The sequence below is a fragment of the Bifidobacterium intestinale genome (assembly GCF_023656765.1).
GTDB classification, from domain to species: Bacteria; Actinomycetota; Actinomycetes; order Actinomycetales; family Bifidobacteriaceae; genus Bifidobacterium; species Bifidobacterium hominis.
Window position 1 is genome coordinate 1 of the sequence record NZ_JAMOKR010000003.1, and the last position, 57,671, is coordinate 57,671.

General features: G+C 57.2%; 30 protein-coding genes (1 of these 30 running past the window's edge). 7 read left to right on the top strand and 23 right to left on the bottom strand.

Annotated elements, in window-relative coordinates; all coding sequences use genetic code 11:
* Nucleotides 1–435: 435 nt before the first annotated feature.
* The 11 genes from NBH13_RS04780 to NBH13_RS04830 form a co-directional block, all read right to left on the bottom strand.
* A complete protein-coding gene (locus NBH13_RS04780) occupies nucleotides 436–1,998 on the bottom strand; it encodes a 3'-5' exonuclease family protein (RefSeq protein ID WP_250779142.1) in 1,563 nt (520 codons plus the stop codon).
* Nucleotides 1,999–2,569: 571 nt separating this feature from the next.
* On the bottom strand, nucleotides 2,570–3,226 hold the full coding sequence (locus NBH13_RS04785) for a peptide deformylase (protein WP_003835375.1): 657 nt from the start codon (nucleotides 3,224–3,226) through the stop codon (nucleotides 2,570–2,572).
* Between the two features lie 63 nt (nucleotides 3,227–3,289).
* Nucleotides 3,290–4,672, bottom strand: a complete 1,383-nt coding sequence (glmM, locus tag NBH13_RS04790; RefSeq protein ID WP_039199130.1) for a phosphoglucosamine mutase — start codon at nucleotides 4,670–4,672, stop codon at nucleotides 3,290–3,292.
* A 411-nt stretch (nucleotides 4,673–5,083) separates the two neighbouring features.
* Nucleotides 5,084–7,693 (bottom strand): aminopeptidase N, encoded by a 2,610-nt coding sequence (gene pepN, locus NBH13_RS04795; protein WP_250779143.1) that lies wholly within the window; start codon nucleotides 7,691–7,693, stop codon nucleotides 5,084–5,086.
* 194 nt (nucleotides 7,694–7,887) lie between these two features.
* Complete coding sequence (locus tag NBH13_RS04800; RefSeq protein WP_333939281.1) at nucleotides 7,888–9,717, bottom strand: ribonuclease J; 1,830 nt, start codon at nucleotides 9,715–9,717, stop codon at nucleotides 7,888–7,890.
* Between the two features lie 491 nt (nucleotides 9,718–10,208).
* Nucleotides 10,209–11,114: a 4-hydroxy-tetrahydrodipicolinate synthase gene (dapA, locus tag NBH13_RS04805; protein WP_250779145.1), complete on the bottom strand. Its 906-nt coding sequence runs from the start codon at nucleotides 11,112–11,114 to the stop codon at nucleotides 10,209–10,211.
* Between the two features lie 340 nt (nucleotides 11,115–11,454).
* Nucleotides 11,455–14,319, bottom strand: coding sequence for a heavy metal translocating P-type ATPase (locus NBH13_RS04810; RefSeq protein ID WP_250779146.1), 2,865 nt, complete (start codon nucleotides 14,317–14,319; stop codon nucleotides 11,455–11,457).
* A gap of 219 nt (nucleotides 14,320–14,538) precedes the next feature.
* Nucleotides 14,539–15,291, bottom strand: a complete 753-nt coding sequence (dapB, locus tag NBH13_RS04815; RefSeq protein ID WP_099571691.1) for a 4-hydroxy-tetrahydrodipicolinate reductase — start codon at nucleotides 15,289–15,291, stop codon at nucleotides 14,539–14,541.
* Nucleotides 15,292–15,454: 163 nt separating this feature from the next.
* Nucleotides 15,455–16,819 carry an MFS transporter gene (locus NBH13_RS04820; RefSeq protein WP_250779147.1) on the bottom strand — a complete coding sequence of 455 codons (1,365 nt, stop codon included), beginning with the start codon at nucleotides 16,817–16,819 and terminating at the stop codon, nucleotides 15,455–15,457.
* A 189-nt stretch (nucleotides 16,820–17,008) separates the two neighbouring features.
* On the bottom strand, nucleotides 17,009–21,223 hold the full coding sequence (locus NBH13_RS04825) for an ATP-dependent DNA helicase (protein WP_250779148.1): 4,215 nt from the start codon (nucleotides 21,221–21,223) through the stop codon (nucleotides 17,009–17,011).
* On the bottom strand, nucleotides 21,220–25,284 hold the full coding sequence (locus tag NBH13_RS04830; protein WP_250779269.1) for a PD-(D/E)XK nuclease family protein: 4,065 nt from the start codon (nucleotides 25,282–25,284) through the stop codon (nucleotides 21,220–21,222). Before NBH13_RS04830 ends, NBH13_RS04825 begins: the two co-directional genes overlap by 4 nt.
* A gap of 238 nt (nucleotides 25,285–25,522) precedes the next feature.
* Between NBH13_RS04830 and NBH13_RS04835 the strand changes: the two genes are divergently transcribed.
* The 6 genes from NBH13_RS04835 to NBH13_RS04860 all read left to right on the top strand — a co-directional run bounded on the left by NBH13_RS04835 (nucleotide 25,523) and on the right by NBH13_RS04860 (nucleotide 39,261).
* Nucleotides 25,523–26,950, top strand: a complete 1,428-nt coding sequence (locus tag NBH13_RS04835; RefSeq protein WP_250779149.1) for a serine/threonine-protein kinase — start codon at nucleotides 25,523–25,525, stop codon at nucleotides 26,948–26,950.
* A gap of 105 nt (nucleotides 26,951–27,055) precedes the next feature.
* Nucleotides 27,056–33,085, top strand: a complete 6,030-nt coding sequence (locus tag NBH13_RS04840; RefSeq protein WP_250779150.1) for an Ig-like domain-containing protein — start codon at nucleotides 27,056–27,058, stop codon at nucleotides 33,083–33,085.
* Between the two features lie 81 nt (nucleotides 33,086–33,166).
* Nucleotides 33,167–34,507 (top strand): AAA family ATPase, encoded by a 1,341-nt coding sequence (locus NBH13_RS04845; protein WP_250779151.1) that lies wholly within the window; start codon nucleotides 33,167–33,169, stop codon nucleotides 34,505–34,507.
* Between the two features lie 85 nt (nucleotides 34,508–34,592).
* On the top strand, nucleotides 34,593–35,813 hold the full coding sequence (locus NBH13_RS04850) for a DUF58 domain-containing protein (protein WP_502801759.1): 1,221 nt from the start codon (nucleotides 34,593–34,595) through the stop codon (nucleotides 35,811–35,813).
* Nucleotides 35,810–38,425 (top strand): transglutaminase TgpA family protein, encoded by a 2,616-nt coding sequence (locus NBH13_RS04855; RefSeq protein WP_250779153.1) that lies wholly within the window; start codon nucleotides 35,810–35,812, stop codon nucleotides 38,423–38,425. Before NBH13_RS04850 ends, NBH13_RS04855 begins: the two co-directional genes overlap by 4 nt.
* 101 nt (nucleotides 38,426–38,526) lie before the next feature.
* Entirely contained in the window at nucleotides 38,527–39,261 is a 735-nt protein-coding gene (locus tag NBH13_RS04860) for a variant leucine-rich repeat-containing protein (protein ID WP_250779270.1), read from the top strand.
* Between the two features lie 190 nt (nucleotides 39,262–39,451).
* On the opposite strand, the gene NBH13_RS04865 is transcribed toward NBH13_RS04860, so the two are convergent.
* The 5 genes from NBH13_RS04865 to NBH13_RS04885 form a co-directional block, all read right to left on the bottom strand.
* Nucleotides 39,452–40,006, bottom strand: coding sequence for an FHA domain-containing protein (locus NBH13_RS04865; protein ID WP_250779154.1), 555 nt, complete (start codon nucleotides 40,004–40,006; stop codon nucleotides 39,452–39,454).
* A gap of 209 nt (nucleotides 40,007–40,215) precedes the next feature.
* On the bottom strand, nucleotides 40,216–44,229 hold the full coding sequence (locus NBH13_RS04870) for a DNA-directed RNA polymerase subunit beta' (RefSeq protein ID WP_250779155.1): 4,014 nt from the start codon (nucleotides 44,227–44,229) through the stop codon (nucleotides 40,216–40,218).
* Nucleotides 44,230–44,320: 91 nt separating this feature from the next.
* Nucleotides 44,321–47,881, bottom strand: a complete 3,561-nt coding sequence (rpoB, locus tag NBH13_RS04875) for a DNA-directed RNA polymerase subunit beta (protein WP_039199145.1) — start codon at nucleotides 47,879–47,881, stop codon at nucleotides 44,321–44,323.
* A gap of 163 nt (nucleotides 47,882–48,044) precedes the next feature.
* Nucleotides 48,045–48,689 (bottom strand): hypothetical protein, encoded by a 645-nt coding sequence (locus NBH13_RS04880; RefSeq protein ID WP_099571705.1) that lies wholly within the window; start codon nucleotides 48,687–48,689, stop codon nucleotides 48,045–48,047.
* Between the two features lie 51 nt (nucleotides 48,690–48,740).
* Nucleotides 48,741–49,685 carry an HhH-GPD family protein gene (locus NBH13_RS04885; RefSeq protein WP_250779156.1) on the bottom strand — a complete coding sequence of 315 codons (945 nt, stop codon included), beginning with the start codon at nucleotides 49,683–49,685 and terminating at the stop codon, nucleotides 48,741–48,743.
* A 19-nt stretch (nucleotides 49,686–49,704) separates the two neighbouring features.
* Between NBH13_RS04885 and NBH13_RS04890 the strand changes: the two genes are divergently transcribed.
* On the top strand, nucleotides 49,705–50,370 hold the full coding sequence (locus NBH13_RS04890; RefSeq protein ID WP_081995912.1) for a tRNA (cytidine(34)-2'-O)-methyltransferase: 666 nt from the start codon (nucleotides 49,705–49,707) through the stop codon (nucleotides 50,368–50,370).
* A gap of 412 nt (nucleotides 50,371–50,782) precedes the next feature.
* Here the strand turns inward: NBH13_RS04890 and NBH13_RS04895 are convergent, their stop codons facing one another.
* From NBH13_RS04895 to NBH13_RS04925, 7 genes are all read right to left on the bottom strand, one after another.
* Nucleotides 50,783–52,147 carry a PFL family protein gene (locus NBH13_RS04895; protein WP_004221323.1) on the bottom strand — a complete coding sequence of 455 codons (1,365 nt, stop codon included), beginning with the start codon at nucleotides 52,145–52,147 and terminating at the stop codon, nucleotides 50,783–50,785.
* Nucleotides 52,148–52,186: 39 nt separating this feature from the next.
* Entirely contained in the window at nucleotides 52,187–52,459 is a 273-nt protein-coding gene (locus tag NBH13_RS04900; RefSeq protein WP_034879504.1) for an ACT domain-containing protein, read from the bottom strand.
* Between the two features lie 167 nt (nucleotides 52,460–52,626).
* Complete coding sequence (locus NBH13_RS04905) at nucleotides 52,627–54,534, bottom strand: glycoside hydrolase family 32 protein (protein WP_039199148.1); 1,908 nt, start codon at nucleotides 54,532–54,534, stop codon at nucleotides 52,627–52,629.
* A 95-nt stretch (nucleotides 54,535–54,629) separates the two neighbouring features.
* Nucleotides 54,630–55,721 carry a LacI family DNA-binding transcriptional regulator gene (locus NBH13_RS04910; RefSeq protein ID WP_250779157.1) on the bottom strand — a complete coding sequence of 364 codons (1,092 nt, stop codon included), beginning with the start codon at nucleotides 55,719–55,721 and terminating at the stop codon, nucleotides 54,630–54,632.
* Between the two features lie 27 nt (nucleotides 55,722–55,748).
* Nucleotides 55,749–56,426, bottom strand: coding sequence for a YesL family protein (locus NBH13_RS04915; protein WP_039199150.1), 678 nt, complete (start codon nucleotides 56,424–56,426; stop codon nucleotides 55,749–55,751).
* A 61-nt stretch (nucleotides 56,427–56,487) separates the two neighbouring features.
* Nucleotides 56,488–57,423 (bottom strand): carbohydrate ABC transporter permease, encoded by a 936-nt coding sequence (locus NBH13_RS04920; RefSeq protein ID WP_039199151.1) that lies wholly within the window; start codon nucleotides 57,421–57,423, stop codon nucleotides 56,488–56,490.
* A 12-nt stretch (nucleotides 57,424–57,435) separates the two neighbouring features.
* Nucleotides 57,436–57,671 carry the end of an ABC transporter permease gene (locus NBH13_RS04925; protein WP_012578329.1) on the bottom strand. The gene runs 736 nt beyond the window's last position, so the window shows 236 of its 972 coding nt (coding positions 737–972); the start codon falls outside the window, past its right edge — the gene reads right to left on this strand; its stop codon occupies nucleotides 57,436–57,438.

Consider the following 57,671-nt stretch of genomic DNA (forward strand, 5'->3'; position numbering starts at 1 on the left):
AACCACTCGCTGAGCGGCAGCAAGAGATAAACCTACAGCACAACGGCCGGCAACGCAAATCGGACATCCACGAACACCACGAAAACCATTGAAAACACTGGACTCCACCGGCGTGTCGAAAACACGGGAAAAGCGGGCAAGGAACACCATCGCGCGGCAAAAGACCGTCGGAAAAACCTCAAAACACCCCACCGCAAGCCAACATCCGGGCGTGTCGCAACCGCAGTGAGTGAATGAGCGTGGCCGAAGGACAAATACACGACATCCAGCGGGCAAGACATCCAGCGGGGAAACAACACGACTACGCGTGGCACACATTCAGCAGCGTCAATTCGCCCATCCAACTTGCGCTACGGCATCCAACTTGCGTTGCGCCATCCAGCTTGTGTCTTGCCGCCCAACTTGCGAGACACTCCGCCCACCAGCACCTACCGTCTACCAACGCTTGCCGCACCGTTTGCCGCCATTGCCTGGCCTACCGGCCGCGCTCCATGGCCCACGCCCCTCGGCATGCAGCGCACCAAGATGATGCTTCATGGCGACCAGCATGATATGCGCATCTTCCAAGCCAAGATGCCGCTCGCTTTGGGAAGCGTCCAACGCGCCCTGGCGTTTGGCATACGCATCCAACGTGTTATTGCCATACGGATGCTCATCATCGGGAATCGACCCCTCATCCCAACGACGGCTCATCGGCAACGTGTCGATGATCGTAATATTGCCGGCACGATAGCTTTCCGCATATCCGGCGACGTTCAACATAAAAAAGCTGTGCTCGAACCGGGCGTTGTGCGCAACGTACGGCTGCTGTTCAAGCCGTTGCAGCAATCCGACCTGCGCTTCGGGCCATTCGTCAAACAAGCGAAAGTCAGTGCCGGCGCGATCGCGCACATCAATACCAGTAAGGTCGAGGATCAAAGGATTGCCGAGCAGTGCGTTCTGTGCAGGCACTCCGAAGGAAAGACGCGCCTGACCGTACGCGTCGCCGGCCTCGTAATAGCCCTGTTCGTAGCAGTAGCCCGAAGGCTCACCGGCCGGACGCGGCGAGATCATGTTCATGAATTCGAACCCGGCGTCGATGATATACACGCGGGCCGGATCCGTGCCTGTGGTTTCAATATCAATGCCCATCACCGTGTCGAGGTCACGGCCAGGGAGGTAGGCGTCACGCCAATCCGACTTTTTGTAATCCGCCAAACGTCGAGCTTGCGCGGCCTCCGCCGAGTCAGCGGAACTTCCAAAAGAACCAAAAGAACCAACTGCACCCGTGCCAGTAGAGTCACGGTCCCCATAATCGAATACACGCGAACCTCCCGGACTCGTCACCCCGCTCAAGTTCGCGCGCGACATGGCGTAATCGCTGGCACGCTTCTGCTCACGCTCTGCGGCACGCCGTTCGGCACGACCATTGACGATCTGTGCGGTGCGATCCTGAATATCGTCGAGATTCACACGGTTGCCCGCTCCGACCACAGGCTGTAGCACGGGCACCGTCACCCGTTCCCGGCGTTCTTCGGCAATAGTCCACAAGCCCATCGCAACGCCAATCCGACGCAACATGGCAATTTCGTCACACAACCGACGGTTCGCATATGCGAGCGCGCGAGGCAAACGGTAAGAAGCGATCAAACGGTCGAAATCCGTCATGAAAGCGGTGTTGCATTGCGCGATGATGGATTCGAGACGGTCTCGCACCGTCAGATCCTTTTTCAGCAGATTATGCAGCTGTTGGGCGGATAATGACGAATCCTGCATGGAATCCGTTATTTCCGGAGTCGGCAAAAGTGCGGTATCGGCGGCGTCCAAAACGGCAATCAGGTCGATGTCTTGGCTTTGCGCGGCTCCAATGCCGTGTTCCAAGTCGAGGGATGCGACCCACTGCCAGTCGATAAGCTGGTTGTCGGCATTTTTCGGCATCGATGCCGACCATTGGTTGATGTCTTGCTTGGCTTCAGTAAGCCAGGAACGGCCCGTCTTTGCTTCGTTCATACTTTGCATGGTAGCCGAGAGGGGGTGCAGTACACGTCGACGCCCACGAAAAACATGCTACTTCTCGGATAGCGCAATCTCCTTTTTTCAAGATTCGAAAGCGTATCTTAAATTCGTTTATTCCGCAGAATTCAATACAGGAAAGAAACTAATGTTGCGAAAAACTATTATGTTCACCAAAAATACCTTGTTTGACTGTGTCCATGCACGTTGCGCGCGTAGTACGACGTCGCGTACGAAATCGTTTCGCCATGATGATGACGCAGATGGTGCTGGAAATATCACGCGATATAACGCTGCGAAAGATAATCTTGCGAAATGCAAACATGGTTACGTGCATACGTGCGTGTGCCGTGGGGAATACGATGCGTGCGCGCATTACACAGGACATACAAACGATGGCATGACGAAAAAATGATGGCATAACGAAAAAAGGGAGAGGCTCGTAGGCCTCTCCCCCTTGTTAGGTATTCACGGATTTCCGCAACGATCGGATTCGTAACAACCGGATTCCGTGTTGATTGGATTCCACAACGCCTTTGCCGCACATTATGCGCTTACAACGGCGCTTACCCCTAAGTTACAGTTCGAATCCGAGTTCGGCTGCGGCTTCGTTAGGAACCGGATCGTCGCACCAGAAATCCTCAAGATTCTCGTTGGTGGCGAGGCTGCGGATTTCCGCCTTGTCGATATACAGTTCGCCGCTTAAATGGTCGGTTTCGTGCTGGAAGATGCGGGCTGGCCAACCATGCAGATGCTCCTCATGCTGTTTGCCGTCTTCATCTTGCCAGCGGGCGGTGATGTCAAGCCAGCGCTTGCGTACCGCCTGATAGCCGTCGAAGCTCAGGCAGCCTTCGTAGAAGCTGCGGGTTTCGGTGCCGATCGGCTCATAGCTGGGGTTGATGATGACATGGAACGGGAATTCGGCCGCTTCACGCGGATCATCGTCATCGTCGTCACGCACATGGTCTTCCACCACGGCGAGGGCCAGTCCAAGACCGATCTGGGTTGCGGCGAGGCCCACGCCCGGCGCTTCGATCATGGTGACGCGCATGGTTTCGATGAGTTTGTCGAGCGTTTTGCGGCTCAGCTGGCCTTCGTAGGCCGCGGTCTGCTGGCGCAGTACCGGTTCGCCTGCTTGCACGATGGGGAGCAGTTGTTCCTTGCCGCCGGTTTTTATGAGTTTTTCAACCTCGCGGTTGAGTTCGAGGTTGACTTTCGAATTGCGTCCAAACATGGGTTTCCTTCGCGTATTGGTTCAGGATTTTGGATTGCCGAATGATGTGTATCGGCAGTGTGGTTACAGGGCGAGTTCTTCGGCTACGACTTTGGCGAGACGGTCGCAGACCTCGTCGGCCTGCTGTTGGGTTTCCGCTTCGGCCATGACGCGCACGAGCGGTTCGGTGCCGGATGGGCGCAATAGCACGCGGCCGGTGTCACCGAGCATTTTCTCTTCGCGTTCGACGGCCGCCTGCACTTTGGCATTGGTTTTAGCCGCGAGCTTGTCGACGTTCGGCACGTTGATGAGGGTTTGCGGCAGTTGCGGGAAGTCGGATGCGAGTTCTTTGAGGCTTTTGCCGGAGTTGACCACTTCGTTGCATAGGGTCAATGCTGTGAGGGTGCCGTCGCCGGTGGTGGCGAATTCGCGGTTGATCACGTGTCCGGACTGTTCGCCGCCGAGCGAATAGTCGCCGCGCAGCATTTCTTCAAGCACGTAACGGTCGCCCACGCCGGTTTGCACGGTTTTGATGCCCATGGAACGCAGGGCGAGTTTCAGGCCGAGGTTGCTCATCACGGTTACCACGAGGGTGTCATGGTTGAGCTTGCCCGCGTTCTTCTTGGCGCGTGCGAGAATGCCCATGATTTGATCGCCGTTGACCATGGTGCCGTCTTCGTCCACGGCGAGGCAACGGTCGGCGTCACCGTCGAAGGCCACACCTAGATCGGCGCCGGAAGCCTTGACCATGGCCTGCAGCTGTTCGGGGTGTGTGGATCCGGCGTTCTTGTTGATGTTGTAGCCATCTGGCGAAGCGTTGATTACGATCACGTCTGCTCCGGCGCGGCGCAACGCTTCCGGCGCGACCACGGAGGTGGCGCCGTTGGCGCAGTCGGCCACGACTTTCAATCCTTTCAGCGGTGTCGGCTGGGACTTGTCGGGTCCGATGGGAGCGATGGTGGACACCAGATGGTCGATATACAGGTTGGTTGCGGTTGCCGTGTCGTGGCTGATGCGGCCCACGCCGGCACCGGTCGGGCGTTCCCAATCCTGGCCGAGCACGCTTTCGATTTCGTCTTCTTTGGTGTCAGGCAGTTTGAATCCGCCACGTGCGAAGAATTTGATGCCGTTGTCGGGCATGGGATTGTGGGATGCGGAAATCACGGCACCCATTTCCACGTTCAGCACGGAAGTCAGGTATGCGACACCCGGAGTTGGGATAATGCCCGCGTCGATCACGTCGAATCCGCCTGCGGACATGCCTGCGGACAGTGCTGCCGCAAGAAAATCGCCGGAAACGCGAGTATCACGGCCGACCAGTGCACGGCGACGACCGTCGAATTCGCTTTTGCCTTCGTCATCGCCAAGCACACGCACTGCAGCATCGCCCAAATCCAACGCAAGCTGTGCGGTCAAAGCCCTATTCGCCAATCCTCGAACACCGTCTGTTCCGAACATACGTGGCATGAGTCTCAAGTCCTCGCTATCTCAAATTATATTGCCGTGCACCATCGTACTCAACGGGTTCACCATTCAACGAAATAGTCGACAACATGTTGCGATACCTGCATACTGCAGCAGCGATGTCATGCAAACCGCAGTATGCAACGTCATGAGATTTCCGCAATCTCAAGCTTCTTGCAATCTCACTCCCATCTTCCGATTCCGACCGGCTGGGCCATTATGGGCCCGAAAGACCCACTGTCCATAACCGTTATGGGACCGGCCTTTGTTTGGGATGGCTTGTCTGGAAGCAAACAAGTCCGGACTGGCAGCGAGATAAGTCACGCCGCCAGTCCGGGCTTATGATGCGATATCACAGAGTGATATCAAAAGTAGCTACTAAAAACAGCTACTGTAGTGGCATCAGGAACGGCATCAGAGGGATGCGTTGAAATCGCGCACCTTGAGCGTGCGATGCGACGATTCAACATTGCCGCGCACAATGCGCTGCAACGCGTTGTCGGCGTCCGCATGTGAAGCCAGCCAAGCATCACCGAGCTCCACCAGCGTGGCCGGATCGGCATAGCTCGGGTACAGGCCTTCCAGCAGAGCCTCAGCCATGTGGAAGGTCTTGTTCTTCCAAATCCAGTCGGCAACCTCGAAATACTTGGCCGCATAAGGTTCAGCCAAGTCGGCACGTGGAGTGGATGCAAAGCCGCGGGCCACGGATTCCAACTGCATGTTGGTCAGCTCGTCGTTGTGCAAAGCCTCGTTCCAAGCCCATTCCTTGGCTTCCGCAATGCCTGCGACCGCACGTGCACCCAATGCGAACTCACGGTTCTCAGTGGTTTCACGCTTGGCAAGTTCCGCGTCGATGTCGCTCTGGCCGATGGCGTTGATCGTGCTCAACGCGTTGATGATGGTCCAACGGAAATTATTGTCGATTTCCAAGCCGTCAAGCTTCACGGAACCATCGAGCAGACCCTTCGCATTTGCTTCGAACGCAGCATCGCCCGGCTCACCATAACCCAGATAGGCGGTGATCAGCTGGAACTGCTCGTCGGAACCGGCTTCGGCATCCTGAGCCAGTTTGAACAGTTCGGCAGCCACATGCTCCACCACTTCGGCACGGTCGGCCGGAGCGGTGTAATGCCATGCGGTGGTGCTGATCTGCGCCAAAGCGTAACGGAACGTGGTGGACTCATGTTCCGTGGCGAGCGCAGCCAAAGAGGTTTCGATGAACTGCTTTGCCGGCAATTCGCCGTCACGAGTCATATCCCAGAAGGCAAGCCAAATCACGGAACGAGCCAACGCATCGTCGAAACGATACAGGTTCTCCGCAGCGAACTTGAGGCTCTTCTCATCGAAGCGCAGCTTCGTGTATGTCAAATCGTCGTCATTCACCAAAATCAGCGACGGGCGTGCCTTGCCGGCAGCCGCTTCGACAATCGTCAGTTCGCCGTCAACATCAAGTTCGAACTGGTCGGTACGCACGATCTTGCCGGTTTCCGGATCCTCATTGTAGAAGCCGACAGCCAAACGATGCGCGCGCAGCACCGGATGCTCAGCCGAAGCGGACTGGCGCAACGCAAGCTGGCGAATCGTACCATCCTCGTTTTCCTCAACTTCGGTGGCGATGGTGTTGATGCCGGACTGTTCAAGCCACTGGGCGCTCCACGCCTTGAGATCGCGTCCGGACGTCAGCTCGAGTTCGGCCAGCAGATCGGCGAGCGTAGCGTTGGAGTACGCATGCTTGTTCAAATAGTTGTTGATGCCCTTGAAGAACTTCTCACGCCCCACATAGAACACGAGCTGCTTCAACACGGAAGCGCCCTTGGCGTAGGTAATGCCGTCGAAGTTGACATACGTGTCGTTCAGATCGTTGATCGGCGCGACGATCGGATGGGTGGTGCTCAGCTGATCCTGGCGAAGTGCCCAGCTCTTTTCACCGGAGCTGAACGTGGCCCAAGCGTCCTTCCATTCCGTGGCTTCGGCAGTGGCAAGGGTGGACGTGAACTCAGCGAAAGACTCGTTAAGCCACAAGTCGTTCCACCACTTCATGGTCACGTAATCACCGAACCACATGTGTGCAAGCTCGTGCAGCACGGTGACGACGCGGCGCTCGGCATACGCGTCGGTGACCTTCGATTCGAACACGTACTGGTCGCGGATGGTGACCATGCCAATGTTCTCCATAGCGCCGGCATTGTATTCCGGCACGTAGATCTGGTCGTACTTGGCGTACGGGTATGGCACGCCCCAAGTCTTCGCATAGAAGGCAAAACCCTTCTTGGTGATGTCGAACAGGTAGTCGACATCCTTGGCGAACGCTTCGGCGAGCGCCTGACGGCAGTACATGGCCATCGGCACGGTGCGGCCGTCTTCGTTGGCGTATTCGGTATGCCATTCGGCGTATGGGCCTGCGCAGATGGCGGTGAGGTAGGAGCTCATGGTCGGCGTGGATTCGAACACCCACAGCTTGGTGGTTTCGGCTTCGTGCGTGCCGAGCGTGCCTTCTTCGGTAACGGTTTCGTTGTCGGTTACGGAGGCGGCGGGCATGTTGGAAGTGACGATCCATGACTTGGCTGCGAGCACGGAAAAGTCGAACACGGCCTTGATATCGGGCTGGTCGAACACGGCGTACACGCGGCGAGCATCCGGCACTTCGAACTGGGAATACAGGTAGATGTTGCCGTCGGACGGGTCGACGCTGCGGTGCAGGCCTTCACCAGTGTTGGAATACTGGCACAGCGCCTTGACGGTCACTTCGTTGTGCGCTTCGAGGTTCTTCAGTTCGATACGGCTGTCGGCGAACGCTTCGGCCGGATCGAGAGTTGCGCCGTTGAGCACGATTTCGCTCACTTCGGTGGCGATCAGGTCAAGGAAGCTGGTAGCTCCCGGCTCAGCGTCGAACGTGATGGTGGTTTCGGAACCGAAATTCTTAGCTCCACGGGTCAGATCAAGTTTGACCGTGTAATGAACCGGTGCTGCGATAACGCTTTTGCGTTCTTCCGCTTCGATTCGGGTGAGATTTGCTCCTGGCATGTCACTCCTTTTTTATTGTGAAATTCCTATTTATGGAATAGGAGACGGCGCAACCGGTTGTGCCGGTTACGCCGTCCTTCTTTTGATTATGTAATCAACAATTATTGACGATCTGTCGATATTTCAATATTATTCCAATATTAATTTCACCGAAATCAGCGATATTGCGAAAATATTGACTATCTATCGATTCATCATTGCGCTGCATTCAATCCCATCGCTTCGTCAACATCCTGCGCGATATCGGCAACGACCGGAACGATCATAGGCTTGCGATGCAGCTGACGTGCGACCCAGCTACCCAACGTACGACGCATGATTTGCTGAAGCTTGTACGTATCGTGCGTGCCAGTCATCATCGCATCCTGCAATTGCTCGACGATCTGATGACGGACCTTGTCGAATTCGCTCTCGTCTTCGGCAACCGCGTTGAGATAGATCTTCGGGCCGGCGACAACGTCAGCCGTTTCCGTATCGACAACAACGAAGCTCGACACGAAACCTTCCGTGCCAAGAATACGACGCTTCTCAAGCTCTTCCTCGGTAAGTTCACCAACGGAATCGCCGTCAACGTACACGTAACCGCATGGCACGGAACCGACAACGGCAGCCTGGCCGTGGTACAAATCGACCACATCGCCGTCTTCAGCAAGCACCACGTTCTGCGGATCGACACCCGTCTTAACCGCGATCATGCCGTTCGCCACCAGATGGCGGTTCTCACCATGAATCGGCATGGCGCACTTCGGCTTGACGATGTTGTACATGTACAGCAGTTCGCCCTCATTGCAGTGGCCGGACACATGTACGGCGGCATTGTCTCGATTGACCACGCGGGCACCAAGCTGCACCAGCTTGTTGATGATCTTGTACACGCCATGCTCGTTGCCTGGAATCAGGGAGCTCGCAAGAATGACCGTGTCAAATTCGTTGATGGTGATGTCGCGATGGTTGCCGTCGGCGATGCGGCCAAGTGCGGCCATCGGTTCGCCCTGGGAGCCAGTGCACATGTAGACGAGCTTATCGTCTTGCACGTCATGAGCCTTCTTCAGGTCGATGACCGTGTCTTCAGGAAGCCTCAAGTAGCCTAAATCCGCAGCAATGGACATGTTGCGGACCATGGAACGGCCCACGAACACCACCTTGCGGCCATACTTGTGAGCGGCATCAACAACCTGCTGCACGCGGTGCACATGGCTGGAGAAGCTGGCCACGATGATCTTGCGCGTAGCTTGGGCGAACGCCTGATCAAGCGCTGGACCAATGGTGGTTTCCGGCTTGACAAAGCCCGGAACCTCAGCGTTGGTGGAATCCATCATCAGCAGATCCACGCCCTTTTCACCAAGCTTGCCGAACTCCACCAAATCGGTGATGCGATGGTCGAGCGGCAGCTGATCGAGCTTGATATCGCCGGTATCGATGAGGCTTCCGGCCGGAGTCTGCACAAACACAGCCAGAGCGTCCGGAATGGAATGCGTGACGTTCACAAACTCAAGATTGAACGGACCAACCTTCAGCTTGTCGCGCCCCTTGACCTCAACCAGTCGCGGATTGATGCGATGCTCATTGCACTTGGCTTCAACGAAAGCCAACGTGAGTTTGGAACCGATCAGCGGAATATCAGGGCGAAGCTTCAGCAGGTACGGCACGCCGCCAATATGATCCTCGTGGCCGTGAGTGAGCACCAGAGCCTCGACCTTGTCGAGTCGATCCTTGATGTAATGGAAGTCAGGCAGGATCAAATCAACACCCGGCTGCTCCTCTTCAGGGAAAAGCACACCGCAGTCGATGAGCAGCAGGTGGCCGTTGTATTCGATCACATTCATGTTGCGGCCGATCTCACCAAGGCCACCAAGGGGCACGATACGCATGGAGCCCTTGCGGTACTTCGGCGGAGCGATCAACACGTCATCCTGCTGGGGTGCGGTGGTCTGCGGGGCAAGACGGGAATTGCGGCGGCTGCCGGCAGAAGAGCTTGCCGCATTGGAATTCTTGGAGTTCCTAGAAGTCCTGGCGCTTTTCACATTCTTGACGTTCTTCACGCTCTTCGTGCCCTTGGAGGAACCGCTGCCATTGCCGCGGGAACCGCCACGGGCGGAACCGGACGCATCGCCAGCGCGAGTGCCACGACCACCGCTACGGCTAGAAGACTTCGTCTTCTTGGAAGTCGTTTCGGCCTTGTTGGGCTTCTCGGAGCTCACAGACTTCGCGGATTTCACATCCGAGGTCTGGGGGTTTTCAGTGCGCTTGGCAGCTTTGCTGCCGCGCTTGTGCGTAGTCACTGTTTTGGTTTCTTCTATAGCCATTTCCTAGTTGGATTTCTATTACTAATTGTCTCCGCCTGTGCGGAAACGAGGAATTCAGTAGGTTTGCCGCATTACGGCAAACGTATTACGGCAAACCGGTAGTCGCAATGCTTGCCGTAATCGTCGAGATTGATCGCCATGATTGCTGTAATCGCCATTGCACATCAGTGCTGCAAACATCGCTGCTGCAGGTATGGCAATAATCGCAATCACAGCAAGCCGGAAGCGCGCATGCCATCCTCCGCGCGCTTAATCTCAGCTTCGTTCGGACCGACGTTCGGCAAACGCATCGTCGTGGAATCGAGAATGCCACGCACCTTCAGCGACGCCTTCGCCATAACAGCTTGGAAGCCGCTTCCATTCATCGCTTCGACCAGCGGGGCAAGCTGCACGGCAATGCGCTGCGCCTCATGAATGTCGCCGCGATCGAACGCAGCAGCCAAATCACGCATCGGACCGGATGCGGCATGCGCGATCACGGAAATAATGCCGACCGCACCAACCGAAAGGAATGGCAGGAACAGGCCGTCATCGCCCGAATACCAAGTCAAACCGGTTTCCATACGCTTACGCACGGCACCCGCGATATCTCCGGTGGCGTCCTTGACTGCCTTGACATGATCAAGTTCAGACAAACGACGGTATGTTTCCAACTGAATATGCAAACCGGTACGGCCAGGCACATCGTAAATGATAATCGGCTTGTCGGCGGAATCATTGACCGCCTTGTAGTGGCGGAACACGCCCTCCTGCGACGGGCGCGAATAATACGGAGCAACCACAAGCACCGCATCGGCGCCCGCCTCCTGGGTCTGCTCCACCATGCGCACGGTGTGGGCGGTATCGTTGGAACCCGCGCCGGAAATAACGGGAACGCTCACCACATCTTTGACGGCCTGAACCAGCTCGACCTTCTCCTCCATGTGGGTGGTGGGAGACTCGCCCGTGGTGCCATTGACCACAAGGCCATCGGCGCCATCGGCAACAAGCTGCTTCGCAAGCTTCTGCGCGGCCTCGAAATCAACGGAACCGTCGGCCTTCATAGGGGTGACCATGGCCGGAAGAATACGTCCGAAAGGAGCGGGATCAAGAAGATGCATAGTACCGTCAGTCATAGTGTCAACGGTACTTCCCGCCACGGACGCCGAAGCATTCACGTTCGTGACCATACCGCAATATGAACTGCCTCACCGAGACCAAAATCCCCCAGTCACTGGAAGAATCCTCCCGCTGCCAAGCCTCCCACAGTCCAAAAACTCCCAGTCACTGGAAGAATCGGTACGCTAAACAACCCTTCACAGTCCAAAATCGCCCAGTCACTGGAACAATCGGTACGCTTAGCCGCATACTCAGGCGGATTCAATCCAAATGACCTCACGACTTCGCTTTCCTGACCGCACAATACTCCAAACAGTGCGGCCAGAAAGAGGGAAACGTGCGGCCACCAGAACAAACTCAGTCGAGGTATTGGGTGGGGTTCTGCTCGAACTTGGCGGCGCAGCCCGGATTGCAGAAGTAGTAGGCGGTGCCGTTGTATTCGCGGGTTGCAGCGGCAGTGGCCGGATCCACGCTCATGCCGCAGACCGGATCCTTGGCGAGCGCGCTCTGATTGTCGTTGGCAGCATGGCCGCCACAGCAAGAGTGCATGCCTTCCATACTCTCGTGGGCGTTTTCCTTCTTGGCTTTGTGATCACTGAACAGTCCCATGATGAATCCTTTCTGACTGTGGTTGTTGTGATTATTATCGTTCGGGTTCGGCTGACGAACCTGATACGTCTTACGAAGCGCCTTGCCTGGATCGAACAGGCGCAGTCGACTCGCATTCGTCACCACGCACAGCGACGAGAACGCCATGGCCGCGCCCGCAATCATCGGATTAAGCATCATGCCGGTGAACGGGTACAGTACGCCCGCCGCAATGGAAATGCCGACGCTGTTATAGCCGAGCGCAAATCCAAGATTTTGCGCGATATTGCGCATGGTGGCGCGGGTCAAGTCGAGCGCATGCACCAAACCCATCAGCGAGCCATTCATCAATGTCACGTCCGCGGACTGGATCGCCACATCCGTGCCCGTTCCAATGGCGAATCCCACATTCGCGCGGGCAAGCGCCGGAGCATCGTTGATACCGTCGCCCACCATCGCCACCGTATAGCCTTGCGCCTGCAGTTTTGCGATTTCGTCCGCCTTGTTTTCCGGTCGCACTCCAGCGATCACATTGCTGACGCCAACTTGATTTGCCACGGCATGTGCCGTCGTTTCGTTGTCTCCGGTGAGCATCACCACGTTGACGCCATGTGATTTCAAGGCTGCGATAGCCTGCTGCGAATCGGCTTTCACCGTATCCGCAACGGCCACGATTCCCGCAAGCTCGCCGTCGATCGCTGCAAGCATCGGCGTTTTCCCCTCCGCCGACAGCCGTTCCATAGTCTCGATAATGTCATCGAGATCCTCATCGCCGACGCTCGGCATGGCCACGTCAAGATCGTCGATCAGATCAGTATTGCCAACAGCGACACTATGTGACGCGACATGCGCAGTGACTCCCTGCCCGGAAATCGCATGGAATTGCGTTGCCTCACCTAACGTAAGATGCTTCTCTTGCGCGCCTGCAACGATCGCGGCGGCAAGAGGATGTTCGGAATCCCGTTCGGCACTAGCTGTGATCGCCAGCAAATCATCTGTCATTTCACGCCATTTTCCAAGCGGAAGCACGTCGGTCAACGACGGTTTGCCAGCGGTGATCGTACCTGTTTTGTCAAGTACGACAGCATTGATTTTGCCACACGTCTCCAGCGCTTCGGCGGAACGAATCAGCACGCCCATTTGCGCGGCGCGACCGGTCGAAACCGTTACGGAAAGCGGTGTGGCAAGACCCAATGCGCACGGGCATGCGATCAGAAGCACCGAAACCGCCGCCACCAGCGCATGCACCACGCGCGGTTCCGGCCCGAACGCAAACCACAATGCGCACGACCATACGGAGATCAGCACCACAATCGGCACGAAAATACCGGAAATCTTATCCGCCATGCGCTGTACCGGAGCTTTGGAACTTTGCGCGGATTGCACCAATCCAATGATCTGCGCGAGCACCGTGTCTTTGCCGACTTTTGTGGCACGATACCGCAACGATCCGGTACCGTTGATCGTGGCACCGGTCACACTGCTGCCAGCCTGCTTCAGCACCGGCATGGATTCGCCGGTGATCATGGATTCGTCGACAGACGATGAACCGGAAATAACCGTGCCGTCAACGGGAAGTTGTTCTCCCGGACGAATCGCAATAATATCTCCGGCCAACACCTGATCGACCGGAATTTCCTCTTCGATTTCATTGCGCACCACGCGAGCGGTTTTCGGCTGCAGTTTCACCAATGCACGCATGGCTTCTCCCGTACCGACGCGGGCGCGCGCTTCAAGCAATTGCCCGACCAGCATCAGCGTGATGACCACACCAACCGCTTCAAAATACGGTTCTCGAGCATTCTCAGGCAGAATCTGAGGCACAAACGTGACCACACACGAGTAAGCAAACGCGAATACCGTACCCAAACTGACCAATGCGTTCATTTCCGGAGAACGGTGAATGATCGCAGCGAAACCGCTACGGAAAATCGGCAGTGCGGCATAGCACATCACCGGCAGCATCAGTATGAACTGCACCCAATTCGGCATCGGATACAGCATCAACATCGTAGAAGCGAATACCGGAATCGTAACGATGGCAGACACAATAAGCCGCGTAATCAATGCTCGCATTTCACGAAATGCGGAAGACTCGTCTGAAGAATTAGCAGAAATAGAAGAAAAATCAGAAGAAGTATCAACGGATTCATGCGATGTTTCATCAACAGCGGTTTGTTGTGATTGCGCAGGAACATGAGATTCTGCATTATTCGGATTTTTTTCCGACGCTGAATGCTCGTCCTGCATTGCAGCATGATGCTTTCCCGGCAGCACACGTAACGTGCCATGCAGCATATTCATACCGCATGCAAAACCGTACTCCCCCGGCTCATCAGGATGAATCGTCAACGTCGTCGTACGGAAAGGAGGCAGCGCAAGGTCTACGCCGAAATCGGAAAACACCACATGCGACGAGCATTCGCCATCTTCCTTGCGATCGAAAATCAATCGCAAAGGCAAGCCAGCCTCGGCTTCGATGACCGCCGGACTGTACCCGCCTTTGACTTCGACGACCGCCTCTTGCACACCGTTGCCGACGCGGGCTCGGAACGCTTTGCGCGGCGCGAAAAAGAACCACAAAACGGCTGCCGTCACAGCCAATGCGACGATGATGGCGATCAGAGCCTGCATGTTTCACCGGTTTCCATATTGCATTCGTTTTCGATTCGGACAGTCACACTGTATACCAGCATTTGAGCTGATTGCCAAGAGTCAGCGCACAGCTTTATTACGTAGGCACAGATGTATTGCGTAGATATAAGACGATACAAATAATCCCCAAATCGCCGATGCTTGGAATAAGCCAACATCAGCCGGTTTGGGGACTATTTACCGTTCAACCGTAAGGATTTACAGGTCGAGGAAGTTGTCGAGGCCGACGGTCACGCCCGGATATGAACCGGTGGCGACCTTGCGTACGGCCAACAGCACGCCCGGCATGAAGGAAATGCGGTCGAAGCTGTCGGCACGAATGGTCAGCTGCTCGCCGTCGTTACCGAACAGGGCTTCCTCATGGGCATTAAGGCCACGTAGACGCACGGCGTGCACATGAATGCCGTCAACCACCTGGCCGCGGGAGCCGCCATCGGTTTCGGTGGCATCCGGAACAGGGCCAAGACCTGCGGCCTTACGAGCTGCGGCAATACCCTGCGCGGTATGGAATGCGGTGCCGGACGGAGCATCCACCTTGTTCGGGTGGTGCAGTTCGATCACTTCGGCGGATTCGAAGTACGGAGCCGCAACCTTGGCGAAATAGTCGGCGAGCACGGCGGAAATGGCGAAGTTCGGCGCAATGAACACGCTCTGGCCTTCGCGAGGCGCGGCAGCGAGCGCGGCACGCACCTGATCGAGCTTCTCTTCGGTCCAACCGGTGGTGCCCACCACCACATCAACGCCTTGCGCCACGAGTGCGAGCACATTGTCAAGAGACACGCTCGGCACGGTGAACTCCACCACCACGTCGGTGTTGTCGGGGGTAATCTGGGCGAGGTCGTCGCCTGCGTCAAGCGCGAGCGCCAGTTCGGTGTCGTCCGCGTTGTTCACAGCGTCGACCACGTGGGAACCCATGCGTCCTTTGGCACCAACTACAGAAACCTTGATCATTGCAACTCCTTCAAGCGTTCTGGCTGCATCTATCTGCAGCAGCTTTCTACGATTCCAACGAATCCAACAATAGAATACAATTGCCCGAACATAATCCTTACGATCATTTTCGGGCAATTTTTGGAATGCTTAATTCGCATAGTATTTATGAATCACAGATCATCTATGAATGTTGCGAAACACTTCGACGCGTGATCACCCAGCCGAGCAGGGCAAACGGAATCGAGGCGAGCACGAAAATCCATGGCAGCATCAGGCTCACGTCGGGTGTGGCGTGATCCAATATGATACCGGTGATCATCGAACCGAATGATGCGCCGACGGTTCCTGCGGTGCTCACCCAGGAAAGACCTTCGGTCAACGACTCTTCAGGAACGGTTTCCTTCATCACGAGGTTGCCCGATGCGAACACCGGCGAAACAGCCAGACCGGTGATAATTTCCATAATGCCCATTACGATCAGATTGCCTTGGCACAGGTGAATTACAAAGAAGCCGACGGTGATCATCGCGAGGAACATGATCATGTAACGCCAACGGGACCCTTTGAGCTCGAGCGTTCCGAAAACCAGCGCGCCCATGCATGAACCGACCGCTAGCATCGCCAGCTGCACACCGAGCACGGAATCAAGATGCAACGATTTCATGACGGCTGTCATGGACGTGTCGAATGCGGTGAAACTCATGTTGAATATGATGAAAACCAGTAGCAACGGAATCACGCCAGCATAAGTGAATACGCTGCGTTTCTTGCGATTGCCACTCGTCTTCAATTGCGCAATGGTCAGCCTGTCGCGCGGTGCGGAACCCGAATCGCCAGTATTGTGGGCATCGCCATCAATGGTCAATCGCACATCAGCATCGTCGGAAGAGGCCGAAACGACCTTGACTTCATGCACGACCGGCGGCTGCGTGTCCTTCAATGTGAAGAAAATGGTACCGCCTAAGGCGCAGGCAATCGTTGGCACGAACAATTGCGAAACGGGGTGCACGGAAGCCGCAAGGAACGCTGCCAGAATCGGTCCGAAAATGAATACGATCTCATCGATGGCGGATTCCAGCGCGTATGCGGTGTTCAGCAGTTCGCCGTTGCCGGTGCGGTCGAGCACATACGCCCAGCGTGTACGCACGAGCGCGCCGAACGAGAATTGCGTAAGTCCCATCACCACAGCCAGCGCAAACAGCAGCGGGATCGGCACGCGCACCAATGCGGAGAACGCGAAACCAAGCATGGTGATGATTTGCACGACAAGCACCATCGAACCGACCTTGCGCTGTCCGAGTCGGTCGAACAGTCGCGCGTACAGTGGCGTGACCGCTGCGGTGGCGAGCACATACGCCGCGCTCATCACGCCCGCGATCGTCCAATTGTCGTACAGGTGGTTGAGTGCGAGAATAATGCCGAGTCCCATCATCGACATCGGCAGTCGCGCCAAAGCTCCGGAAGCGCAGAACGCTTTGGTTCCCGAAATGGAGAACAATACGGAATATGGCGACTTCGGGGTTTCGGTTGCGCTGGTGGCAGCCATGATTATCGCTCCTTAACTTTCGTTGCGTCCGGCACGTGTGCCCGCCCACACATGCTGCACGAGGGTAGCGGCGCTCCTCCACAACGCTGCCCGCAGTGCGTTACCCTACGGACAGGCTGGAAAGCGCCGCTTTTCAACGATGATCAAGAACAAGCAGGATGCATACACGCATCTCTTGGCGCACCAGCACTAGTCGTTGTCGGATTGTTTCGGAATTCCGTAGCTCAACTCGGCAAGGATCTCTTCTTCTGTTTTATCGGCGGCGTTCAGCTGCCGATTGCCCTCAACAGGCTCACTCAGATAGTAGAGGCAGGCGTCGATAGCATCAAGCGGTACGCCTTCCATTGCCGACAGCAGCATCCGATACATATCCAACTGTACTAATTTTTCCTGTATTTCTTCTTTTTTTCTAGGTTTTTTTCCAGTTTTCCAATCGACTATTGTATATTGTTTTGATTGGTCCTTTTCATTGAGACCCCCAAAGAACACCGCGTCAAGCTTGCCATTGACGATGGTGCCCAATTGCGGCACATTGACGACAATCTGCCGCTCCGCCCACGCAGGCTTACGTTGCGCCCATGCCGACGCCGCAAGACGCTGCTGCCAATCGAACAATGCATTGTTTTCCATTGCATTTTCCATTGCATTTTCGACCGTATTTTCGACCGTATTTTCGACCGCCGCATTATTTTCTTGAGATTGCATCCTATTGTTGCGTTCGATTTCGGCAAGCATCGACGATCTCGATTCAGCTACGCGCATATTTCCGTTGCCTTCGGTACCGTCGACGATGCAATCAATATCCACGTCGGCCATAATGAACCGTTCCGCCCACGCATGGAACTGCGTGCCCAGCTGCGCGGCCGGCGAGGCAACGTTCGGAATCGGACGCACAAGCCCACGCCAGTAGGTGCGGGCGCCACGATCGTTCATCATGCCCGCGCGCGCCTGCAGGGAAGTGACGTTCTGACGGCCGGACGCAAGAATCTTCTCGCCTTGCGCACGCACCGAACGGTCGAACGCGTCCTGCGATGCGTCGGTCAGCATGTCGGGCATGAGATTGTCATCATCGACCAGCAGCTGCGCGCAATGCAGCAGCGAACCGACCGAACCGAGCGCAACGTCATCAGCAACAGCATCCGCCCCCACGCCGGCATCCAAGTCCGCAGCGGTGGTGGCCATCGCATCACGCACCTGATCGGCGGACGAACGCAACATTTCGCAAGTCGCTTCAGTCAAATCGCACGGCCATGGCAGGAATCGCTCGCCTTCCAGAGGCTCAAGCGGCGCGTTCCAAGCATCGCCGACCACTGCATCCTCGAAATCGCAGGCATGCTCGCCCACGAAATATCCGTCTGGCAATGGCGCGCCAATCGAATGCAAGCTGGAAATGCCATTTTCGGAAAAATCATCTCCAGAAAAATCTACACCCGTGGCGTCCTCAACTTCCGCAATATCGTCCAAATTGCTCGGTTCATTCGCCTTGGAAACGATATTGAGCATGGAGTCATACACTTCCTGCCAGAAATTCGACGGTTTGGCCACTTGTCTGCGCTCACCCACGGCACGCGGATCACGGCTTTCCACATTCGTTTCGCTATAGGTGAGCAACGCCTCATGACGGGCGCGGGTCAACGCCACGTATGCGAGACGACGCTCGTCGGCATGCAACCGGCGGCCATATTCCTCGCTCTGCGTCAAATACAGTCCATCAGGATCGACGCCTTCCATGTCGTCGACATTCATGGTGCGCAGGGTGCCGAACACTTCATCGTCGATGATTTCCGCATCTTCCAAGGCTTCCAAGGCCTCCAACGGATTCCAGCCGACGAGCGCGTCATGGGGGAATCGCGGCAGAATATCCGCATCCACGCGCACAGGAACAGGCACCGCGGCGGGATTCGTCAGCCACGTTTTGGCGTTTTCATGGTATTCGGGAGGCGTCCATACGCCATCCCGGAAACCATTGAGATGCGTTTCATCAACGGCCACGCTCAGATTGTCGCCCTTGTTACTGGGAAATCCGCCATCGGTCATGCCGACCACGGCCACGGCATCCCATTCAAGCCCCTTCGACTGGTGCACGGTCATCAACACCACGTCGACGGGCACATCGGGGGCCACCGCGTTCTCTTCGGAAGCGTCGCGCAGCGAATCCACCCATGAGATGAACGCGCGCAGACTCGGCACGCCTTGCGATGCGATCTCCTGCATATACGTGTCGACGAGTTTCATCACAGCGTCTATCGGCGACTTGGCGAGCGCCACGTGGGAGGCGTCAAGCGTGGCCTCGGCATGATCGGCACGCATATGCCGAGCCAGTAGCATGTCGATGTCAAGATTCAACGCCGTAATAGCTTCGCGAACCACCTCCGGCAGCGGGTGGCCGAGCACGCGCTGCACTTGGCGGAGCATATCCGCGGCACGCAGCACCGCCTGCACTCCCCTGCGGCTCAGCCTGCCATCGATGAGTTGTTCAAGATCGTCGCGCAGTATGAGATCCACCAGAAAAACAGCATTTGGCACTTGGTCGCGGTATTCGCGCACAGTGGAGCGGATTTCAGCATTCGACAGACCAGAGTCGGAAATTGTTTCGCCATTTCCGAAATCACTGGTTTTCCCGGAAGTACCGGAATCACCGGAATTTATAGAATCACCGGAATTCCCAGCTTTCGTAGCATGCGCAGGAACAATTCCCGCCGATACGAGCGCACGATACCGGTACACCGTATTCACTCGCTCCGCCGTGTCCGCAAGCGCCTGCAGATCGTCGGCTTCAACGGCGAATCGTGGCGTCGCCAGCAGTCGCATAAGCGCCGCACTGTCGGTATGGTCGCTGACCACGTGCAGCAGGGCGAACACGTCCTGCACTTCCGGACGTTCCAGCAGGGCCGCCTGCCCCACGACCAGCGTGGTCAGCCCGGCCTGCTCGAGCGCTTCCGCGTATTTCGACATGGTTCCTTTGGATCGGAACAGCACCGCCACATGCGGGCGATTGTCTTTCGCACCATGGTCGAGGTCACGCGCAGAGGGCGTATGCAGGGCGATCGCATATTTGGCGAAGCGCACGACCGCATCGACTTCCTGGCCGAATGTGGCAAATCCGAGCACGCCAATCGTGCCTTCGGGAGCTTCTTCGATGTTGGAGAGTGCAGGCACGTCGACTTCGCGCATCAGCGAGCTGCTGAGGCGTCTGGCTGGCAGTCGCAACGGTTTGGTGAGATTGTTCGCCGCTTCGAGCACCATGCGCGAATTGCGCCGTGTCACCGTCAATGCGAACGGTTTGCTGGTGGCGTCCATGCCGAAATCGTGTTGCAGCATGCGGAATGCGCCCGGGCTTGCGCCTCGCCATGCGTAGATCGATTGGAAGGGGTCGCCGACCGCGTTGACCGCGCTGCGATGCGTATTGTCAGCGTGGAACAGCGCGCTTAGCAGTGCGGCCTGCGTGGTGGAGGTGTCTTGGTATTCGTCGAGAAGCACATGCGAGTAGCGTTTGCGGTATGTTGCGCCGATGGATGGGAATCGGGAGACCAGTTGGAATGCCGCGATGGTGAAATCGCTGAATTCCGCCATATTGCAGGCGCGTTTTTCGGCATGATAATCAAGCACGAGGTCGAGCAGCAAGTTGCGCTGCTTGGCGACGGATGCGAGTTGCATACTGTTGAATACGCACATGCTGTGCCCAAGTTCGCGGTATTTCTCCAGTTTCTTTTCGTAATCCGCATCGGAATCCTTTTTCAGCCGTTTCGGCGGTTTTGGGGATTTCGGCTGCTCAGTTGGCACGGTTTCGCCGTCAAGCGCCTTATCAACCTGTCTGATGAACGCTTCATCCCAGTCGCGCACACGTTGCACCGCCTCGTCGAAGCTGGTGCAGCCGCTGCCGATCATAGCTCCAGAAATGGCGTTAGACAGGGCGAATACGTTGCCCGCTATGGTGTTGAACGATTTCAAATCGCCGTCGAACGCCATGAGATCGACCATATGCTTGTCGAGCACGGTGTGGATGAGCTGCATGGCTCCGGCCTCGCTCAATGGCTGCGTGTTTTGGTCGAAGCCGACAAGCAGTCCGTATTGACGCACAATGGATTGGAAGAAAGCGTCGTACGTGGAGACTTCCGGTTTGAGGAACGCCATATTCGCCGATTTCAGCCCACGTTCACGCTGGTTACGGCTCACGGCCGCGGACACGCGCGACAGCAGTTCCGAAGCCGCTTTGCGCGTGAAAGTCAGTCCGAGGATTTTTTCGGGGCTCACGCCTTGTTCGATCAGTGTGATGATTCGCCTGGTCATTGTGTAGGTTTTGCCCGATCCGGCACCGGCGACCACCACCACATCCTCATAGGAGGGCGCTTGGATAACGGCGGCCTGTTCCGGACTGTCGGTGAATTTCATGGTTCCGCTCATGCCGTTCTCCTTTCGAATACGGTGTTCTGTTCGCCCGCGCAGGCCGGGCAGACCGCAGTGTTCCTGCAATATTTCATATGTTCCGATGTTGGCCTTGCCGTGATTTCGTTTGCCCTGCTGGCTGCGGCCGCGTAGAAGACCCTGGCGATCATGGTGAGAGACCATACCGCCATGGTGTCTCGCAAGCCGATGAATTCGCTCCAATGCTCGTCGCTCACTTCCATCGGTGGAAGCATCTCGTCGAGTCCGTCTTGGAAATCCTTGTCAAGTTTTTTGATGTAGTAGCGCGGCACGAATGCGCCCGTATTTAGGCTTCCGCTCGCGAACAACGCCTGCTGCATATGCGATTCGGCGGCGGTGTTGCCATATGGTGCCGGGAATGCATGCTTCGTTACGTGGAACAGCGCGCTTTGCGTGATGTTCGGCGCAGCAGCCACCGCCTGTGCCCCATGCAGACCGCTTCCTTCGGGGAACACGAGTCCCAGCTGGTAGCAGACGAGCTGCAGATCATTGAACAGGCCTTCGCCGTTCGGACTTGCACCGGTTTTGTAGTCGATCAGACGCACTTGCTGCGTGCCGTCCGCCATATCACGACGTTCCACACGGTCGATTCTGCCGGTCAAGCGTACGGTGAGATGTTCGCTCATGCCTGTTTGAGGCCATCCTCCGACCAACGTTCCCATAATGGCGATCAATTCGTTTCGTGAAATCGCATGAATGCCGTCCATCGCATTGTAGGCTGCGAGAATATCGTCGAAATCGAATTTTGCGGTGAATTTCAGTTCAGGTTCGGCTTTCGTGAGTTTTCCAACGCTGAACGCATCATTGTTTTTAATTGGATAATCACCATGATTCGATTGAACGAAATACGTGGCGATGTTACGCAACGCATCCTTCGCCTGTTCATCTTTTTTCAATGCCTGATATCGTTGCGCGGGATCGGTGATGCCGTTCAGATCGCCGCGTAGACGCTCATATTCGGCATACATTTGCTCGGTGATCGCGTCGATGTTGTCCATATCGCTGATGGCAGTATGCTGTTCCGGCATGTCAAGTCCGGCTTCGGTGGCCTTCTGCGCCACCATGTGGATCAGCGAACCGAAACTCGTGGCGGCGCTGCCCATGCGCGGGCCGGAGAAACGGTTTTCAAGCATCCAGCACACCGGGCACGCCCACAGATCGTCCACCGCGGACGGAGACAGGGTTACCACGTCGGATTGCCGTGTCTTGCCATCCTGAATCGTTTTCCGCGCAGCGGACGAAACAGGTTCCTCCACGAACGGCCAACAATCGGGATTAGCCGCCCTAATGCCTCGCGAGGACAGCAATGCCAATGTTGCAGCGGCGTCACGCGCCTTCGGGCTGTCCGGCGGTTCCATCGCAAGCACACTTCGCGCGGCCGCGATCAAACCACGGGGATCGGATTCAAGTCCCGCATAATCGCCCTGACTGCCGATCGCCGCATATTCGCGCCGTTCCATATCGGCGTCTCTATCGCGGTCAAACCATTCCGGCACATATCCGTACAGAAAATCAGATGGCACGTGGTCGTCGTTCAGCACGGCGCTCATCACCGCACGCTCATCGGCACGGGTCAATGCCACCAGGAAGCTTTTCTGCTCGGATGCGAGCACGGCAGCCAATTGCGCATCCCGCTTGCCCGCCGAAGTGGTGACGGTATCGGACAGTTCGCCATGCAACATCACATCGGCGAGTTCCTCACCGCCGAACAATGTGTTGCGTGGCGTAAGATTCGGCCATTGCCCTTGCTGCAAGGACGGCAGAAACACCAGGTTCCAATGCCTTCCCGCCGCGCCCGCGGGCGTGGTCAGCGTCACCGCCTGGTCGATGGGCGCGGTATGCGCCAACGAATCCGCCTCGATGGTCAGCGAGCGCACCTGTTCCATGAACGCTTCGATGGTGTGCGCGGCGAACTCGCCGCTTGATTCGCCGCCGGAAGCGTAGTCGAACAAGCGCATCGCCGCATCAAGTCGGTCGTTTGCGGCACGGCCGGACGCCGAATTTTCCAAGGCTACGCGCTGCCAGATTTCCGCTTTTCCACAGGCACGCCATGCGCAATCCAATACGTATTGCGGTTCGCGCAAAACCAGCTTGCGTTCCGCCTCGCACGTTTTGTCAAGCACCTTCCACAATGACGCGAAAGCCTTGACCTGTGGATCCGAGCCCGTCACGGAGGAGATCGTGTCGATCACACGATCGGTGTTTCCTTCCAAAAGAAGCACGTATAGAGCGTCCATATCGAACACGGGATCATCCTGGTCTCCATCATGCCCACCATCATGTTGACCTTCGTCGGGAATCGCATGGCATTTCGCCATGTATTCATGCCAATCCGCCATCAAACGCAGCAGCGACGACTGCTGTTCAACGTCCGTCTTCGCCATGTTTGCAGAATCCTGCGCGCGAATCTCATCATCGCCCACAATCTCAGCGAGCGAAGCCAACGCGTGCATCGCGGATTCCACGGACGCGAGACGGGCCGGGCGCCCTTCATGCTGCCTGTCGCCGCCGACCGTAATCAGCGGGGATGCCATGATCGACGCCACACGTGAACGAATATAGGATCCGGCCGCCTGCGGGTCCATGCCCGAAGCCGCGATTGTCCGCCTTTTCAATTCCGCCAATTCAATCAGCGCGAACAGGCCTTGCACGAACGGTTCGTCCTTCAACGGTCGCGTCACGCTCGAATAGCGCACGGGAACGCCGTCGGCACGCAGCCGTTCGCCGAACGCGCGTACGGTGGCATTGTCATGCGTGATCACAGCCATGTCGTTCCATTCGCGGGAACGTTGCAAATGCTCGGTTTTGATCTTCCACACCACGTCATCGAGCTCTTCGGACGAGGAACGGTACAGGGCCGTTTCCACACTGCCGTCGGCAGGCGTGACGCAAGCATCCGTATTGCCGGACGGCAATGCTTCGATAGGCATCGCCCCCGGTATGTTCCGCATTTTGCCTGGGCGCTCCGGCAGGGGCACGTCAGTCGGTTCCGTGCTTGCGATCGACAGGCTTACGCGGGTCGCGACAAGCGTGCGATAGTCATCATGTACGTTTTGCCTGTTCGACGCGTTTCGAATGGTTTGCGCGCCATCATTTTCGCATGCGGCATACAGGTTTTCGATGCGCTCCAATCGCGCTCCCATGCGCGACTGCGCCTCGTTGAACAGATATTCCGGATACGATCCACGGAACGTCTGCACGGCTTCGTCGGGATTGCCCACCAACAGCAGACGCGTCCCGCGATTATGCAAAGCCTCAAGCAGAGCGAAACCAGCCAACGTCGCATCCTGGAAATCGTCGACGATCAGCATGTCTGGAATATCGGCATCCCATATGTCAGGCACGGCCTCGGTGGCGTCGATCATCAGTTGTGACGCATCAAGACGGTATTCGCCGGAATAGGCTGCACGAATCGCCGCATTGTATTCCTCACGCAGCGCAAAAGCGAGACGCCACTGGGTACGCAGGCGTTCACGACGCGCGTCAAGCTCGCCATTCCTGCTGGCCGCACGGGCGATGAGCATGTCTTCAAGCTCCGGTTTCGCACCGATTTCATTCATGCGCGCAAGCATGTCTCGCAGTTGGCTGGCGAATGCGTCGGTGGAATCGTCGACCACCAGTCCGGACCATTCGGAAACAGCGAAATATACGCGCAGCAGATCGCAGATAGCGCACTCGTCGCCATGCTGCCTATGTTCCACATGTGATGCAAGCACCTTGCGGATGATCACATCCTGTTCGGCGCCGTTCAACAGTTTCGGCAACGGTTCGCCCTGTGCGGATCTTGCGGCCGCCAGCAGGCGGAATGCGATGGCCGACAATGTGGTGACCGGTCGAGCCTGCGAAACCGCCGACAATTCACGGATCGCGCGATCGCCCAACATGTCGGCGATCTGTCTGCCGGACACCGTCATCACGGCATTCGCATCACCATACCGCTTCATCGCGGCGATCAGCATGTCCAACGCAAACTCCGTTTTTCCACTGCGCGGCGCTCCCGCAACCAACGTGACGTGAGCAAGATCTTCCAAATCCATCATGCCTCCCAACACTACTAGTCTCATCCTCCCTTACCTGACAGAATCCGGCAATGGGAAAACTTATGCCGGAAGGCTCGATGGCTGCGAAAGGGGCGGAAGACATGGGAACAGCCTCGAACGCCCGTCTTTGCATGCGAATATTCAACCCCTTACTGGTAGGTTTTTGGGTTGGTCTTCGGCTAACATGGCCTTTGGAGAGAGCGGCTGAAAACATACGCACTACGAGGAAAGAGAGCATATGGAAGCCATGGACGGCACTCCCCCTCAAATCCCTGGGTACGCATTCGCCCAGAAGTTGGGTTCAGGTTCCGAAGCGAATGTGTACTTGTACCAGCAGCTTTCCCCCAGCCGTCAGGTGGCCATCAAAGTCAGCAGGGGAACGCTCGACCTGCGCGCGGCGGCAAGATTCCGTTCCGAGGCGAACTTCATGGGCAAGATCTCATCACACCCTTACATTCTTTCGATGTATGAAAGCGGAGTCACCACCACAGGCAACGGCTATACCGTGTTCGAATACGCTCCGGGAGGCAATTACAAGACCTTCCTGGAATCCAACCGTCTCAGCGCAGACCAGATGCTCACCGTCGGCATCAATCTGGCAAGCGCCCTTTTCACGGCGCACCGCGAAGGCATCATCCACCGCGACATCAAGCCCAGCAATATTCTTATCAACGCGCATGGCATGCCCATGCTTTCCGATTTCGGCATCGCGGGAACGATTTACGGGCGCCCCGGCATCGGCTACACCATCGCGTGGGCTCCGCCGGAAGTGCTTGCGAAGAACGGCGGAGGCAACGAATCCTCTGACATCTATTCTCTGGGGGCGACGCTGTTCGCCATGCTGACGGGCCAGTCGCCGTACAAATACGGCTATTCCGCAGCTCTTGGCGCAACCCGAGGCAAAAATCGCGGCGCTCTGCTGCGAAACATCATTCTCACCAATCCGCTGCCCAAGCTCAACAGGCCGGATATTCCCCAGCAAGTGGAGCGGATCCTGCGCAAGGCGTTGAATAAAACTCCGGAGGACCGATATTATTCCGCATACGATTTCGCGCGTGACATGCAGCGTGCGCAGCAGGAATTGTATGGCCATGCCACGCCGACCACGGTTGAGGGTGAGCCACCGTTCCCGCAGAACCTGTACGCACAGTCGCAGGCGAACGTTCAGGTTTCGCCGACTGCCCCAAAGCAGCGCAGCACTTGGGCCAAGCCTCTTGCGATCATTGTTTCGGTGGTCGTCGCGATTGCAGCCGTCGCGCTGGTGTTCGCGTATGTGATCATGCCGAATATGGATTCCGCTTCCGACAACAGCAGCGTGCAGATCAAGAATCCAGGAACACGCGATCAGGAGAACGATTCACCGGATTCGGCCATCACCACCGGCAGTGTGCCCAGTGTCGAGAATATGACCGGGTCATATTCCGCCGATGGCAGCAGCGTGCAGTTCACTTGGGTGAACCCCGACCCTCAGGATGGGGATTCGTACGTGTGGTCACTGGTCGGCGATGCCGGCATCGATTCGAACGCCCAGGGAACCACCACCACCGACACTCATATCAGCATCGAACCCGCCGACGGCTCGCAGACCTGCATTCAGGTGAGCCTCATCCGGACCGACCGTCAGATGTCGCAGAATCCTACGATCGCGTGCGCAGCTAAACCATAAGCATCGCAGCATTTCGCAACAGGGTCGGCCGACGGCATTATTCAATCGCAGGCGACGTCCGGAACGAACACAACGACAATCGGAACATTCAGGGAAGAACCGGAAATGGGCAAACGCAAGAACGCAGCCAATCAGTCGGCACAATCGTATGAACGTCAATTGCGCTTCGGATCGATGATGCGCAAACTGCTGTTGCCGTCGGGAAGCAGACGGTGGATCACACCGATCATCATGCTGCTTCTGCTGCTGGGCATCATCGCAGGCGCGTTCATCGTCCGTTCGGTGACGCAACGGCATGTGCAACTTGACGACGGCACCGTGTGGATCACTTCGCTGAAGGACCGCAAGGCCGCACGATTCAATGCGAAAAACAAGGATGTGAACGCTGGAGTCTCATCCGCGGCCTCCCGTTTCGACGTGGCCCAACATAATGGCAACACCGTGATTTCCGAAGGTACGAAAGCCAGCAGCATCGCGGCTTCCACCATCAGCGAAACCGGCAACACCGCCATCAAAACGGATATCGAAACCATTGTCGGAGGCGACACCGCAGCGTTCATCAATGTCAAAACCGGCAATGTGTGGGTGGGATCCGCTTCCGATGTGAAATCCGTCAATCCAACCACCGACAAGCCGAACATGAAGCTGGGATCCGGTGGAAAAATCGCGGTGACACACGACGGAACCGTATACGGATACCGTGCTTCCGATGGTGCGGTGCTGAGCCTCGACGGGCCGCAGGGCACGAACGAGCAAACAGACACAATCAAAGGCGCACCGCATGCCGAATCGTTCACCGTTATCGACGCAACCCCGGTCGTGGCGGCGAAAAGCACCGTGTACTGGCCGCAGGGAAGCGCAGCCATCAATCTGCAGGGCGACATGACCTTGCAAGCCCCTTCCACGGACGGCAAACAGAACGGATGGGTGGCCGTGGCGACACCACGTGGACTCGCAACGGTGAACCTCAGCACCAAGAAAACCTCTGAAACCCCGAATTCCGGCAAAGGCGAGGCCGCCCAGCCGGTATCCACAGGAGGATGCGTATTCGCCGCATGGGCACAGAAAGCCAACAATTACGCCAAAGCATGCTCCGCCGACGGTTCGGACACGACATTCGACACCCTGACCAACATCAACGCCACTTCGGAACTGATATTCCGCACCAACCATCGTCTGGTCATACTCAACGACGTGGTCAACGGCAACGTCTGGAATCCGCAGGAATCCACCAAAGTCATCAAAATCCAATGGAACAAGGTGGAAACCAAACAGTCGAAGCAGCAGGAACAGAACAACGACAGTGCCAACAACCAGCATAATTTCAGCAAAACCTGCTCGTCACAATCCGGGCAGATCAAAGCGGAAGACGATTTGCTCGGCGCGAGAACGGGATCGCAGCAGATTCTCGACGTGCTTCGCAACGACGAGCAGACCGACTGTTCCGTGCTGCGCATCACCTCGGTAAGCGCCCCGGACGGAGCCAACATCAGCGTCTCACCCGTATATGACGGACGATACCTGCAGCTCGACGCATCCGCGGCAGCCGAGGGATCGGTATCGTTCAGCTATGAGATTTCCGACGGACGCGGGCAGACATCCAACGCCAACGTGAACCTCACCTTGGTCGGAAACGACGACAACGCGCCCCAGCAAACCGATACGCCACCGGAAATCGACGTGGAGCAAGGAGCCACCTACACCACCAACGCTTTGGGCAGCTTCTCCGACCCCGACGGCGATCCGCTCACGCTTGTATCCGCAACCCCGCAGAACACCGACCAGGTGACCGTCTCCACGCGAGCCGACGGGCAGCTCGTATTCAACGCGGGATCCATGTCTTCCGGCAGAGCCAGCATCGAAGTAACCGTTTCCGACGGACAGCAGACCGGCACCGGCATGGTGTATTTCTCAGTGAAACCGGCCAACACGTTGGCCGCAGTGATTGATCCGGTAGTCAAGCAGACCACGCCAGACGCACGCACCACCGTCTCGCTCAAACAATACGTGCACGGCACCTCGGCCGAACCCACGCAGCTGACCGCCGTGGAAACCCCATCCGGCGCATCCACAGCCATGAACGCCACCGACATGTCGTTCACCTTCAGCGCGGCCAACCCCGGCACCTACTACGTGCCCTACACCATCACGCAAGGATCTATTCCCACGACCGGCCTGGCCCGCATCGAAGTACAGGCCGCAACCGGAGACTCCGCCAAACCCATCGCCGCCAACGACGTGGCACTGCTCGGCGCCGACAACACCGCGATCGTGGAGCCCCTAGCCAACGACGTCGACCCGATGGGCGGCGTATTGTCCGTGACCAACGTGACCGCCGACGCGGCAAGCGGCATCAAAACCGGCGTCGTGAGCAACAAGCGCGTCTACATCACCGCACGACAGGTGCCGACCGAACCCGTGCAAATCAAATACAGCGTAGCCAACGCAGCAGGCACGTCGACCGGCGTGATCGTACTGCAGCCGCCGGCGTTGACCACCTCCAACTCCATACCGAAAGCCGACAACATCACCACGCAGGTACGCACCGACGGCATCGTCTCCATCGACGTGCTCGACCACGTTACCTACTCCGACGGCACCACGGTAAACCTGCAAAACGACCTGCAATACGACAAGAGCACGTTCAAAGGACTCGTATTCGTATCAGGCAACACCGTACGATACCAAGCATCCAACCAAACCGGATCCTTCCCCGTAACATACACGGTCAAAGACAATCTCGGCAACGCGGCATCTGCCACAATCACCATCAACGTGCATCAAAAAGACGCCGAAAACAAGGCGGCGCCAACACCATCCGACGTTGAAGCACAGGTTGCGGCAGGGCAGAAAGTACAAATCCCAATCATCCTGACCGGCATCGACGCCGATGGTGACGACGTGCAGCTGCTCGGCCTCGGCAACAAGGCTCCGACGCTCGGACGCATCAGCGAAGTCGGAGCCACCTACCTGGTATACGAGGCATATGCCGACTCCGCAGGAACCGACACCTTCTCATACGCCGTCGAAGACTGGACCGGCCAACGATCCCAAGCGCAAATCCGCGTGGGCGTGTTCAAATCCGGCACCGACTCGGGCGTGTACGCACGCGACGACGAAATCACATTGCGCCCCAACACCGCGGCAACCGTACCCGTGGCGCAAAACGACATTTCCGGAGACAACACCGACCTGACCGTCAGCAAAGACGTCGAATCGCAAGACATCAGCAATGTGAACGTAGTGGATAATGCGCTCGCCTTCACCACGCCTCAGCAGGCGGGCACCTATTACGTGGTGTATACGGTCAAAGACAAGGCAGGATTGTCAGACACAGCAACGCTGACGGTGAACGTCGATGGCAACGCCACCATCGAACCGCCGACCGCATACGACTACCGTGTGCCTTCTTCGGCGACGATCGACAAGAAATCGGTCGACGTGGACGTTTCGCAATGGATTGCGAACCCTTCCGGCAGCGCCGACGAACTGCACGTGGCCGTTGATGATTCGGCCACCGACCATGCGCATGTCAAAGGCGGAGACAAGTCCACGACCATTACCGTGGAATTGACGGACGAGGCGCGAGCCGTGCCATACACCGTGACCAACACGACGTATGACATCACGTCCACGGCGTTCATCCAAGTGCCCGCATACGGCGTATTTCCGCCGGCCCTTCGGCCGAAAGCGCCGGCTTTGAAGGTGAACGCGCGAGAGACGATCACCATCAATATCGCCGATTACGTGCGTGTGGGCGCAGGCAAGACCGCGTATGTGGACGGCGCCGATTCGGTAAGCGCCACGAAAGCCGCGGACGGCGACCTGTATGTGAACGACCAGACGTTGAAGTTCACCGCGCCGAAGGACTACTCCGGCCCTGCATCCATCACTTTCACCGCGGTGGATGGCAAGCGCGACAAGAACGACAAGGTGAAAATCATCAATTCGGCAGTGTTAACGTTGCCGATCACCGTGATCGGGCGCGACGTGCCCGCGCCGACGTTCTCTTCGTCCACCATCGACGTGGTCGCCGGCGAGAGCGCCACCACCATCGACCTGACCGCGTTGACCCATTCGGCGTCCGACCTATACGACGACGAAAAACAGTACACGTATTCGGGTGGCGCTGATTCCGACCAGGTGAGCGCCAAGGTGAGTTCTAACGGCAAACTGACCGTGTCCGCCGACAAAACCACGTCGCCGGGAACCACGGTGAGCGTGCCCATTTCAATCCAATATTCGAGGGGCACGGTGAACGCGGGCGTCACGGTTCGCGTGACGACCTCCAACAGGCCTTTGGCACGCATCAACGCGAAAACCGTGAAGGTCAAGGCGGGAAGCAGCGAGGAAGTGAACCTGCTTGCCGACGCGTACAATCCGTTCCCCGATTCCGCATTAACCGTGACCGGATGTACGTCCGACGGCGCGTCGAAGCTGACCGTGGACTGTCCGTCAAACGGTGTGGTGTCGATCAGCGCAGCTTCCGACATCGGCGCGAGCACCAACAAGGTGATCGTCAACGTGCGTGATGCCACCAATACGAAGGAACGTGAGATAACAGGCACCATCAACGTTTCGGTAATGGACAGGCCGGATGCGCCTCTGCTCTCCCCCATCGCGGGAGACCCGCAGGATGGCGCGGTGAATCTGAGTTGGACGGCCGGTTCTTCGAATGGCAGCCCGATCAGCGGATACAAGGTGACGTGGAACGGCGACGGTTCCGGCGAGAAATTGTGCGGTTCCGTGACCTCCTGCCAGATTACCGGTTTGAAGAACGGCAAGACGTACTCGTTCAAGGTGCAGGCCAAGAATGAGGTCGGCTGGTCGAAGGAGTCGAACAGCGTGGAAGGCACGCCTGACAAGCTTCCGGACGCGCCGACCGATGTGAAGGCCGAAGCCGGCAGGAACACCGTCGTTGTCACATGGAAAGCTCCGGAAGGCAATTTCTCCGCCGTCGACGGCTATGAGGTGACGTTAAATGGATCCAATATAGCGAATCCGACGCAAAAGGTTGAAGGTACAAGCTTCACGTTCAAATTCGACGACAATGCGATTACCAATGGCGCATCCTATACCGCCACGGTCAAGGCGCATAACAAAATGAACTGGAGTCAGCCATCCGCCGTGTCCAATGCCGTTTCGCCTTGGGGTAAGCCTGACAAACCAACCATCTCCGCAGTGCAGAATGGCGACAAGATTGTGGTGAGCGGGCGGATCAATGACGCCCGTAACTCGAAATACCAGTCGATTACGGTAAGTATCAGAGACGAAGACAGATCCGTAGAGACCAATGCCACGGACTATTCCGTCGAATTCGACATCAAGAACGAGTGGTATTACAAAGAGATTAAGCCAACGATTACCGTGGTCACGGAACGCAGTGGTTCGTCGAGCAGCGAAACATCCGTTTCGCCCTTCACAGCAGTCGACCCTCCAACCAATGTGAAGCTGGAACTCAGCAACAATACATGTGTGGCGACCTGGTCCAAAAAAGGGCGCGTCACAGGCTTTGTTGTAAGGGCCAAGGATTATTACAATGCTGATCTTCACGAGAACAGAGCAGAATGGCCGCTTTCCGGTAACTGGAGCACCTGCGATACGGTAAATGTTCAGCAATACTTCATTGATACGTCACATATCAGCACCCCTGAAACTGCCAACAGCAATACCGTCGGCAACAAAATCAAAGCGGAAATCACTACCATGCCGACCCTTTCCTGGGATGCCAATGACACGAATCTCATCAAGGTCTCCGGCGGATCGGTGAAAACATGGAATCAAATTGGCAGCTACTCTTTCGTATTCACCGGAGGTGGCAAAACATACGAAATCCCTTGGGCCCAAGGTACCAGTCAGTTGAACGCCGAAAAGCTACCAACGGGGGTTGACTACACATGGAAGTTTAAAGTCACCGGTCCAGACCCGGCACTCAACAACGAAGCAGACGGATCAACGATCAAAGACTCCGACCGCTATAACGAACCGACCCCCGATCCTAAGCCTGATTCCAATCCGGACCAGTCGGGATCAGGGCAAAGTGACGCCCCTACGGCTTCATCCGTAGCTCTTTCCACCATCGATGGAAAAAGCAAGCCGTGGGTGAGAGGCTTGGCCTATTACGCCAATCGCTAGCCGGTATGGCAATCTCGACGAACAATCCAATATCGACAACCAATCATCAATACGACCAATAGAAGCAAGCAAGGAGCACCCATGAGCAACGAAAACGATGACGACGCCACCCAGCTGGGTTCCATCGGGCACCATATGAACAAGCCGCAACAGCCTGGCAATCCGCAGATGCGCCCCGCATTCCAAGCTCCAAGCCTGCCGACGCATCCGCAGAAGCAAAGCGGCGACGATGAAGACACCGTGCTCAGCGCATACAACGCAACGCCCTCCAGGCCTGCAATGCCTACGGTTCCAACAACGCACCCCATGAAGGCGCAACCGGCACAGCCGGTGCAGATGCAACAACCGTTGCCGCAATCGCAGCCAATTCCGGCAGCGGCACCACGCCAATTCCCGCAGGCCACAACATCGCAAGCCAAGCCTGCGCAGCCAGCCGCAACCTCGTCCATGATGTCCGCGCCACAGGCCGACATCACCGAATTCCACAACCAGTTCGCCAAACTGGTCGACAGCGTCTCCCAGGTCGTGGTCGGCAAGGAACAACCGATCCGCCAATGCGCCACCGCCATGATTGTCGGCGGCCACATTCTGCTTGAAGACAACCCCGGAACAGGCAAGACGCAGCTGGCCCGAGGCCTCGCCAACTCCATCGACATGTCGTTCAAGCGCATCCAGTTCACTCCGGATCTGCTGCCTTCCGACGTGGTCGGCGTAACCTACTACGACCAGAAGAACGGCGAATTCGAATACCGCGAAGGCCCGATTTTCGCATCCATCGTGCTTGCCGACGAAATCAACCGAGCCTCGCCGAAAACACAGTCCGCGCTGCTCGAGGTCATGGAAGAGCAGAAAGTCACCGTCGACGGCGAAACCCACGCGGTACCGCAGCCTTTCATGGTCATCGCCACCCAGAACCCCATCGAACAGCTCGGCACCTACAAACTGCCGGAAGCGCAGATGGATCGTTTCCTCATCAAAACAACCATCGGCTATCCGAGCCATGACGTGAGCGTAAGCATTCTCAAGCAGGTCAACGTCACCGACCGTGCATCCACTGTGCATGCGGTGCTCACCGGCAACGACGTGCTACGCATGCGCGCCATCAGCGAAACCATTCATCTTGACGACGCGATCCTCGAATACATCGTGCGCTTGGTGGAAGCGACGCGCCACAACGAACGCATCCAAGTCGGATCGTCCATGCGAGGCGCACTCGCGCTGACCCGATGCGCCCGAGTGTGGGCAGCGTCCAACAATCGCGGATATGCGGTACCCGACGACGTGAAGCAGCTGGCGGTCGCCGTGCTCGCGCACCGCATCACGCTCACCGCAGAGGCCACGTTCGCCGGATACACCCCCGAACAGATGATCGAACAGATCCTCGAAAACGTACCTGCACCGACCGTAGGCGCCACCGTCTGAAACGTATACCCGACACAGCTGCACGCGCAGCACGACAGAAGCGCACAACCGCACGAAACGTTCACAAACCCCCGAAAGGTCAAGTATGCGACAATCCACAACCATGCAACGCAGGAGAACCATGCAACGATCCCTGCGACGCATCAAGCATCGCATCAAACGACTGGTCACCTCATATGTGTCACCACTCGGATGGGCAGTGGCCGGACTCACCATCGCCTCGCTCATAGCGTTCACGATCCTCGGATGGCATGAACTGCTGGCCATGGCGATCATATTCGTCTGCATGATGGTCGCCGCCATCATGCTGTCGCTCGGCAACACGTCGTTCACTGCCACCATAGACGTGTCCAGAAGGCGAGTCACCGTGTCAGACACCGTGAAAGTCGACGTGTGCGTCGACAATCCGGGACACACGCCAACCACATCCGCACGAGGCGACCTGTCCATCGGCGACAATCACGAACGATTCTCCATCCCCATGCTCACCGCTGGCCAATCACACCAAACAACCGTGGAATTCACCGCCGTCTCCCGCGCGGTGTTGCCGGTCGGACCGCTTTCCATACGCAAAGGCGACCCATTCGGACTCGTACGGCACGAAAAGAAACTCGCCGACCAAATCAACGTGTTCATCCACCCGCAAACCGTCATGCTGAACACACTCAACGCCGGAATTCCGCGAGACTTCGAAGGTCAGCCCAGCGGCGAAATCGTCGACGACGACCTCGACTTCTACGGACTGCGCGAATACGAGCCGGGCGACGACGTGCGCAACGTGCACTGGCTCAGCTCCGCAAAAACGGGAGCGCTGATGATCCGCCAATACGAAGCAACCCGACGTACCAACACCGCATTGACCATCAGCGTGAACCCAGACGACTACCTCAGCTCCGACGAATTCGAACTGGCGGTATCCGTCCACGCATCCATCGGCGTGCAATGCCTGCTCCAAAACCGCCCGGTAACCTCCCATGCGGGAAACGAACACGCCACGCCATGCAACTCCACGGAATTCCTCGACGGATGCAGCGCCATTACCCCCGACATCAACGACAATCCGAACCTCGCACAAACCACCCTCACCCACACCCCCGACTCATCGTTCTACTACATCACCGTCGGCAGGCTCAAAAGCATCGACGAGATCAAACACATAGCGCTCGCGCTCCCCCGATCAGCAACCTGCGTGGTACTGCAAACCGCCATCGGGCAACCACGCGCCATCAAACAATACGCCGACTTCACCCTGGCGACCGTAGGAAACCTAGACGATCTTCCAATGATCATGAGGGTACTGGCATGAGCACCGCAGGATTCAGCAAACACAGCATCAACGCCAATACCGGCGAAACCCGCGCCGACCACACCACCGGATTCGGCAACACCTTCACCGAATCATCCACCGGCACCTTCACGGAAACAGGCACCGGAACAGGCTCATGGGCCGACTCCACACACTCCGCCATCTGGATGTCACGAGACGGCAAATCGCAAGTCCTTCCCTACTTACACCGACCACGCGCCTCGCAATACGCAAGCTTGCTCGTAGCAGCCCTGCTCACCCTCGCCGCAGCCAGCAACCTCATCGACGTCTACGGATCAGCCGCATCCTGGGCCCTCGCCGCCATTCCAGCCACCATCATCGGATCACTCGTGGCGCTCGCAGGCACGGTTCCCGCGCTCCGCCTCTGGTGGCAGATACTGTTCACGGCCGTCGCGCAACTGGTTGTCGGCCCGGTTCTGTTCCTCAACGACACCACCATCACACACTTCATCCCAACCCTGCGTACGCTTACGCAAGGATGGATGCAGACGCTCGGCTCCTTCAAATTCATCCTGTCGGTCGAACCTCCAACCGGCACCACGGACGGCTGTCTGCTTGCAGTATGGACCATCTGCCTGTGGTTCGCGCTGCTCACCGGCATTTTCGCAGTGACGGAAGATGGCAGATTCACCATGATCGCCATTGTTCCCGTCATCGCCAATCTTGCGATCTGCGCATTGCTTGGCTCATCTTCCGGCTATTACCGCATATTCGTCGGCAGCGCAATGGCGCTTGTGCTCGTGATTTGGATCAGTGCACGTTGGAAATTACTGGAATTGGGACGTTGGATCAGTTCCGTGGTAATCGTGGTTGTTTCCATCGCATTGGCGATCGGAGGATGCCTTGCCATCGGCCAGGACCGCACCATTCTGCGCGACCATTACGATCCGCCGCTCAGCCCGTACGATTACACAAGCCCGTTGAGCGGCATGCGTTCGTACATCAAAAACAGCAAGGACGATGTGCTCCTCACCGTTCAAAACCTGCCCGCAGGTTCGAGCGTGCGGCTAGCGGTCATGGACCGTTTCGATGGCAACGTATGGAACCTGTCCGATTCCACCATGTCGTCGGACTCCTCCAATTACCATCGCGTCGGCACCTCCATCACCAACAACGCCGAAGGCAAGAAATTCACCGCAACATTCACCGTGAACAAAGGCCTGAGCGACTACTGGCTGCCCATGGCCGGAGCCGCATCGAGCGTGACCTTCGACAACAGCGAAAACGCCGACTCGTTCTATTACAACAGCGACACCATGTCGGCCATCTATCCCTCACGCACCTCCGAAGGCCTCACCTACACGGAAACCGGCATCATGCCAGCAGTTCCCACCGACAAGCAAATCGCCAAAGCCAACGCAGCCTCCATCAGCCAGCCTAAAGCCGAAGACATGCCCGACTGTGTGGACAAACTCGCCACAGCCATAGCCGGCGGCCAATCCAAAGGCGGCGAAGCAGCCCAGGCCATCGCCGAAAAACTCAAGGAATCAGGCTGGTTCTCGCACGGCTTGAGCGGCGATTACCCGTCTACCGCCGGCCACGGCAACTACCGTATCGACCAGCTGCTCGCCGGAACGGCCATGGTCGGAGACAGCGAACAATACGCCTCCGCAATGGCACTCATGGCACGCAGCCTGGGACTTCCAAGCCGAGTGGTGCTTGGATTCCTACCAAAAGACGATGAAGGCGACATCAGCGAAAACCGCACCGAAAAACAAGGGAAAAACACCGTCATCGAATTCACCGGCAACGACGTGACCGCATGGGTGGAAATCAAACTGGACGGCTACGGCTGGGTGGCGTTCTACCCGACGCCAAAGGAAACCAAAGTCCCCGACGAAAACCAGAACCTCACCCCACCGAACCCGCAGAATCTGGTGCGCCAGCCCCCAGTACCCCTCACCGACCCGCTGCGCGACGATAACCAAGCCAAAGGCAGGTCCTCAATCGGCGGAAGCATGGCTGACGAAACGTCAACCAACCTCTTCTGGCAGCATTTCGGCAGAATCGCAAGAAAAGTAGCCATCTACGGAAGTCCACTGTGGACGCTGCTCATCGTATGCGGCCTCCTGCTCGCCATCAAAGCGATCGCATTGGCACGGTCAAGAAAACACGGCAGCGCGCAACAGCGAGTGGCAGCAGGATGGCAATCCGTGGCGGCGCTCGCCCGGCAAAGCGGACTTGACATTCAAGGCACGCGCAGCGAACAGGCGGTCTCCATCGCAAGCCAGATGGATATTTCCAGTGAAACGTTGCTTGCCTTGGGCACACAAGCCGATTACGCAACCTTCTCCGGTAATACCGTCAACGAGGAGCATGTGCAGCAGTATTGGCGCGATATTGAGCAGGAACGCCAGTACATGCTCAAGTCATTGCCGACATTGCGCAGATGGCGTGCCAAGCTTTCGCTTGCCGACGTTTTCCATTTTCGAGGCAAACGCGGCGCGAGCGACGATTCAGCGAATAACGCAGCCGATACGGCAACAAATACTACGGTTGACATCGATTGGCACGTCAGCAAAATCGGAGATCATGAGGATATCGTCGATTTGCAGGAAGGCACATTGCAGACGTTGCGAACCGTTCAATAACGCGCATGTTCCCGCAATGGCAAGCGTCGATGATTAGATTGCCGCTTTGTTCTCAGCGCATTCAATACAATATTTACAGATCACGAGATAAGGAGACCATGATGGTCGATTTCGATACCGCGGCCGCAGCTGTGCAGGATCCGAACGCAGATCCCGTGCTCTTGGCGAAAATCGCTTACGAAAATCCAGAATTCGGCGCGAATGTGGTTGCCAATCCGCGTGCGTACCCTGGTCTGAAACGTTGGGTCGCCCAATTCGGCGATGAACGCGCACGCCAGCAGCTGGTCGCATTGGGGTGGCCGGTTCCGCAGGAAGGCGTTATGCAGAGGAATGCCGAAACCGTTCCGGAACAGGCACAGCAATCCCAAACGCAAGCGCAGTATCAGCAGCCGCGGCAATCGTCGGACGTGCAGCATCAGATGCAATACCAGACGCCGGCAACCGTCCAACACCAGCCTGAATCGTTCATGGAAGCGTCGGCATCGAATATGGCGAACGACGTTTCGACGGAATACGTCGAACCGTACACCAATCCAGCGGATTTGTCGGAAGTGGCCGATTATTCTTCGGCCCAGCCGCAATATGACGCACAGCCGTACGCGGACAACGCCCAGCACGCCATGCAGCCGCAGGAACCGGCCGCGTCGAATAGCGGTTTTACCGCGGAATTGGCCATGACCACGCAAGACAAGATGCTGATGGCCCAGATCGCGAGCGAGGCTCCGGAGCTGCACCCCTTCCTCGCACGCAATCCGAATATCTACCCGGATCTGCTTGACTGGCTTGCCAATCTCAATGATTCCGCCGTCAACGCGGCCATCCGCCTACGCCAGTAGCAAATAGCCGGTCAGCAAGTGCCAGTTGGCAGGTAGCGAATCGCAATAGTCAGGAAGGGCTGTATGCGCATCCTCACGCGTACAGCCCTTCTTCTACTCTCGACATCGTTCATTGTCGCGCCGTCATTTCAGGCATCCCAAACCTTGCGGTTTGACGGCATACTTGGCGATACGCAACAGAACGTCTCAATCAACGCTGCTCGAGCGTAAAGAACTGGTCTCCGATACGAACCGTGCAAGGTGCTTCAAACTTTATCGGCTCGTGCTCAACCTTGGTCTCCTCATTGCCTTGAATAATGTACGTGCCATTAAGCGATCCGTAATCCTCAATCCACAACGTACCATCCTGATCGAAGCTGATCGCCGCATGATTGCGTGAAATCGTGCGCGTCGGATCCTCCAATTTCACGGATTTGGCACCTTCCGGCACTTCAACGGACGGCTTGCGTCCCAAGAGCACGCCCATGTCGATAATCACTTCCTGACCGGTCTGCTCATTGTAAAGCGTGTATTCCAGCTCCGGCTGCTTCATGGTGAAGGCCGAAGACAGCACCGTGCCATCCCAATCGATCTCATCATCGTTGGCCGGTTCGTCGTTGATTGGTTCCAGCAACATGGAAACCTGCTCCATCGGCTGAGATTGCACCGTTCCCGGCATTGCAGAATCGACGAAGGAAGGCATTACGGTGGCGTCATCGTCGTACCAGCCTGGTTCAGGCGGCGGCGGATATGGAAGAAAGCTCATACCCTCATTGTAATTTGACGTTTGATTTGCGATATTAAATTCGCTCTGCAATACAGGCAGTTTTGTAATATGCCGACCGTTGGCATAATGATCGCAACAATCGTTTTTTTTCGTATTAAAAATGGGGATCAGCTGCTTGAAGCCAATCCCCATTTTTATGTCTATCGGATGATTTCAGACGTTATGTCGTTCCATCATCGCCTTTCGGATCACAGGGTGTCGCCCAAATCCATCTGACCACCATTGTCGTCCAGGAAGTCATCCGGATTGAAGTCGTCGCCAAGCTTCAGATCGCCGAAATCGATGTTGGAGAAGTCGACTTCGGACAGATCCGCATCGCCGAAGGCAGCATCGGACTCGTCGCCACCCAAACCGAAGTTCGGGTAGATGGTGTCGCGAATGGCCTTGTCGGGCTCGACCACGGCGTTACGGTAACGGGCAAGACCGGTACCGGCCGGAATGAGCTTACCGATGATGACGTTCTCCTTGAGACCCTTCAGGTCGTCGACCTTCTGGCTCAGGGCGGCTTCGGTGAGCACGCGGGTGGTCTCCTGGAAGGAAGCCGCGGACAGCCAGGAATCGGTTGCCAGCGAAGCCTTGGTGATGCCCATCAGCTCCGGACGACCGGCGGCAGGCTTGCCACCTTCCTTCACGGCCTTCATATTGGCGGCCTTGAAGCGGGCCTGATCCACCAGTTCACCCGGAAGCAGGTCGGTATCGCCGGAATCGATCACCGTGATACGACGCAGCATCTGGTGCACGATGACCTCGATGTGCTTGTCGTGAATATCCACGCCCTGGGAGCGGTACACGGTGTGCACTTCCTCCACAATGTTCACCTGGGCGGCACGAGGGCCGAGGATGCGCAGGATCTTCTTAGGATCGACGGAGCCTTCGATCAGCTGGGTGCCAGCTTCGACATGCTCGCCGTCCTTGACCAGCATCGGGGCGCGACGGGTCACCGGGTAGACGATCGGTTCGACGGATTCGTCATCCGGCTTCAGCATGACCTGACGGCCACGCTCGGTGTCTTCCACCTTGACCACGCCTGCGAACTCCGCGATCGGAGCCTCGCCCTTCGGGGTACGAGCTTCGAAAAGCTCGGTAACACGAGGGAGACCCTGGGTGATATCGGATGCGGAAGCGACGCCGCCGGAGTGGAAGGAACGCAGTGTCAGCTGGGTACCAGGCTCGCCGATGGACTGTGCCGCCACGATGCCAACGGCCTCGCCGACGTCCACCAGCTTGTTGGTGGCCAGAGACCAGCCATAGCACTTGGCGCACACACCGCGCTTGGAATCGCAGGTGAGCACGGAACGGGCCTTGACTTCTTCCACATCGTGGGCGACGAGATCGTTGAGCACGTCCATGGACAGTGCGTCGCCGGCCTTGTACAGCACGGTTTCGCCGTCGGCTGGATCGATCACGTCAGCTGCGAGCAGACGGGAGTACGGACCACCGTCGGCAGCCTTGACGAGATGCAGGTTGCCTTCAGCGTCACGCTCGCCGACCTTCATCGTCAGGCCGCGCTTGGTGCCGCAATCCTCTTCGCGCACGATCACGTCCTGGGAGACGTCCACCAGACGACGGGTCAGGTAACCAGATTCTGCGGTACGCAGTGCGGTATCGGCCAGACCCTTACGCGCGCCGTGCTGGGAGATGAAGTATTCCAGCACGGACAGGCCGTCGCGGTAGTTGGACTTCACAGGTCGAGGAATGATCTCGCCCTTCGGGTTGGCCACGAGGCCTCGCATACCTGCGATCTGGTTGATCTGCATCATGTTTCCTCGTGCACCGGACTGCACGATGATAGCCAGATTGTTCTTGGAGTCGAAGTGTTTCTCGACAGCCTCGGAAACCTCACTGGTGCACTTGGTCCACAGGTCGATGAGTTCCTGGCGGCGCTCCTCTTCGGTAAGCATACCGATTTCGTAGTTCTCGTTGACCTTGTCGGCTTCGGCTTCGTACTTCTCGATGAACTCGTCGCGCTCGGACGGCTGGATAACGTCGGAGAACGCGAAGGACACACCGGACCACGGTGCGCGGGTGAAGCCCATATCCTTCAGAGCGTCCAGCGTTGCAGCCACCTGTGCAGTGGAGTAACGGGTTGCGATGTCGTCGACGATCTTGCTCAGACGCTTCTTCGGAGCCTGATCGTTCACGAACGGGTAGTCGACCGGCAGCGTGCTGTTGAACAGGATGCGGCCGTAGGAGGTTGCGAAAAGCACGGAACCATCGTGGAAGCGCTCTTCCTTCACCACCGCCGGGCTGCCCGGTTCAGGCTCGATGACTTCGATTTCGCTCGGTTCCCAACCCTTCGGAAGCACGAAGTCTTTCGGAAGGCGGATAAGCACCTTGGCCTGCATGTCGATCTCGTGCTTGTCGAGCGCCATTTCGGCCTCTTCGAGCGAGGAGAACACACGGCCCTGACCCTTGGCTCCGTCGATGACGGTGGTCAGGTAGTACAGACCGAGGATCATGTCCTGGCTCGGCATGGTCACGGTGTGGCCGTCTGCCGGCTTCAGAATGTTGTCGGAAGCCATCATCAGGGAGCGGGCTTCGGCCTGGGCTTCGGCGGACAGCGGCAGGTGGACTGCCATCTGGTCGCCATCGAAGTCGGCATTGAATGCGGCACAGGCAAGCGGCGGCAGGTGGATGGCCTTGCCTTCCACCAGGATCGGCTCGAATGCCTGAATGCCCAGACGGTGCAGCGTAGGTGCACGGTTCAGAAGCACCGGATGTTCGGCGATGACCTCTTCGAGCACACCCCACACTTCGGAATCGCCACGGTCCACAAGACGCTTGGCGCTCTTCATGTTCTGCGCGTAGTTGAGGTCCACAAGACGCTTGATGACGAACGGCTTGAACAGCTCGAGGGCCATCGGCTTCGGCAGACCGCACTGGTGCATGCGCAGGGACGGACCGACCACGATCACGGAACGGCCGGAGTAGTCCACACGCTTACCAAGCAGGTTCTGACGGAAACGACCCTGCTTGCCCTTGAGCATGTCACTCAGGGACTTCAGCGGGCGGTTCGAAGCGCCGGTGACCGGGCGTCCACGACGACCGTTGTCGAACAGGGAGTCGACGGCTTCCTGAAGCATGCGCTTTTCGTTGTTGAGCATGATTTCAGGAGCGCCGAGCTCGATCAGTCGCTTCAGACGGTTGTTACGGTTGATCACACGACGATAGAGGTCGTTGAGATCGGAAGTGGCGAAACGGCCACCGTCGAGCTGCACCATCGGACGCAGATCCGGCGGAATGACCGGGATCACGTCGAGCACCATGGCTTCCGGCTTGTTGCCGGTGGTCAGGAAGGCGTTGACGACCTTCAGACGCTTCAGGGCGCGGGCCTTGCGCTGGCCGGTGCCGGTGTCGATTTCCTCACGCAGCTGCTTGGAAGCGGCCTCAAGATCGAAGTCCTGCAAGCGCTTCTTGATGGCTTCGGCGCCCATGCAGCCTTCGAAGTAGTCGCCGTAGCGGTCTTCCATTTCGCGCCACAGGTCGACGTCGCCTTCCATGTCGCCCGGCTTCAGGTTCTTGAAGCGGTCGAACACGGCGCTCAGACGCTGAATCTGCTCGTCGAAACGGATGCGGATCGCGGCCATTTCACGCTCGGCGCTGTTGCGCAGCTTGGCGCGTGCGGAGCCCTTGGCTTCACCTTCGGCCTCAAGTTCGGCCAGATCGGATTCAACTTTCTTGGCACGCTCTTCGATTTCCGCGTTGCGACGCTTCTCCAGATTGGCGATGTCGTTGTCGAACTCGTCCTGCAGACCCGGAAGATCCTCGTGACGCTGTTCCTCATCGACGCTGGTAACCATGTAGGCGGCGAAGTAGATGACCTTTTCCAGATCCTTCGGAGCGATGTCCAGCAGGTAGCCCAAACGGGACGGAACACCCTTGAAGAACCAGATGTGGGTCACCGGAGCGGCAAGCTCGATATGGCCCATGCGCTCACGGCGCACACGGCTCTTGGTGACTTCCACACCGCAGCGTTCGCAGACGATGCCCTTGAAGCGCACGCGCTTGTACTTACCGCAGGCGCACTCCCAGTCACGGGTAGGTCCGAAGATCTGTTCGCCGAACAGACCGTCTTTCTCCGGCTTCAGGGTACGGTAGTTAATGGTTTCAGGCTTCTTGACCTCGCCGTGGCTCCAATTACGGATGTCTTCGGCAGTGGCCAGGCCGATCCTCAGTTTGTCAAATGCGTTGACGTCCAGCACTCTATTGTCCTGTCTATCGATTCTTAATGCTTAATCACGTTTCGTCAGGCTGGTCGCGCCACGTTTTCATACGACGCGACCAGCCATGGGATCACTGGAATTCAGGCTCTTCCGCAACCTGGTCAGCCTTGGCGACCGCGTCGGGGCGCGCGCCGATGTTGAAGCCAAGATCGTCGGAGGAAGCAGACGGATCGTCGTCCTCGTCCTTCATGTCGATGGCCACACCTTCCGCGTTGAGCACTTCGACGTTCAGGGACAGGGACTGCATTTCCTTGAGCAGCACCTTGAAGGATTCCGGAATGCCTGCCGGCGGCAGGTTGTCGCCCTTCACAATGGCGCCGTAGACACGCACGCGGCCGTCGACGTCATCGGACTTGGTGGTCATCATCTCGTGCAGCGTGTAGGCGGCACCGTAGGCCTCGAGGGCCCACACTTCCATTTCGCCGAAGCGCTGGCCACCGAACTGGGCCTTGCCACCCAACGGCTGCTGGGTGATCATGGAGTACGGGCCGGTGGAACGTGCGTGGATCTTGTCGTCGACCAGGTGGTGCAGCTTCAGCATGTACATGTAGCCAACGGAAATCGGCTTCGGGTACGGTTCGCCGGTACGACCGTCGAACAGCACGGCCTTGCCGTCGTCTCCGACCAGCTTGTTGCCGTCACGATCCGGCAAGGTGCAGGAAAGCAGTCCCTTAATGGTTTCCGGACGAACGCCGTCGAACACCGGGGTTGCCACCGGGGTGCCCGGCTCGCCCTTTTCGGCGCCCTGCGGAATGTTCTTCTTCCAAGCGGCTTCGATATCCGGGTCGAGGGAGATGTCCCAGCCGGCATGTGCGATCCAGCCCAAGTGCAGTTCCAGCACCTGGCCGAGGTTCATTCGAGAAGGCACGCCCAGCGGGTTCAGCATGATGTCGACCGGAGTACCATCCGCGAGGAACGGCATATCCTCTTCCGGCAGAATGCGGGAGATAACACCCTTGTTGCCATGTCGGCCGGAGAGCTTGTCGCCCTGGGTGATCTTACGATGCTGCGCAATGTAGACGCGAATCATCTGATTCACGCCGTTCGGCAGCTCGTCGCCGTCTTCTTCGGCGTCTTCGCGGGTGATCTCCTTGACGTCGATCACCGTACCGGTCTCGCCGTGAGGCACACGCAGCGAGGTGTCACGAACTTCGCGGCTCTTCTCACCGAAGATGGCGCGCAGCAGACGCTCTTCCGGAGTCAGCTCGGTTTCGCCCTTCGGGGTGACCTTACCCACCAGAATGTCGCCGGCTTCGACTTCGGCGCCGATGCGGATAATGCCACGCTCGTCGAGGTTGGCCACCGCGTCTTCACCGACGTTCGGCAGATCACGGGTGATCTCCTCGGCACCCAGCTTGGTTTCGCGGGCGTCGATCTCGTATTCCTCGATGTGGATGGAGCTCAGGGTGTCGTCCTGCACGAGACGCTGGGAGATGATCACAGCATCCTCGTAGTTATAGCCGTTCCACGGCATGAAGGCGATGAGCAGGTTCTTGCCCAGAGCCATTTCACCCTTCTGGGTTGCCGGGCCGTCGGCCAGCACGGTGCCGGCTTCCACACGTTCGCCGTCGTGGATCAGCGGCACCTGGTTGTAACAGGTGGTCTGGTTGGAACGGCGGAACTTGGCCAGCTTGTAGGAGCTGGTGGTGCCATCGTCGTTCATTACACGGATGATATCGGCGGAAACATAGGTCACCACGCCCGGCTTCTCAGCCAGAATCACATCACCGGAATCAACGGCTGCACGCCATTCGGCACCGGTGCCCACCAGTGGGCGCTCGGATTCGATCAGCGGCACGGCCTGGCGCTGCATGTTGGTACCCATCAGTGCTCGGTGGCCCTCATCGTGTTCCAGGAACGGAATCAGGGATGCGCCGACGGAAACCATCTGGCGCGGGGAAACGTCCATGTAGTCAACGGAGCTGACCGGCACATCGACCGCTTCTTCCTCGCCGACTCGGGCAAGGGCCTGCTTCTTGACGAAGTTGCCGTTCTCGTCGAGCTCCTGGTTGGCCTGTGCGATGACGTGCTCGGCATCGCGGTCTGCGGTCATGTATTCGACCTCGTCGGTCACATGGCCGTTGACGACCTTACGGTACGGGGTCTCGATGAAGCCGAACGGGTTGATGCGGCCGAAGGTTGCCAGAGAGCCGATAAGACCGATGTTCGGGCCTTCAGGAGACTCGATCGGGCACATACGACCGAAGTGGGACGGGTGCACGTCTCGCACTTCCATGGATGCACGGTCGCGGGACAGACCGCCAGGACCCAGAGCGGACAGACGACGCTTGTTGGTCACACCTGCCAGCGGGTTGTTCTGATCCATGAACTGCGACAGCTGGGAGGTTCCGAAGAACTCCTTGATGGTGGCGTTCACAGGGCGGATGTTGATCAGGGACTGCGGGGTGATGGCCTCCGGATCCTGAGTGGTCATACGCTCGCGGACCACGCGCTCCATACGGCTCAGACCAGTGCGCAGCTGGTTCTGGATCAGCTCGCCGACCTGACGGATACGACGGTTGCCGAAGTGGTCGATATCGTCGACGTCCACGCGCAGATCCACATCCTGACCATCACGCTTGCCCGGGAACTTGGTGTCGCCGGCATGCAGAGTGACCAGATACTTGATGGTGGAGATGATGTCTTCGCGAGACAGGCTACGATCGTTGATATCCTTCTCCAAGCCAAGCTTGCGGTTGATCTTGTAACGGCCGACGCGGGCCAGATCGTAACGCTTGGTGTTGAAGTAGAAGGAATCCAGCAGATTGCGGCCAGCTTCCGGCGTCGGGGTGTCGGCCGGGCGGATCTTGCGGTACAGATCGGTCAGAGCCTCGTCCTGGGTCTGCACGGTCTCTTTGGCGAGCGCGTCCATGACCAGCGGGTAATCCTTGAAGGCGTCGGCGATCTCGTCCTTGGTCATGCCGATGGCCATGAGGAACACGATGGCGGACTGCTTGCGCTTACGATCCACACGCACGCCGAGCACATCACGCTTGTCGATCTCGAACTCGAGCCATGCGCCACGGCTCGGAATGATCTTCGCGCCGAAGACTTCCTTGTCGGAAGTACGATCCTGGCTACGGTCGAAGTACACGCCCGGGGAACGCACCAGCTGAGACACGATCACTCGCTCGGTACCGCCGATGATGAAGGTGCCGTGCGGGGTCTGCAGCGGGAAATCGCCCATGAACACGGTCTGGGATTTGATTTCGCCGGTGTCGCCGTTCTCGAACTCAGCGTTCACGTACAGCGGAGCGGAGTAGGTGTAATCCTTCTCCTTGCACTCCTGCACGGTGTGGCGCGGTTCCTCGAAATATGGATCGGAGAAGGTCAGGCTCATGGTCTGAGCGAAGTTCTCGATCGGGGAGATCTCCTGAAAGACCTCGTCAAGACCAGAGGTGTGGGACACGGTGTTGGTGCCGTTCTCCAAATCCTCCTCGACACGCTTCTGCCAGCGCTCGTTGCCGATGAGCCAGTCAAAGCTGTCAGTCTGTACACCCAACAGGTAGGGTACATCAATGGGCTCGCGGATGGAGCCGAAATTCACACGGTCCGACGCCTTGTGCAGATCAATATCGTGCTGGTCGGCGCGTGCGATGATGGTGGTGGTGTTCGTCGTAGCCTCAGCCAATGGACGTTCCTTATCGCTCGCTAAATCGTTTCGATATGTTTCCCTGGAAGCGCTCCCATTGGCCACCATATGCCTAGTACGCGGGCGCTTCTTCTTTGTCAGCGTGCCCGCTATATGACACGCATGTACGCAAAGTCATGAGAATAACATATCCTGTAGATTTTTATTCGACAGTTATGCCGACCGGATCGGACTTGGCTTTGGGATGCCCTTCAAGTGAAAGCTGCGCCGAATACACGCCCCGATCCACCTTCGGTAGGGTGGATTCCTCCACACACTCACTGCCGGTACGCGTTCCCGGCCAAGTAATCGTCTGCTTGACCTCGTCGCCCTTCGCCAACAGACGATAATCAGCATCCACAGGACACACATTCGACTTCCAAATCACATCATCGCCCGATTTGATCGTCAACACAACGTTGGAAGCCGATATATCAACCAAACAGCCGACCTTGCTGGAACCGTCATATTTGATATCCGTCGTAAAATCCATCGAACCGCCCACGCCGAAACTCGACGCCGCAGGAGTCAACGAAAGCGCAACATTCGTCGCGCTGCAATCCGGCACCCCGCTTTTCTTCTTCTTCGTCGGGGACGGCACTTCCTTACGGGAAATCGCATACACATCCGCATGATGAATCTCCCGATTCACCGCAACAATCCCCCTAGACAGGGAATACAGGCAAAACACCAGAAAAGAGACCAGCACCACCACCGCAATACCGAAGACAATGCGACGACGACGAAATATCGTCTGCTGTTTTTTCGAACGCTTCTTGCCGGATTTCGAGAACGTCTTCTGTGCCATGATTCCACAGTCTAGCGTGCGCGCATCCAAAGAACATCGGCACCCGCCTTTTCATACCGGAAGACGCACAGCCGCATTCGGCAGGATCTCAATAAGACCATCCTCATCCAACGACGCGATACAACGGTCAAGTTGGATATGATCATTCCACAATCGTTCAAGCGACTTACGATCGACGGCAATCTCACCTTCCGGCAGATTACGCAACGCATTCAGCACCAGCCCACGCACCTGACGATCCGTACCCTGAAAACGCTGACGCGGCCTTGTACGACGCTCCCCCAATCCCGGTCGTCCATCACGCAAAAACACACACAGCGAAGAAACTGAACACACCTCACACAACGGCGATTTCGCCGCACACACAATCGCACCCAATTCCATAACCGACTGATTCCACACCACCGAAGAACGGTCGAACCGCCTGCATTTCGACACACCATCCTGTGGCAACACTTGCCTCGCCAACGCACGCTCAGCAGGACTCGCCGCACCGCCAAGCGACTCCACACCAAGGAAAACCCGCGAAAGCACCCTGCGAATATTCGTATCTACCACCGCGATGCGCTCGCCGAATGCGAAACTCATCACTGCGCTGGCCGTGTAATCGCCGATCCCCGGCAGAGCCAACAGCTTATCGTATGTTCGCGGCAGCTCATTGCCATAGTCGGAAGCGACCACACGAGCGCATTCCTGCAAGCGCAACGCGCGCCGAGGGTACCCAAGCCTGCCCCAGGCAGTGATCACATCAGATTTCGCCGCACCTGCAAGCGCAGCCGCATCAGGCCAACGCTCCATCCAATCGTTCCAATACGGCACCACACGGCTCATCTGCGTCTGCTGGCTCATCACCTCGGAAACAAGCACACCCCATGGTGTGGCACGGCCGAATCGCCACGGCAGATCACGCGCCGAGGCATGCCACCATTCGGCGAGCGCGACCGCCACAGCTTCGGCGTTTTCGATTTCGGCATTATTCCCATTCGTGTCGTTCATCGTACCTATTCTTGCATTCATGACGAACGAAGAGCATACCAATGACGCGCAAGGCGCAAACGCAGCGGAAGCCAAAGTCGAGAAAATGTTCGAATACGGCTACCGCAAATCGAATTACGGTCCGGACGAACTCGTGACCGATGCGCACGGCAATCCGATTTCCGTAGTCGACGCGATGCTGTCGGCCGAAGACGCGGCAAAAGCCGAAACCTCCACGCCCCACCTGTGCTACTACTCCCCCCGAATTCCAGGCAACACCGGTTCGGCAATCCGCCTGTGCGCAGTGACCGGCACGATCCTGCATTTGGTGGAGCCGCTTGGATTCAATCTGCGCGATACGAAGCTGCGCCGCGCCGGATTGGATTATCACGACATGGCGCACGTGGTATTACACCCGAATTTTGAAAACCTAGTGGAATCCATGCCGAATTCTCGCATCATCGCGTTCACCGCACATGCCACCAAACTGTATACCGACATCGAATACAAACCGACCGACATTCTGCTGTTCGGCCCGGAGCCGGGCAATATTCCCGATCCGATGGATATTATGGCCGGGCCGCACGTGACCGAACAGGTGCGATTGCCAATGCGCCCAAGCCTGCGCTCCCTGAACCTCACCAACTGCGCGTCCATCGCCATCTATGAAGCTTGGCGCCAGCTAGGCTTCGCCGGCGGCCAGTGATCCCTCCCCTGCCTGCCAACTTCTAGGTTTTCCAATAATTTACTTGTTTTTGCACAACAAGTTCCGCGGGAGAGGCGGCGGGGTCTGTCCCCGACACGCTCCAGGCCGCTCAGGCCAAGTCTTTACGGTCTGAAACAGACCCCGCCGCCTCTCCCGCTACGCTGAGTTCAACTTAAGTAAGTTTCTTTGTCTTTTATGCAAGACACAACGAAATGTACGAAAGCGAGCAGAAGAGCGGGATATTCTGTTCGAGACCGTAAGCTTGGCCGAACGGCCTTGAGTGTGTCGCGAATAGAATATCCCGCTCTTCTGCGACCTCCCTATTACAGCAGCTTATGCACCCAACGCAAGCACAGATCGCAAGAATGAATCGCACGCGACAAGCATGCATCGGGAAGAGGGAAGGGAGGGGCTAGTTTTTGAAGCTGTGGATTGGGGCAGGGATGCGACCGCCTCGGGTCACGAAAGCTTCGCAGCTGGTCTGGTTGACTGGAATGATCGGCGCATATCCCATCAGGCCGCCGAAGTTGGCCATCTCCCCTACGCCTTTGCCTTCAACCGGAATCACGCGCACAGCCGTGGTCTTCTGGTTGACCATGCCGATCGCGGCTTCATCGGCGATGATGCCGGAAATGGTGGATGCGGTGGTATCTCCCGGAATGGCGATCATGTCGAGGCCGACGGAACACACGCAGGTCATGGCCTCAAGCTTTTCGATCTTCAGGCAGCCATTGGTTGCCGCGTCGATCATGTTCTTGTCTTCGGAGACGGGGATGAACGCGCCGGAAAGTCCGCCGACGTAGGAGGACGCCATGATGCCGCCCTTCTTCACCTGATCGTTGAGCATGGCGAGCGCCGCGGTGGTGCCCGGTGCGCCAACCTGTTCGAGGCCGATCTTCTCAAGCACTTCGCCGACAGAGTCGCCTACGGCCGGGGTTGGCGCGAGGGAAAGGTCGATGATGCCGAATGGAATGCCGAGGCGACGGGATGCCTCCTGTGCCACCAGCTGGCCGACGCGTGTGATCTTGAACGCGGTGCGCTTGATGGTTTCGCACAGGAATTCGAAGTCCTTGCCCTTGGCTTCGTCGAGCGCGCGGGAAACCACGCCGGGGCCGGAAACGCCGACGTTGATGACCGCGTCGCCTTCGGTTACGCCATGGAAGCCGCCTGCCATGAACGGGTTGTCGTCGGGGGCATTGCAGAATGCCACGAATTTCACGCATCCGTAGGAATCGTTATCTGCGGTGGCATGTGCGATGTCTTTGATGATGTGGCCGAGCAGTTCGACGGAGTTCATGTCGATGCCGGTCTTAGTGGATCCCACGTTGACGGACGAGCAGACAATGTCGGTTTCGCTCAGCGCCTTCGGCAGGGAGCGGATGAGCAGCTCTTCGGCGGGGGTCATGGACTTGGATACGAGAGCGGAGTAGCCGCCGATCAGGTCGACGCCGACCTTCTTCGCCGCCTTGTCAAGCGCATGCGCGATTTTCACGAAATCATCCGACGTTTTGCACGAGCTTGCGCCGACCAAGGAAATTGGGGTGACGGTGATGCGCTTGTTGACGATCGGAATGCCGTAGTCGCGTTCGATGGCTTTGCCGGTGGATACGAGATCCTTGGCGTACGTGGTGATTTTGTTGTAGATGTTGTCGCAGACTTCGTCGACGCTGTCGGCCGCGCAGTCCAGCAGGCTGATGCCCATGGTGATGGTGCGTACGTCGAGCTTCTCCTGCTCGATCATCTTGTTGGTCTCGTGGACCTCCATGATATTCAGCATGATGTGTTCCTTCGCTCCTTACCGATGAACCCTGATGGATCAGACGCGGTGCATCTTGGTAAAGATCTCTTCACGCTGGCAGCGGATGCGCACGCCGATCTCCTCGCCAAGCTTGTCGAGATCGTCCACGACTTCGCCGAATTCCTTGTCGGCGTTGGAATAATCCACAATCATCATCATGTTGAAGAAACCGTCGATGATGGTCTGGGAAATGTCAAGCACGTTGACCTGATGTTCGGAAAGGTATGTGCAGACGCGTGCGATGATGCCGACAGTATCCTGACCGACGACGGTGATGATTGCCTTGTTCATGGAACTCCCTAAACGTTAGGTGCGAATATCCAGTTGCCGTCTCGGCGAATTGCCGGACGTGCCCTCAAGTATAGGGAAGACACGTGCCAAAACACGTGCCTTTCGTCTATTTGCCTTACATACTGAGATGACTGTCGGATATCACCTGCCTCTGCAGCAGCTGTATGTCACCGCCAGATGCCGTCAAGCACACGCACATCCACGCAATCGACCTTGCCGTCGGCAACAAAACGGAACTCGCCATCGCCGTCCGCACCTTGGAACAGCATGCTGCCGGCCGCTTCGCCGTTGTTAAGGAAGACTTCCACCACATTACGGTCGAAGAAGATTTCGACGCGACGAACATCGGCGATGCCGCTATCGAAATCGATGTCGTCCACGACTGTTCCCTTCGTGACCAGTCGGGTCACGCCGTCGCGACGCTGCAGCTGCAATTCAGTCGAATCACCATTGGCGGGATTGGTACCGGTCGCGATGAGCATTGTGAAATCGTCATCGTCGGCCAGATGCATGTCCGTGTAATACGCGTTGTTCGGCACAATAAAGAAGGTCCCGTTTTCGTCTGCATGCGCTTCCAAACGATCGCCTAGCAGCTGCTCGTACGCTTCTTTGACAGGACGGCTGGTCAAGCGGCCGTCACGCACGTGCAGTTCACGTGGCAGCGACATCATGCCGTTGGCGATGCACGGCTTTTCCACACGCATCGCGGGAAAGTCGGTATACCAGCCGAACACGATACGACGCCCGTCGTCGGCAAAGCTTTGCGTGGCATAGTAGCCGGTACCGAAATCACACCAATCACTGTTCTCTACCTGCAAACGTGGACCTTCGGCGGTGTCCTTGAGATCACCAACATACCAACGCACCTGCTGGAAACGACCTTGCTTGTCACGGTAGTGCATCAACGCGCCGATGGCGACTGTCTTGCCGTCGAGCTGGAACAGGTCAGGACATTCGTAGGTACGCGATAGCTGGTGGCCGAAATCGGCGAGCACCGGTCCTTCATACTGCCACGTCACGTTGCGCTTGAGTGGTTTCTTCGCGGAGAAGAGCGCCATGGCAGGCACCGTGTCCATATTGGGCTTGTCGGTGCCGGGCCTGCCTTGCGGACCGCATGTGAACCAGCCGTCTGTACCCTGTACGCTGATGCCAGGCGCCGCGGAGGACACAGCATCAGTATCGAATTCGGAGACCGGCAGATTCGTGGCGGTCACCATGTAAGCGCGTTCCGGATTGATAGCCTCGCCAGACATGCCGGTTTCCACCTTCGGATCGCGGAAATCGAAGCCAAAACCATCGTTAACGCGCAACGCGACCGGAGATTCGACACTCACATGCACGCCATCCTCACACAAGCAGGTGGTCTGGTATTCAGTAACAGACGATTCGTCTCCGCGAGTCTCCAGGTGCCGGGTTAGATACAGGCGAATAGCGGCCGCATCATCACCCTTGCAGGGATTGTCACACGCATCCACCGTCACCGCGGATCCGGAGAACGCGCCACCAACGATGCGTTCGTCGATATGCAGCTCCGGCTGCGGTTCGAGGAAGATTGGCAGATGCGTCCAATGCACCAGATCGCGGCTCACCGCATGCCCCCAGTGCATATTGTCCCAGCCAAAACCATACGGATTGAATTGGTAGAACAGATGGTAGCGTCCTTGGAAACGACACAGGCCGTTAGGATCATTCATCCAGCGAGCGAATGGCTCGAAATGCGCCGCAGGGCGAGCGAAGCGATCATAGATCTGCTCCAGCGTCGGCTGCGTATCCCATTCATTGTCGTACGGATTCATGCTGATGAAACGCACGCCTTCATCAAGGAGATTCTCACACTCGGACAAGTAGGCGAACCGTACGGTCAGTCGGTGCGCACTCACCGTAATACGCACGTTCGTCGGCACCGGAATCAAGAAATGGTGACGACGCTCGGCCACCGGCATGGCATGGCTGGCGATTTGATGGCCGTCCCCGTCTGTAATGGTGACGGCAGCGTCATCGCCGCATCTTTCGGCGAACAATTCCAGCAGACGGTAGCCGCCGGTTTCGATGGCAACGGAATAGTTGTCAGGCATAATGATCTCCTCCACAGCGCCACATGATCGGATAGCACGTGGCTACGCATTGAAAAACAGATAATTAGAAAAACAAATACGGAAAGAAACGTCCGTCACGACACGATGGAATCGCGTTCGATGATGCGGCAGCGCAATGCTGTTTTGCTGCCATCACGTTGCCTCTGCACCGCCATGCCACGATCGGACTCAAGATCGGCTACGGCCTTGTCGCCGTCAAGTATGGCGACAAGTTGCCGAACCGCTTCAAAACCCATCTCATAATGGGGTAGTTCCAGCGTAGTCAGTGATGGTTTGATCACATTAGTGATGAACGGCTGGTTATCGATGCTGATCACCGACACGTCAGCGCCGATGCGCACTCCGCGTTCGCGTGCGGCTTCGTAGATGAAAGTGGCGCGCACATCGTTGAAACAAAAGATGCCGTCCGGCTTGATTTCGTCGAACACCCGCGCCGCTTCATCGTCCGCGTTAGTAAATTCCGATACTTCGACAACCAAAGCGTCATCGAATGGAATGCCCGCTTCCGCAAGCGCACGTCGGTAACCAGTCAGACGTTGCTCTTGCGCGACGATGGAGGTTGCGGAACCGTAGTAGACGATGCGTCTGCATCCAGCTTGGATCAGACGGTTGGTGGCGTCATACCCCGCCAGTTCATCATCGGGGTAGACCGAGGGAACTCGCCCCGCTGCATCCTCACTGTCCACCACTACGGTCGGGCTACCTTCCAAGACTTCGGGAATGTCCACTTTGCGGTGGAACATCATGGCGTATAGGAAGCCATCCACGTTGTATCGGAGCAGGGCGGATATTTCTTGGTTCTCAAGTTCGGCGTCATTATTGGTGTTCGTGGTAAGCAGTATGTATCCGAGCTTGCTCGCGGCATCCTGCGCACCTTCGAGTACCTTGCTCGCGTACGGGGTCGTGGCGATCTCATCGGTCACAAATCCCAGAGTATTGGATTTGCTGGTACGTAGGGTGCGCGCCACAGAATTGGGCTTGTACCCCATGCTCTTGGCAGTCGCACGGATTTTCTGCGCAACCGCCTTGCTGACGCGATTGTGATCCTTGTTGTTCATAACCAAAGACACAGTGCATACGGAAACACCCGCTTCCTTAGCTATGTCTTTGATGGATACCAATCGTTTGGACCTGTTCACTCGTTGCCTTACTGACGACTGCACCATTTTATCACCCCCTTTTTTGCGAACATGTCACGATGTCTGGTTTCGGGCGTGGCCCGTGCTCTGTTCCATGCGGTCATGAATGTCCATTCCAGGCAGACGGCCGAATGAATAAATAATCCAGGCTGTGCAGAACATCGGCAGCGACAAGCCGAACACCATGAGAATTCCAGGCCATTGCACCCATACAAGCACGGTAAGAATCAGCAGTCCGACCTGCAGAAGGCTGCACAACGGGCGTGCCACAATCATCGCCAGTGTTGTACGAACAATCCAGACGGGGCTCTCTTCATAGTTCGCGCGCACCACCCAAACCAAGGACGAGAACACTGCCAAAACTACGATGATGAGCAGCAGCACGCCGGAAACCATGATGTCGAAATCGCCGCGAGCATGCCAGTTCATTACGTAGTAGTCGACGATGACCACGGCCCAGAGAATAATCAAAGGCCAACCGAAAAGATTCGCGCGCTTGACTTCGCTTTTCCAGAAGCCGTGGAACGTCTTCCAAACTTCCTTGGCCCGCATTGAACGGTCCTCAGAAAGCACCCACGCACGGAACGTAGCCTGCGCAGCCGCGAACGAGGGGAGAAATCCCAGCACGACGGCTCCCATCAGAGTGTGCGCGAGTATAGCCACGTTGACCACGAAAATCGCGACTAGCAGACGGCAGAACCGCTCGTAGGCCACAGAGAAGCGGGCAAGCATAGCGAATCCTTTCTATCGGCTGGCTTTTAGATTGGTTGTTTCTTGTCGGATTGCGTTTGACTCACCCCTTGACCGCGCCGAGCATCACACCCTTGTTGAAGTACTTCTGCAAGAACGGATAGAGCACAAGCAGAGGCAGAGTAGAGACGATGATGATGCCGAACTTGATCTGATCGGCGGCCTGCTGCTGCGCAGCCGCGTTAACATTGGTTCCAGTACCCTGCGCCACCAACAGCAACTGCTGCAACACCACCTGCAATGGCTGCTTCTTGTCGTCGGTGATGTAGATAAGGCCCGTCATGAAGTCGTTCCAATGGCCGACAAAGTAGTACAGACCAATTACAGCCAGAATCGCGGAGCTTAACGGCAGCACAATCTTGAAGAAGTAGCCAAAATAGCTCAGCCCGTCGATTTGGGCCGCGTCGAAGAGCTCTTCGGGGATAGAGGTTTCGAAGAAGGAGCGGGCCACGATCACGTTGTACACGGAAACCGCGCCAGGCAGGATGAACACCCACATGCTGTTGTTGATGCCGAGGCTCTTGTACAGCAGGTAGTTCGGAATCAGGCCGCCGGCGATGAACATGGTCACGGTGAACAGGAACATGATCACGCGTCGCGGCTTGAACTCGCGACGGGATAGCGCGAAAGCGCAGGGAATGGTCACTGCCATGTTGACCGCGGTGCCGACCACCGAATAGATGATGGTGTTGAGATAGCCCTGCCAGATGCGCTGGTTGGCGAACACCTTAGCATAGCCAGCGAAGGTCACACCCTTGGGTAGCAGCAGCACTTCACCGCCGGCCACGGCGTTCGGATTTGAAAATGATGCAATGACCACGAACCACAGCGGATAGAGCACCGCCACAATGGTCAGGAGCAGCAGCACATTGATGACGCCCGACACCGCCAGGTCACCCGGCTTCTGCTTCTGGCGCACGTGCTTGTTCCAGGGAATGTCGTTCTTGTTCTGGGTAACAGCCTCAATTGTTGCAGACATGATAAAACCCTTCTAGAAAATGCTCGTATCGGAAACGCGCTTGGCGATTGCATTCGCGGTGATCAGGAAGATGAAGTTGACCAAGGTGTTGAACAGGCCAATTGCCGTCGAATACGAGTATTGGCCATTGATAATACCGATTTTGTAGGTGTATGTGGCGATGACTTCGGTGGCCGGCATGTTCAGCGAATTCTGCATCAGATAGATCTTGTCGAAGCCCACGTTGAGCACGGAGCCCATGTTCATGA

Excerpts from the sequence above, each read along its gene's own strand:
- NBH13_RS04780 (WP_250779142.1), bottom strand. The coding sequence starts at position 1,998 with ATGCAAAGTATGAACGAAGCAAAGACGGGCCGTTCCTGGCTTACTGAA.
- NBH13_RS04820 (WP_250779147.1), bottom strand. The coding sequence starts at position 16,819 with ATGGCTGCCACCAGCGCAACCGAAACCCCGAAGTCGCCATATTCCGTA.
- NBH13_RS04865 (WP_250779154.1), bottom strand. The coding sequence starts at position 40,006 with ATGAGCTTTCTTCCATATCCGCCGCCGCCTGAACCAGGCTGGTACGAC.
- dapB (WP_099571691.1), bottom strand. The coding sequence starts at position 15,291 with ATGATCAAGGTTTCTGTAGTTGGTGCCAAAGGACGCATGGGTTCCCAC.
- NBH13_RS04835 (WP_250779149.1), top strand. The coding sequence starts at position 25,523 with ATGGAAGCCATGGACGGCACTCCCCCTCAAATCCCTGGGTACGCATTC.
- NBH13_RS04915 (WP_039199150.1), bottom strand. The coding sequence starts at position 56,426 with ATGCTTGCCCGCTTCTCTGTGGCCTACGAGCGGTTCTGCCGTCTGCTA.
- NBH13_RS04810 (WP_250779146.1), bottom strand. The coding sequence starts at position 14,319 with ATGCAGGCTCTGATCGCCATCATCGTCGCATTGGCTGTGACGGCAGCC.
- NBH13_RS04885 (WP_250779156.1), bottom strand. The coding sequence starts at position 49,685 with ATGAACGACACGAATGGGAATAATGCCGAAATCGAAAACGCCGAAGCT.
- dapA (WP_250779145.1), bottom strand. The coding sequence starts at position 11,114 with ATGACTGACGGTACTATGCATCTTCTTGATCCCGCTCCTTTCGGACGT.
- NBH13_RS04845 (WP_250779151.1), top strand. The coding sequence starts at position 33,167 with ATGAGCAACGAAAACGATGACGACGCCACCCAGCTGGGTTCCATCGGG.
- NBH13_RS04855 (WP_250779153.1), top strand. The coding sequence starts at position 35,810 with ATGAGCACCGCAGGATTCAGCAAACACAGCATCAACGCCAATACCGGC.
- NBH13_RS04880 (WP_099571705.1), bottom strand. The coding sequence starts at position 48,689 with ATGGCACAGAAGACGTTCTCGAAATCCGGCAAGAAGCGTTCGAAAAAA.
- NBH13_RS04920 (WP_039199151.1), bottom strand. The coding sequence starts at position 57,423 with ATGTCTGCAACAATTGAGGCTGTTACCCAGAACAAGAACGACATTCCC.
- NBH13_RS04895 (WP_004221323.1), bottom strand. The coding sequence starts at position 52,147 with ATGCTGAATATCATGGAGGTCCACGAGACCAACAAGATGATCGAGCAG.
- NBH13_RS04825 (WP_250779148.1), bottom strand. The coding sequence starts at position 21,223 with ATGAGCGGAACCATGAAATTCACCGACAGTCCGGAACAGGCCGCCGTT.
- pepN (WP_250779143.1), bottom strand. The coding sequence starts at position 7,693 with ATGCCAGGAGCAAATCTCACCCGAATCGAAGCGGAAGAACGCAAAAGC.
- NBH13_RS04860 (WP_250779270.1), top strand. The coding sequence starts at position 38,527 with ATGGTCGATTTCGATACCGCGGCCGCAGCTGTGCAGGATCCGAACGCA.
- NBH13_RS04910 (WP_250779157.1), bottom strand. The coding sequence starts at position 55,721 with ATGGTGCAGTCGTCAGTAAGGCAACGAGTGAACAGGTCCAAACGATTG.
- NBH13_RS04850 (WP_502801759.1), top strand. The coding sequence starts at position 34,593 with ATGCGACAATCCACAACCATGCAACGCAGGAGAACCATGCAACGATCC.
- NBH13_RS04905 (WP_039199148.1), bottom strand. The coding sequence starts at position 54,534 with ATGCCTGACAACTATTCCGTTGCCATCGAAACCGGCGGCTACCGTCTG.
- NBH13_RS04785 (WP_003835375.1), bottom strand. The coding sequence starts at position 3,226 with ATGTTTGGACGCAATTCGAAAGTCAACCTCGAACTCAACCGCGAGGTT.
- glmM (WP_039199130.1), bottom strand. The coding sequence starts at position 4,672 with ATGCCACGTATGTTCGGAACAGACGGTGTTCGAGGATTGGCGAATAGG.
- NBH13_RS04890 (WP_081995912.1), top strand. The coding sequence starts at position 49,705 with ATGACGAACGAAGAGCATACCAATGACGCGCAAGGCGCAAACGCAGCG.
- NBH13_RS04900 (WP_034879504.1), bottom strand. The coding sequence starts at position 52,459 with ATGAACAAGGCAATCATCACCGTCGTCGGTCAGGATACTGTCGGCATC.
- NBH13_RS04830 (WP_250779269.1), bottom strand. The coding sequence starts at position 25,284 with ATGATGGATTTGGAAGATCTTGCTCACGTCACGTTGGTTGCGGGAGCG.
- NBH13_RS04840 (WP_250779150.1), top strand. The coding sequence starts at position 27,056 with ATGGGCAAACGCAAGAACGCAGCCAATCAGTCGGCACAATCGTATGAA.